Genomic DNA, 56,089 nt, shown 5'->3' on the forward strand with positions numbered 1-56,089 from the left:
CCGCGGGTCCTGAGCGAGGAGCGGAGCGACGAGACGAAGGGCGCTCAGGAACCGACAATGTCTCGGGTCCTGAGCGTCCTTCGTCTCGTTTCGCTCGCTCAGGAACCGGAGCGCCCTCGGGCGTTGAGCGAGCGACGAAGGAGCGAGACGAAACGTCTTCAGCGCGGGAGTCAGTCATGGTCATCACATCCGGAAGACGCCGAAGCGCGGTTCGGGCAGGGGAGTGCGGGAGACGACGTCGAGCGCGAGACCCAGCACGTCGCGGGTCTGCAGGGGGTCGATGACGCCGTCGTCCCAGAGCCGGGCGGTGGCGTAGTAGGGGCTGCCCTGCTCGTCGTACTTCGCGCGGATCGGCGCCTCGAAGTCGGCGCGCTCCTCGGCGGTCCACGCGCCGCCGAGCTGCTCGTCCTTCACCGTCGACAGCACCGAGGCGGCCTGCGGGCCACCCATCACGGAGATGCGGCTGCCGGGCCAGGTCCACATGAATCGCGGCGAGTAGGCCCGCCCGCACATCGCGTAGTTGCCGGCGCCGAACGATCCGCCGATCACGACGGTGAGCTTCGGCACTCGGGTGGTCGCCACGGCGGTGACCATCTTCGCGCCGTCACGGGCGATGCCGCCCGCCTCGGCGTCCTTGCCGACCATGAAGCCGGAGATGTTCTGCAGGAACAGCAGGGGGATGCCGCGCTGGTCGCACAGCTCGATGAAGTGCGCGCCCTTCTGCGCCGACTCGCTGAACAGCACGCCGTTGTTGGCGAGGATGCCGACCGGATGCCCGTGGATGCGGGCGAAGCCGGTGATCAGCGTCTCGCCGTAGAGCCTCTTGAACTCGTGCAGCTCGCTGCCGTCGACCAGCCGGGAGATCACCTCTCGGGCGTCGTAGGGCTGGTTCACGTCGACGGGCACGACCCCGTACAGCTCGGCGGGGTCGGCCACCGGGGGTTCTGCCGGCAGCACCTCCCATGCGGGCTCGTCGGGCATCGGCAGCGTGGCGACGATGTCGCGCACGATCTCGAGGGCGTGCTCGTCGTCCTCGGCGAGGTGGTCGGCCACGCCCGAGCGGCGGGCGTGCAGGTCGCCGCCACCCAGCTCCTCGGCGGTGACGACCTCTCCGATCGCCGCCTTCACCAGCGGCGGGCCGCCCAGGAAGATCGTGCCCTGGTTCCGCACGATCACGGTCTCGTCGCTCATGGCCGGTACGTAGGCGCCGCCGGCGGTGCATGATCCGAGCACGGCGGCGATCTGCGGGATGCCCTGCGCCGACAGGTTCGCCTGGTTGTGGAAGATGCGCCCGAAGTGATCGCGGTCGGGGAACACCTCGTCCTGCATCGGCAGGAAGGCCCCGCCGGAGTCGACCAGGTAGATGCAGGGCAGGCGGTTCTCCAGCGCGATCTCCTGCGCCCGCAGATGCTTCTTCACCGTCATCGGGAAATAGGTGCCGCCCTTGACCGTCGCGTCGTTGCAGACGACCATCACGTGCCTGCCGTGCACCAGGCCGATGCCGGCGATCACGCCGGCCGCCGGTGCCTGGTCGTCGTAGAGACCGGATGCCGCCAGGGGCGCGACCTCGAGGAACGGGCTGCCCTCGTCGAGCAGCCGGTTGACCCGGTCGCGGGGGAGCAGCTTGCCGCGGGCGACGTGCCGTTCGCGGGAGCGCTCGGGGCCGCCGAGTGCGGCTGTGGCGAGGCGCTCGCGCAGGTCGTCGGCGAGGGCCTGCTGCGCGTCGTGGTTCGTGAGCTGCGTCATCGCATCCTCTGAAGTTCAGTTAGTGATCATTCACTGAGTTAATTCAGAGTAACCGAATCGGCACGTGCCCGCAATGGTCGTAGGCTTCCCGCATGACCGCCTATTTCGAGCGCCTCGGCGAGACGACCTTCAGAGCGACCGGTGCCACCGAGGGCGCCTGGAACGTGGAGGAGCAGCACATCGCCCCGACGTTCGGCCTGCTCGCGCACCTGATGCAGCTCGAGCACGCGTCCCGTCACGAGCATCCCCTCACTCTCGCCAAGGTGACCTACGACATCCTCGGTGTCATCCCCATCGACGTCGTCGACGTGGCGGTGCGGGTGCTGCGGCCCGGGCGCACGATCGAGCTGATCGAGGCGACGCTGAGTCACGACGGCCGTCCGGCGGCCGTCGGGCGGGGCTGGTTCATCAAGGCGCACGACACGGCGGATGTCGCAGGCACAGCGTTCCCGGCGATGCCGCCTCGTGACGGGATGCCGAAGTGGGATGCTCCGGGGTGGCCCGGAGCCTTCGTGAGAACCCCCGACATCCGCCGCATCGAGGGCTTCCCCGGCCGCGCGCACGCCTGGGTGCGGCCGCTGCTGCCGCTGATCGAGAGCGAGGAGGTCAGTCCGACGGCCCGGATGCTGGGATACGTCGATCTCGCGAACGGTCTGACTCCGCGGGTTGCGCCGGGGGAGGCCGCGTTCCCGAACCTCGACCTCAGTGCGCACCTGCTGCGTGAGCCGGTCGGCGACTGGATCGGATTCGACACCACCATGAGCATCGGCCCGGCCGGGCTCGGCATCACCCACACGGTGCTGCACGACGACGCGGGTCCGATCGGCACGTCGGTGCAGGAGCTCACGGTCCGGCCGCTGCCTACCGGCTCCGGCTCCTGAGCGGGCGCCTTCTCCCACCCGGCTCCTGAGCGAGCGCCTTCACCCACCCGGCTCCTGAGCGAGCGCCTTCTCCCTGACCCGGCTCCTGAGCGAGCACCTTCTCCCACCCGGCTCCTGAGCGAGCGGAGCGAGACGAAGGACGTGGCGCCCTTCGTCACTTCGCCTCGCTCCGCTCGCTCAGCACGGCGCTCCCTCGTTCCTCGCTCGCTCAGGACCCGGGAGCGGCCCGGATTTCTCGCAGACGCCCTCCCTGTGCAAGCATCCTGCGTGGGCGCATACCTGCGCCGCGACGCGAAGGAGCACGGGATGGCTGACGCAGACATCAAGAAGGGCCTCGCCGGTGTGGTCGTCGACACGACCGCGATCTCGAAGGTGAACCCCGAGACCAACAGCCTGCTGTACCGCGGATATCCGGTGCAGGAACTCGCCGCGACCCAGCCGTTCGAGGCAGTCGCGTACCTGCTCTGGAGCGGCGAGCTGCCGGATGCCGCGCAGCTGGCCGAGTTCCAGCGGCGCGAGCGCGCTCTGCGTGCACTGGACGAGCGCACCGTCGCCCTGTTCGATCTGATCCCGGTCGAGGCTCACCCGATGGACGTCGTGCGCACGGTGGTCAGCCACCTCGGCACCCTCGACGACACCCTGAACCGTCCCGGTGGCTGGACGGATCCCGATCTCGACCTCGGGCGTGCCCTGTACCTGTTCGCCCAGCTGCCGACCATCATCGCGGCCGTGCAGCGCCGCCGTCGGGGTCAGGATCCGATCGCTCCGCGCGACGACCTGGACTACTCCGAGAACTTCCTCTGGATGACCTTCGGCGAGCTGCCTTCCGCCGCCGCGGTCGACGTGTTCCGCATCTCGATGGTGCTGTACGCCGAGCACTCGTTCAACGCCTCGACGTTCACCGCCCGGGTGATCGCCTCGACCACCGCGGACCTGTACTCGGCCGTGGTCGGCGCGATCGGTGCGCTGAAGGGGCCGCTGCACGGCGGCGCCAACGAGGCCGTGATGCACATCTTCGACGAGATCGGATCGGCCGAGAACGTCGTGCCCTGGCTCGACGACGCCCTGGCCAAGAAGAAGAAGATCATGGGCTTCGGGCACCGGGTCTACAAGAACGGCGACTCGCGGGTGCCGACCATGAAGGCGGCCCTCGACCGGCTCATCGCCGAGTCCGGCCGCACCGACCTCGGCGAGCTGTACGAGGCGCTCGAGAAGGAGTTCGTCGCGCGCAAGGGCATCTACCCGAACCTCGACTATCCGTCCGGTCCGGCCTACAACATCCTCGGCTTCGAGACCGAGGTGTTCACGCCGCTGTTCATCGCCGCGCGCGTGACCGGCTGGACCGCGCACATCATGGAGCAGGCGGCCTCGAACGCTCTGATCCGCCCGCTGTCCGCGTACAGCGGTGTCGACGAGCGGCACGTCTCGTCCTGACATCCGCCCCGAGATCCGCGCGACCTCTCGAGTTCTGCGCGACATCCGAGTGAGACCCTGAGTTCTGCACGAGACCCGCGTGCAGAACGCGGGTCTCGTGCAGAAGTCGGGGTCTCGCAACAGAGAGCACGGCGGCACGGCGCGACGGAGGACGATCCGTACATCGATGTAGGGTGACAGTGTCCGCATCCGTGGTCGCTGAGGGGGAGATGTGGCCGTCACACTGCATGACGTGGCTCGGGCCTCGGGCGTCTCCATCAAGACGGTCTCGAACGTCATCAACGGCTACCCGCACATCCGCCCTGCGACCAAGGAGCGGGTCGAGCAGGCCATCGCCGAGCTCGGCTACACGCCGAATCTCACGGCGCGCAGCCTGCGTTCCGGTAAGACGGATGCCATCGCGCTGGCGCTTCCGGACCTCGCGCTGTCGTACTTCGCCGAGCTCGCGGCATCCGTGATCGAGGCGGCGGAGGCATCCGGTCTCTCGGTGCTTGTGGAGCAGACCGGCGGCGATCGCGATCGCGAGCTGGAGCTGCTGCGCAGCCCGCGCCGTCAGCTCACCGACGGGCTGATCTTCAGCGCCCTGGGCATGGATCAGGACGACGTCGCGCGCCTGGACGTGCCCTATCCGATGGTGCTGCTCGGCGAGCGGATCTTCGACGGCCCGACCGATCACGTCACCATGCGGAACGTGGATGCCGCGCGCGCGGCGACCGAGTACCTGATCGCCTCCGGGCGCCGCCGCATCGCGGTCGTCGGCGCGCACGAGGGCGAGGTGGTCGGCTCGGCCGCGCTGCGACTGCAGGGGTACCGCGAGGCGCTGGATGCCGCCGGCATCCCGTTCGACGAGGAGCTGATCGGCCACACGACGTTCTGGCATCGCGCCAACGGCGCTCTCGCCATGCGCGAGCTGCTCGCCGGCGGCGTGCAGTTCGACGCGGTGTTCGGGCTGAACGACACGCTCGCGCTCGGGGCGATGCGCGTGCTGCAGGCTTCCGGCCACAGGGTGCCCGACGACATCGCCGTGATCGGCTTCGACGGTCTGGATGAGGCGGAGTATTCGATCCCGTCCCTGACCACGGTCGACCCGGGCCGGGAGTGGATCGCCCGCACCGCGGTCTCCACGCTGCGCGAGCGCATCGACGGATCCGTCGAGGGGCCCGCGCGCACGCTGCTCGCCGACTTCCGCGTGCTCGAGCGCGAGTCCGCCACCCGCTGATCCGCCGCTTCGCGGCATCCGTCTTCCCGACGTTGACAGATTCCGGGCTTCACGTCAGAATACTTCTACAACGTTTACTACAACGTTGTAGAAGCGGGACGCCTCCACCACTTGTGCGGAGGCACGACATCGCAGTCATGCACCCCGAGAGGACGAACAGCACAATGAAGTCACGGATCCTGGCCGCCGCCAGCCTGGCCGGAATCGCCGCCATCGCGGCGACGGCCCTCACCGGCTGCTCCGGCAGCGCCGACGCAAGCGGCGACTCCGACACGATCACGTTCATGTTCCGCGGAAGCGACGCGGAGAAGGCCGCGTACACCGCGGCGATCGAGGAGTTCGAGAAGGCGAACGACGTCAAGGTGAAGATCATCATGACCACCGCCGACGAGTACAGCACCAAGCTCAAGGCGGCGATCGCCGGCAAGAAGATCCCAGATGTCTTCTACATCGACCCGGGCAGCGTGCAGGCCTACGTCAAGTCCGGCATCGTGAAGGACATCACCGAAGAGGTCGAGAGCACCGTCGACCTCGACAACGTGTGGCAGTACGGCGTGGACAGCTACCGTTTCGACGGCAAGCTGATGGGCCAGGGCGACATCTACGCGATGCCCAAGGACGTCGGCCCGTTCTCGTTCGGCTACAACAAGACGATGTTCGAGAAGGCCGGCATCCCGCTGCCCGACAAGGACAAGCCCTACACCTGGGACGAGTTCCGCGACGTCGCCAAGAAGCTCACCCAGGACACGAACGGCGACGGCAAGCTCGACCAGTGGGGCACCGGCCTGAACGTGGTCTGGAACCTGCAGGCGTTCGTGTGGTCGAACGGTGGCGACTGGCTGAACAAGGACCGCACCAAGGTCACCGTGGACAGCCCCGAGTTCACCGAGGCGCTGCAGTACTTCGCCGACCTCAGCACCAAGGACGGCGTCACGCCCTCCACATCCGACGCGCAGACGCTGGACACCTACCAGCGCTGGATGAAGGGCGAGATCGGCTTCTTCCCGGTCGGCCCGTGGGACGTCCCCACCTACGAGAAGCTCGACTTCGACTGGGACCTGATTCCCTACCCGGCAGGCTCCACCGGTGAGACCGCCACCTGGACCGGCACGCTCGGCATCGCCGTGGCCGAGACCACCAAGAACGCGGACATGTCGACAAAGCTCGCCATCTACCTGTCCACCGACCCCACCGCGCAGCAGTCGCTGGTGGATGCCGGGGTGCAGATCCCGAACCTGAAGGACATGGCCGACAAGTGGGTGTCGTCCTCGACCCTGCCGCCGGCGAACAAGCAGGAGTTCCTCGACATCGTGCAGGACTACGGTCGCGCGCTGCCCGCGAACACCACCTACAGCGCCGAGTGGTACGACGAGCTCTGGAAGAACATCCAGCCCGTGCTGGACGGCAAGCAGACGGCCAAGGACTACCTCAAGGAAGTCCAGCCGCGCATGCAGCAGCTGCTGGACAAGGCCAACGCCGACGCCGGTATCGGCTGATCAGCCGGGGGATGCTGCGGATCGCGGCATCCCCCTTCCACCCGTCCCACCCATCTGGAGGTGAACCATGGCGACGACTTCGCCGTATATGACGCGCCGCTCGAAGTTGCACCGGCGCGAGCACCTGGCCGCGGCAGGATTCATCGCGGCGCCCGTGCTCGGGTTCCTGATCTTCGTCGGCTACCCGCTGGTCTTCGCCGTGTACGCCTCGTTCACCAAGTGGACCGGCCTCAGCGAGCCGGTCTTCAACGGGCTCGACAACTACGTCGACATGATGAACGACCCGTACTTCTGGAAGGCGATGGGCAACACCGTCTTCATGATGATCGGCATCCCGATCGGGCTCGTCATCTCGCTGCTGCTCGCCCTCGCGCTGAACCGTCGGATGCGGGGCACGACGTTCTTCCGCACCGTGTACTACGTGCCGGTGATCTCGTCGCTCGCCGCGGTCGCGATCCTCTGGCAATGGGCGTACAACGGCGACTTCGGCCTGGTGAACCAGGTGCTCGCGATCTTCGGGATCGACGGGCCGAACTGGCTGCAGGACGCCGCCTGGGCCAAGCCTGCGATCATCATCATGGCGGTGTGGAAGGGCATCGGATTCTCGATGCTGCTGTACCTGGCCGCGCTGCAGTCCGTGCCCCGTCACCTGTACGAGGCCGCCGCGATCGACGGCGCCGGGGCGTTCGCGCAGTTCCGGCACATCACCGTCCCGATGCTGCGCCCCGTCACCTTCTTCCTGGTGGTGACCAGCATCATCGGCGGTGCGCAGATCTTCATCGAGATCAACATCATGACCCCCACCGGCGGACCCGAGTTCTCCACCGCATCCATCGTCTGGTACATCTGGCAGAAGGCGTTCAACTACCTCCAGATGGGCTACGCGACAGCGATGTCGGTCGTGCTCGGCGTGCTGGTCTTCATCGTCACGGCGATCCAGTTCCAGCTGAACCGTCGCTCCGAGTTCTCCATCGAGTGAGGCAGCCATGACCATCACCGCCCCAGACACCATGGCCGTCGTCGTGCCCGAGAGCGCAGACGAGCCCGGCCCCAAGCGGCTGTTCCGCAAGGGACCCGGCGACCCCACCGGCAACTCGTCGGCCCCGGTCGGCATGCGCTCGCGTTCCTACCGCACCATGAACGTGATCCTCACGATCGTGCTGTCCATCGGCGGCATCGCCATGATCGCGCCGCTGCTGTGGACGTTCAGCACCTCGCTGAAGACCAAGCAGGCCGTGTTCGCCCTGCCCCCGCAGTGGATCCCCGACCCCGTGGTCTGGGAGAACTACGTGCGGGTGTGGAGCGCGGGGCCGCTCGCCAGCGGCATCATGAACAGCGTCATCGTCTCGGTGAGCGTCACGGTAGTCGGCACCATCACCTCGGCGATCGCCGCCTTCGCGTTCGCGAAGATGCGGCTGCCGTTCAAGAACGTGGTCTTCCTCTCGCTGCTGGTCGCGATCATGATCCCGTTCCCGACGATCATGATCCCGCAGTTCAAGATGTTCGGCGATGCAGGCCTGGTCGACACCCTGTGGCCGCTGATCCTGCCTGGCCTGTTCGGGAACATCGTGATGATCTTCTTCCTGAAGCAGTACCTGGACTCGGTGCCGGACTCGATCATCGAGGCCGCGAAGCTCGACGGCGCGGGCTACCTGCGCATCTTCTTCACGCTGATCTTCCCGGCCATCCGTCCGGCGATCGCGGCGCAGTTCATCCTGTGGTTCATGGCGGTGTGGAACGACTACCTCGCGCCGATCATCTACTTGAACTCGCCAGAGAAGCAGACCCTGCAGCTGGTCATCGCGAGCTTCAACGCGACCTACGCCAGCCAGACCGACTACCCGCTGATCATGGCGGCGTCGTTCATCGCGCTGATCCCGGTGCTGATCGTGTTCATCGTGTTCCAGCGGCAGATCATCGAGTCGGTCGCGCTGACGGGGGCGAAGGCATGAGCGTCGGGTGGGCCGGACGGGTCATGCGGATGCTGGGGTTCATCACCACCCTGGTCGCGGTCAACCTGCTGGTCATCGCAGGCGCCGCGGTGGGTCTGATCGTGCTCGGGCTGTTCCCCGCGCTGGTCGCCGGCGGCACCGTTCTGCTGCTCGGCCCGGGGGAGCGGGGCGTGCTGCGGACCTTCCTCGGCGTGTACCGCGCCAAGTTCCGCCGCGCGAACGTGGTCGGCGCACCATTTCTGATCGCGGGGGTGCTGCTGCTGGCGGATGCCATGGTGCTGCCGCGTCTGGCGGGGCCGGCAGGCGCCGTACTGCTGGTGGTCACCGGCCTGATCGCGGCGGCCGTGCTGGTCGTGGCATCCGTCGCCGTGGCCCTGCTGGTGCGCTACGACGACCCGGCGCCGCTGGTGCTGCGGCACGCGGTGCTGGTCGCCGCGGGCAGCCCCGGCGCCGCGCTCGCGGTCGTCGTGACGGCCGTCGCGATCACCGCGGTCGGGCTCACCGTGCCCGTGCTGCTGCCGCTCGTCGGCATCTCCCTCCCGCTGCTGCTCGTCATCAAGGTGTTCGACAGGCGCCTGATGAGCCTCGATCCCGGGCATCCGCTGCTCGCTTCCTGACCCCGACCATCCGGCGGCGTACGACGCCGCGCCCTGCCGTGCTGCCCGCCCGGCCCGACTCCGAAGGAATCACCCGTGACCACTGCACGCATCACCGTCGACCGCAACGAGGTCGTCGCCCCGATCAACCGCCGCATCTTCGGCTCGTTCGTCGAGCACCTCGGGCGCTGCGTCTACGACGGCATCTACGAGCCCGGCCACCCCACCGCGAACGAGGACGGCTTCCGCCTCGACGTGGTCGAGCTGGTCAAGGAGCTCGGCTCCACCACCATCCGCTACCCCGGTGGCAACTTCGTCTCGGGCTTCCGCTGGGAGGACTCGGTCGGCCCCCGCGACCAGCGACCGGTGCGCCGAGACCTGGCCTGGCACTCGATCGAGACCAACCAGGTCGGTGTGGACGAGTTCAGCCGCTGGCTGAAGCTCACCGGCTCGGAGCTGATGATGGCCGTGAACCTCGGCACCCGCGGCATCGAGGCGGCGCTCGACCTGCTCGAGTACAGCAATCACCCGTCCGGCACCGCGCTCAGCGACCAGCGCATCGCCAACGGCACCGTGGAGCCTCACGACGTGCGCATGTGGTGCCTCGGCAACGAGATGGACGGCCCGTGGCAGACCGGCTACATGACCGCCGATGACTACGGCAAGCTCGCCGCGCGCACCGCACAGGCCATGAAGACCGCCGACCGCACGCTCGAGCTGGTGGTGTGCGGATCGTCCGGGTCGAGCATGCCGACCTTCGGCGACTGGGAGCGCACCGTGCTCGAGCACGCCTACCAGCACGTCGACTACATCTCCTGCCACGCCTACTACCAGGAGCGCGGCGGCGACCTCGACTCGTACCTCGCCTCGTCACTGGACATGCAGTACTTCATCGAGACGGTCGTCGCGACGGCCGACCACGTGGGCAACAAGCTGAAGTCGAAGAAGAAGATCCAGCTCTCCTTCGACGAGTGGAACATCTGGTACCTCGACGAGCACCAGGCCTCCGACGAGGTCAACGACGAGTGGCGCGTCGCGCCGCGCCAGCTCGAGGACGTGTACTCGGTGGCGGATGCCGTGGTGCTGGGCAACCTGATGATCACGCTGCTCAAGAACCACGACCGCGTCACCAGCGCCTCGCTCGCACAGCTGGTCAACGTGATCGCCCCGATCATGACCGAGCCCGGCGGCGACGCCTGGCGGCAGACCACCTTCTTCCCGTTCTCGGTGACCTCGCGCCTTGCGCGCGGTGAGGTGCTGCGACCCCGCATCGACGTCGGCACCTACGAGACGGCCGTGTACGGCGCGGCTCCGCTGGTCGACGCAGTCGCGACGACGTCGGATGAGGGTTCGGCAGTCTTCCTGGTGAACCGCGGACGTGAGGATGCGGAGGTCAGCATCGACCTGTCCTCGCTCGGTGTCGCGACGGTGGCCGAGGCGGTCACGCTCTGGGACGAGGACGTGTACGCCAAGAACACGCTCGAGGATCAGAACCGCGTCGGGCTGAAGCAGCTCGAGGGAGCCGTGCTCGCCGACGGTGTGCTGACGGTGACGCTGCCCCCGGTCTCCTGGTCGGCGGTCGCACTCTCCTCGGTCGGCGCATGAACACCAGGGCGCGCCTGGCGAGCGTGGTGTCGGCCGGGGTCGCGGTGACCGCGCTCGCCGGGTGCGCACCGGCATCCGCTCTGGTGCTTCCGGAGCTGTCCGGTGACGTGTTCGTGCACGACCCCGCCTACGTCCGGCAGGCCGACGGCGGCGCGTCGTACGTCTACTCGACCGGCAACGGGCAGATCGCCGACGGCAACATCCAGATCCGGCGCTCCGAAGACGACGGGTCGTGGGAGTACGTCGGCGAGGTGTGGCAGCAGAAGCCCGCGTGGCTGGCCGAGGCGGTGCCCGGCGTCGAGAACCTGTGGGCGCCGGAGCTCTACGAGCACGACGGCACCTGGTACCTCTACTACGCGGCATCCACCTTCGGCAGCAACCACTCGGCGATCGGCCTGGCGACCAACACCACGCTCGATCCCGACGACCCCTCCTACGAGTGGGTCGACCGGGGGAAGGCGATCGCTTCGGACACGACCGACGACTTCAACGCGATCGATCCTGCGATCGTCGAGGACGCCGACGGCACGCCGTGGATGGCCTTCGGGTCATTCTGGGGCGGGCTGAAGCTGGTGCAGCTGCAGTGGCCGAGCGGGCTGCGGGCGGATGCCGCGAGCCCGATCGCCCTCGCGGACCGCGGTCTCGTCGAGAACGCGATCGAGGCGCCCTACATCGCGCACAGGGACGGCTGGTTCTACCTGCTGGCCTCGCGCGGCTTCTGCTGCCGAGGCGTCGACAGCACCTACGAGATCATCGTCGGGCGGTCTCATTCGGTCGAGGGGCCCTACCTGGATCGTGACGGCGGGAAGCTGCTCGATGACGGCGGCACGGTGCTGCTGACCACTGAAGGGGATCGGGTCGGCCCCGGCGGGCAGTCCGTCTCGGGCGACGTGCTCGCCTTCCATTGGTACGACGCGGCCGCCGACGGTGTCGCGACCCTGGGTCTCGAGCCCCTGCAGTGGCGGGACGGGTGGCCGGTTGTCGCCGGCTCTTGATTTCCACTCCGGTCGCAATGGATGCTGGTTCGTGACCGGTCACACCCACATCGATCGCGACCGGAGCAGGAGGAACCCATGAACGGTCCCGTCACCCCCACCGCCGCAGCATCCGTCGCCGACCGGCCGGTGCCGCTGGAGGCGGTGCGCTTCGCGCCGGAAGGGATGCTGGGCGCGTGGCAGAGCCGCAACGCGGCGGCCACGCTGCCGCACTGCATCGCCCAGCTCGAGGCCGGCGGGGCGCTGCCGAACATGCGCCGCGTCATCGGGGAGTACGACGGGCCGTTCGTCGGCTTCCAATTCTCGGACTCCGACATCTACAAGGTGCTCGAGGCGGTCGGCTGGGAGGCCGGGCGCAGTGACATCTCCGCGCTGCTGCCGTGGGTGGACGAGACCGTCGCCCTGCTGCAGCGCGCCCAGCGCGCAGACGGGTATCTGAACTCGCACTTCCAGGTGGATGCTCCGGACCGTGTCTTCGCCGATCTGCGCTGGGGGCACGAACTGTACTGCCTCGGTCACCTGCTGCAGGCCGGAGTCGCCTGGGCCCGCACGGTCGGGCGCACCGACATCCTCGAGATCGGTCTGCGCTTCGCGGCCCTCGTCGACGAGCGGTTCGGGCCCGCCGGCGAGGAGGGCGTGTGCGGGCACGCCGAGATCGAGACCGCGCTCGTCGAGGTGCACCGTGTCACGGGCGACGAACGCTGGCTGCGGCTGGCCGAGGTGTTCGTCGACCGTCGAGGGCATCACAGCGTGGGTGAGGACCGCTTCGGGTACCACTACTTCCAGGATCACACTCCGGTGCGCGAGGTCACCGATGCCACCGGCCACGCCGTGCGGCAGCTGTACCTCGCCGCGGGCGTCGCCGACGTCGCCGCCGAGACGGGCGAGCGGGCGCTGCTCGAGGCGGACGAGCGCATCTGGAGCAGCGCCTTCGGCGAGAAGCAGTACATCACCGGCGGGCTCGGCTCGCGGCACCGCGACGAGGCGTTCGGCGACCCGTTCGAGCTGCCGCCGGACCGTGCGTACGCGGAGACCTGCGCGGCGATCGCCGGGTTCCAGTTCTCCTGGCGGATGCTGCTCGCCACCGGCGACAGCCGCTACGCGGACGAGATGGAGCGCGCACTCGTGAACGCGATCGCCGAGTCGACCTCGCTGGACGGCACCTGCTTCTTCTACTCCAGCCCGCTGCAGCTGCGCACCCACCGCGACGGTGTGCACGAGCAGGCGCCGTCGGAACGCGCGTCCTGGTACGAGTGCGCGTGCTGTCCGCCGAACCTGGCCAGGCTGCTGTCGTCACTGCACGGCTACGCGGCCACCGTCGCCGACGGTCGACTGCGGCTGCAGCTGATCGCGGACTGCTCGATCGACCTGCGCGCTGCCGGCGTCGGTGCGGGCTCGCTGCACGTTCGCACCGGATACCCGTGGGACGGCGATGTGCTGCTGCAGTTCGACGAGCCCTTCGCGGGCCGACTAGAGGTGCGTCGGCCCGCCTGGGCGACGGACGCCTCGGTCGACGGCCTGCCCGTGACGGATGCCGGATACCTGGTGCTGGACGGATCCTCCGCACCTCTCACCGAGGTGCGCATCTCGTTCGGGATGCCGGTGGTCGTGCGGACCCCGCACCCGCACATCGACGCCGCGCGCGGCACGGTCGCCGTCACCCGAGGACCCGCGGTGTACTGCCTCGAGCAGGCCGACCTGCCCGCAGGCGTGGTGCTCGAGGACGTGGTGGTCGACCCCGCCGCGGCGTGGGTGGTGGATGCTGCGCCGATCCCGGCATCCGGATGGACGGCGCCCGCCCTGCGCGGACGCGCGCGAGCGCGCACGCCGGATGCCGGGGAGACGTATCCGGCGTGGCATCCGTCAGCACCTGCCGGAGGCGAGCCCGGCGCGAAGCCGATCGACGTGCGGCTCATCCCGTACGCGCTCTGGGGCAATCGCGAGCCCGGCGCGATGCGGGTGTGGCTGCCGACACAGTGAGACCCGCGTGACATCCCGACTTCCGCGTGAGACCCGCGTGCTGCACGTGGGTCTCACGCGGAAGTCGAGGTCTCGCGGGGATCTCGGGCCTGCCGGGCAGAAAGCGCGCGCCATAGACTGCGATCATGCGCTTCGGAATGTTCATCCCCCAGGGCTGGCGGTTCGATCTCGTGGGCATCGAGCCCGCCGACCAATGGGCGGCGATGCGTTCGCTCGCGCAGGCGGCGGATGCCGGGCCGTGGGAGTCGCTCTGGGTCTACGACCACTTCCACACCACTCCGATCGCGAGCGAGGAGGCGACGCACGAGGCCTGGACGCTGATGTCGGCGTTCGCGGCCTCGACCAGCCGCATCCGGCTCGGGCAGATGTGCACCTGCATGTCGTACCGCAACCCGGCGTATCTCGCGAAGGTCGCGGCGACCGTCGATGTCATCTCCGGCGGCCGCGCCGAGATGGGTATCGGCGGTGGATGGTACGAGCATGAATGGCGGGCGTACGGCTACGGATTCCCGTCGGCCGGCGACCGGCTGCGCCGGCTCGACGAGGGCGTGCAGATCATGCGCCAGGCGTGGACCACCGGCAGCGCGACGCTGGACGGCAAGCACTACCAGGTGGACGGGGCGATCGTCCGCCCGCTGCCGCTGCAGCCCGGCGGCATCCCGCTGTGGATCGCCGGCGGCGGCGAGAAGGTGACCCTGAAGATCGCCGCCAGGTACGCCTCGTACACGAACTTCGGCGGAACGCCGGAGGAGTTCAGCCGCAAGAGTGAGATCCTGCGCGCGCACACCGTGGATGTCGGCACCGACTTCGACGCGATCGTGCGCTCGACGGATTACAACACGGTCATCGGCAGCACCGAGGCCGAGGTCGAGGACCGGCTCGCGACGATCGAGGCGCGGCTCCGGCCGCATCTCGGCGACCTGACCGACGGCGCCATGCAGAACTACCGCGGCGACGCGGCGCTCTGCGTCGGCACGCCGGAGCAGATCGTGGAGCGGCTGCGCGACATGTCGGCCCGAGGCCTGGAGTACTCGATCCACTACTTCCCCGAGGCGGCCTACGACCGCTCCGGCATCGAGCTCTTCGAGCGCGAGGTCATCCCCGCGCTGCGCTGAACCCGCGCCACCGCCCCCGCGGCACGAGATCCGGTCGAGATCTCCGCGACCTCCCGAGATCGGCGCGAGACCCACGTGCAGAACGTGGGTCTCACGCCGATTTCAGGGTCTCACGAGGAACTCGCCGGATGCCGCGGGCTCGACCCGCCAGGCCTGGCGCAGCTCAACCCCGCGCGACGTCGAACTCGATCGCGCTCCACGACAGTGCGGGGAGCGTCAGACGGGCCGTCCCGGCGTCGAGCGCGACGCCGTCCAGCCGGCGCAGCCCCACAGCGCCCTGCGCATCGAGCGTGTTCGCCGTGTGCCGGTCGCCGCCGTCCGGGATCGTCAGCACCTCGGCCGACCGCACTCCGGTCGCCCGCAGCCCGTGCAGATCCAGATCGACCGTGGCATCCGAAGCCAGCGAGCGGTTCGCGACGAACAGCGCGAGCCGGCCGTTCCCCTCGTCCCAGGTGGCGACGGCGTCGACCTCGTCGACGTCGCCGTACTGCTTCGTCGCGCCCTGCGTCGACGACACCGCCAGCCGCATGATCTGCCCGCGGGCCATCCGCGACATCCGTGCGAAGGGCCAGAACGACGCCTGTCGCCAGGCCGGGCCGTCCTCCTCGGAGCGGATCGGCGCGATGACGTTCACGAGCTGCGCCTGGTTCGCGATCTTCACGCGGTCGCCGTGCCGCAGCAGGCTGTGCAGGAAAGTGCCGACGACCACGGCATCCGTCACCGTGTAGGTGTCCTCGATCAGACGCGGGTGCTCGCGCCAGCCGGCGGCCGCGACCGCGGCCTCCTCCTCGTCGTTGAACCTGTCGAAGTCCCACACGTTCCACTCGTCGAACGAGATGTCCACCTGCTTGGTGTGCTTGCCCGCCGCCTTGACCGCGTCGATCGTGGCGATGACGCCGTCGATGAACGCATCCATCTCGACGCCCTCGGCGAGGAACGACGCCGCATCGCCGTCCGACTCGCGGTAATACGCGTGCATCGAGATGTAGTCGACCTCGTCGTAGGCGTGCGTGAGCACGGTGTGCTCCCAGGTGCCGAAGGTCGGCATGCCGCGGTTGGACGAGCCGACCGCGACCAACTCGATCGACGGGTCGACGAGTTTCATCGCCTTCGCCGTCTCCTGCGCCAGCCGGCCGTACTCGTGAGCGGTCTTGTGCCCGATCTGCCACGGCCCGTCCAGCTCGTTGCCCAGGCACCACAGCTTGATGTCGAACGGATCCTCCGCACCGTTGCGTCGCCGCAGGTCGGACAGGTAGGTGCCGCCGGGATGATTGGCGTACTCGACGAGCGAGCGAGCCTCCTCGACGCCTCGGGTGCCGAGGTTGATGGCCTCCATCACCTCGACGTCGGCCTCGCGCGCCCAGTCCACGAACTCGTGCAGCCCGAACGCGTTGGTCTCGATCGTGTGCCAGGCGCCGTCCATCCGCACCGGGCGGTCGGCCACCGGCCCGACCCCGTCCTCCCAGCGGTACCCGGAGACGAAGTTGCCCCCCGGGTACCGCACCACCGTCGGCCCCATCTCGCGCACCAGCTCGAGCACGTCGGTGCGGAAGCCGCGGGCATCGGATGCCGGATGCCCTGGTTCGTAGATCCCGGTGTACACGCAGCGCCCCATGTGCTCGACGAACGAGCCGAAGAGCCGGCGTGGCACCTCGCCGATCGTGAAGTCGCGGTCGATCGTGATGCGGGCGTTGGTCATGAGGGGTCCTTTCGAGAGGGGAAGGGTGTCACTGACCGCCGAAGCCGCTGGTGGCGACGCCCTTGACGATCTGCTTCTGGAAGACGAGGAACACGATGATCAGCGGCAGCGCCGCCAGCACGGCCTGCGCCATCACCTGCGCGTACTGCACGCCGTACGCGCTGATCACGGTCTGCAGCCCGACCGGCAGGGTCATCAGCGTGGTGTCGTTGATGACCAGGAACGGCCACAGGAAGTTGTTCCACGCGCCGATGAACACGAAGATCGCGACGGATGCCAGGATCGGCCGCGACAGCGGCAGCACGATCGACCAGAAGATGCGGAACCTGCTGGCACCGTCGACACGGGCTGCGTCCTCGAGCTCGATCGGCACCGCGTCGAAGAAGCGCTTCAGGATGAACACCATCGCCGGCGCCACCACCTGCGGCAGGATCAGCCCCCACGGGGTGTCCACCAGGTTGAAGGCGAGCATCTCGTAGAACAGCGGGATGATCAGCACCTGCGGCGGCACCACGATCGAGGCGATGATCACCACGAACAGCCAGCGCCGGCCCTTGAAGTCCAGTCGCGAGAACGCATAGGCGGCACCGGCCGAGATCGCCACGGTGATCAGGGTGACCACCGCCGAGGTCCACAGGCTGTTCCAGGCCCAGACGTACACGTTGCCCTGGGACAGCACCGAGGTGAAGGCCTCGGCCGTCGGGCCGCTCGGGCCGATCCAGCCGGGGTCGCCGGATGCGGCATCCGTCTCGGTCTTGAACGACGTCGCGACCGCCCACAGGAACGGCAGCAGCCAGCCGACCGCCATCAGGGCGAGCACGACGAAGGCGATGACACGGGTCGGGCCGAAGCGGCGGGTGCCCGGCTTGCGCACCCGGTTCCCAGCGGAACCAGGGGCGATCAGAGTGCTGGTCGCGGTGGTCATCGCGACTCCTTCCGACGGCGTGTGATCAGCGCCTGCACGACGCCGAGGATGATGATGATCGCGAAGAACACGTACGAGATCGCGGCCGAGTAGCCGAACCGGTACCCGACGAATCCGGTCTCGTAGATGTACTGCACGATCGACCGGGTGGTGTCGCTGGAGAGGCCGCCCATCATCTGGTAGGCCTGGTCGAACAGCTTCAGGGATGCCAGGATCTGCAGCAGCACGATCACGGTCGTCGCCGGTCCCAGCTGCGGCAGCGTGATCGACCAGAACTGTCGCCACGGGCCTGCGCCGTCCAGCGCCGCTGCCTCGTACTGCTGCGCCGGGATGTTCTGCAGCGCGGCCAGGTACAGCAGGAAGTTGAACCCCACGGTCCACCAGATCGTGGCGATCGTGATCGCCATCAGGTTCGTGTCGGGGTTCTGCAGCCAGGCGATCGGCTCGAGCCCGAGCGCCTTCAGGATGTTGTTCGCCGCGCCGATCTGCGGGTTGAAGATCCACACCCAGATCTGCGAGATCACGGTGGAGGCCAGCAGGTACGGCATGAAGAACGACAGCCGCCACAGCCACTGGCCTGGCAGCCCGCGATCCACGAGCACGGCCATCACGAGGGCGATGATGACGAGCGGGATGGTCGAGATCACCGTGAACCAGGCGGTGTTGCCCAGCGCGCCCCACATCACGGGATCGGTGATCGCCTCGGCGTAGTTCGCGCCACCGACCAGGTCGCCGCCGGCGCCGGTCAGCGACTGGTTCGTGAAGCTCAGGTAGAAGCCGTGCAGGATCGGCCAGGCCATGAACAGCACGAAGGCGATCAGGAACGGCGCGAGGAACACCCAGCTGATCAGCTGTTCATTGCGTCCGCCGGCATGACGTCGGAACGGGGATGCCGGGCGACCGGTGACGATGGTCGTGGTGGTGGGGGCGGTGACGGTCATGACCGGCTCCCCTCGGGATCCGCCGGGTTGGGTTGGCTGAGGAAGCGGTTCACGCGCGTCGTGAACCGGTCGATCGCGGCGGCGGGGTCGGACCCGCTCAGCAGCGCGGGCTGCGCGGCGGCGCCGAACTCGCCCTGGAAGTTCGAACCGGAGCCGGTGAACCAGGCGGGCGGGTCGTAGACGACGTAGGTCGCGGCCTCGGCGTAGTGCGCCTGCGGCACCAGATCCTGGTATTCGGGGGACTCGGTGATCGGCAGGTAGGCGGGGATGTGCCCGGCCTTGGCCCAGTCGAACGAACCCTTCAGCATGTCTGCGATGAACTGGTAGGTCAGCGTGCGATGCTGCTCGTTCGGTCTGGTCTGGTGCGGCAGCACGAAGGAGTGCGAGTCGGCGTAGGCCGCCCTGGTGCCGAAGATCGGCGGGATCGGAGCCACGTCGAACGGGATGCCGGCGTCCTGCATCGTGCGCAGCTCCCACACACCGGTGAGGAACATGCCGCTCTTGCCGGTGGAGAACTCGGCGACCGCGGTGCCGTAGTCGCTCTGCTGCGCCGCGAGCTTGCCGTCGAGCAGGGTCTGCATGAACGTGAGCGATTCGACCGCCACATCCGTGTCGATGTCTGCGGTGCCGCCCTCGGGAAGCTTCATCTCGGTGCCGTGCTGGGCGTAGAGCGTGTAGAACAGCCGCCACATCTGGGCTCCGTCGCCGAGGTAGCCGTACGAGAGGCCATGACCGCCTGCTGCCTCGGCGACTGCCGAGACGATGTCGAGGAACTCCTCGGGCGAGGTCGCCTCCTTCAGCCTGCCGTCCGAGTCGAGCACACCGGCCTTTCCGCAGATGTCGGTGTTGTACATCAGCACGAACGGGTGGGCGTCGAGGGCGATGCTGAGGTGCTTGCCATCCACCTCGCCCTTCTGCCAGATCGGTTTCGGGAAGGTCTGCTCGTCGACGCCGAGCTCGGCCAGGCGGTCGAGATCCCAGGCATCCAGCAGGCCGCCGGGGGCCCAGCCGAGCACGCGCGTGGCGTGCATGATGGCGACGTCGGGGGCACGGCCGCCGGCCGCGGCCATCGCGAGCTTCGTGTAATACGGAGTGCCCCAGGCGAGCACGGTGGGGCGGATGCGGTAGGCATCCTGCGCCTTGTTCACGCCGTCGAGCAGCGACGACATGATCACGCCGTCACCGCCGGAGAGCAGATGCCAGAACTGCAGCGTCTGCGTTCCTGAAGCGGTGGCGGCGGGGGAGCAGCCGGCGAGCAGCGCCGCGCCGGCGGTGACGGCGGACGCGGTGAGGAACTGCCGCCGTGAGAGATCCAACGGTGGGGTCATCGTCACTCCTTCGTGGACGATCGGGGTTGCCGACATCATTACATCGATGAAATCAGCGGCGCAAGAGGCGGATCGCTTCGAGGCGTCCCACGCTCAGAGTCGCGGGTCGAACCCGCGGGGCGCCGCATCCGTGCTCTCGCGCAGCACGAGCCGATGCGGCACGGTGATCGACTGCGGAGGACCGGACCGGTCGGCGATGCGCGCGACCAGCTGCCCGACGGCGGCGTCGGCGAACGCCGGCACGTCGATGGCGACCGTGGTCAGCGGCGGGGCCGTGAAGCGCGACAACTCGACGTCGTCGAAGCCGGTCACCAGCACCTGGCCCGGCACGTCCACGCCGCGACCGCGCAGCACGTGCAGCGCACCGGCGGCGAGTGAATCGGTGAACGCGATGATCGCGTCGAACGGGATGCCGCGGGCGAGCAGCCGCTCAGCGGCGGCCACGCCGCCGGTGATGGTCCAGTCCGGATCGTTCACCTCGAGGCGCGGGTCGAGCGGGATGCCGGCCTCGCCGAGAGCCCGCCGAACGCCGCTCAGCCGGAGCCTGCTGGTGGCGGTCGCGAAGGTGTTCTCCTCGTCGGCACCGAGCACCGCGATGCGCGTCGCGCCACGGGAGATCACGTGTCTGGTCAGCTCCGCGGCGCCCGCCGTGCTGTCGATGCCGACATGGTCGGTGCTGCGGTTCTCGACCTCGCCGATCAGCACCACCGGTGGCATGTCGTCGCCGCCCACCGAGCTGTCCTCCAGCCGGATCGGGTTCAGGATCAGGCCGTCGACCAGGTGTGCGCGAGCGCGCGAGAGGAGGTCGCGCTCACGGTCGGGAGCGGCGCCGGTCTCCTCGATGTGCACGGCCAGGCCGCGGCGGTGCGCAGCCTCGACGATGCGGTGCATGAGCTCGGACGAGAACGACGTGGCCAGGAACGGCAGAGCGACCGCGATCACCCCGGAGCGCCCGTTGCGCAGACCTCGAGCGCTGAGATTGGGCACGAAGTCGAGCTTGCGCATCGCCGCCTCGACCCGTTCCCGGGTGTCGTCGCGGACGGGGACCGCTCCGGTCACGACGTTGGAGACGGTCTTGGCGGACACGCCGGCCAACGATGCGACATCCCGCATCGTCGCGCGTGCGCCCCCTGCCATGGAGCCAGCCTATGCCGGTGCGCGCTCGGCCGAGGGTTTCATCGTTGAATGCGGCGTCGCGTCGTGTCAGACGTGCTCGCGCCAGCTGTGCCGGGGCTCGTAGCCGAGCATCCGGCGCGCCTTCGCGATCGAGAGCAGCGTCTCGTGATCGGACACCGGGCGCGCCAAGGGGACGTCGGGGAAGACCTCTGCGAGCAGCTCCGAGTTCGGGCGGGACATCACCGTGTCGGCCGCAGCGATGATGAAGCTCTCGAAGCCAGGGGCGGCTGTCTCGAGCGCGCGCTGGACCGCCTGCGCACCATCGCGCGCGTCGATGTAGCCCCACAGGTTCCACTTGCGCGCCGTCGCGTCGCCGTCGAACGACGGGAACTCCGCGTAGTCCTCGGGGACCATCACATTCGAGAACCGCAGAGCCGTGATCGACAGGTCGGGGTTCCACCGCACCAGCTCGACCGCCATGCGCTCCTCGAGCGTCTTCACCAACGAGTACACCGACTCGGGACGCGGCGGGTACTCCTCATCGACGGGCACGTACGGCGGAGGCACGTCGAAGGGCAGGCCGAGCACCGTCTCGCTGGAGGCGTACACGATGCGGTCGATGCCCAGCCGGGCCGCTGCCCAGAACACGTTGAACGTCGCCGGCATGTTGTTGTGGAAGGTGGCGACGTCACTGCGGATGCCGGGCGCCGGGATCGCACCGAGGTGCACGACGGCGTCGACGCCGTCGTGCCGGTCGCCCACCGCGGTGAGGGCGTCGACCACCTGTCCGTAGTCGGTCAGATCGATCTGCACGAAGTCGGGTCCGCGGACGCCGGCGATGTCCATGCCGATGACGCGATGGCCGATCGCGCGCAGTTCGCGGGCGACGACGGCTCCGAGCTTGCCGGATGCTCCGGTGAGGGCGATGCGCATGGGTTCACCTTTTCACGCGGCACGCGCCGACGCATCCCGTGGCGGTCACCGGTGCTCTTCGAGCGGGTTCGACGCGAGCTTGTCGATGAGGCCGCCGTCGATCAGGCGACGCGCGTGGCTGTGCGGCTTGCGATCGGACTGCTGTCCGACGCTCGTGCCGAACTCCGCGGCGAGGGAGAGACGTGGGTGGGCGGCGAGCACTTCACGGCGGAAGTCGAGGGGGATCTCCGCATGGCGACGGCCGGAGATGTCCAGACCGGTGGCGGTCTCGAGCAGATATCCCTCGAGGTCGAACGCCGGATCGACCTCCGGCCAGTTGTGCCGCACGACGACCTCGTTGATGCGCCGTCGGCGGTCCGCGGGCCATCCGGCGCCCGCGGTCATCGCCTCGCCGACGTACCCTCCGGCCTCCTCGTACCCGAGAACGTGGTTGTCGAACGCCGGCGCGAGTGCGATGTCGTGCAGCAGCGCTGCGGTGTAGAGCAGCTCGTGGTCGATGCCGGCGCGGTCCTCGACGATGGCGAACGCCTCGGCCCACAACCAGGAGCGGAGCACGTGGTTGCGCAGCGCAGGGGAGTGATGCTCGTCCACGAGCTCGCGGGCTGCGCGGGCGGCCGGCGTGTCGGGTGCGGCGAAGTCGGAGATGCGCATGGGGCGAGCGTAGTGACAGCGAGACGCCTCGATCGTGCGGGAAGCGCCAATGTCCGTCGGAATGACGCCATTCGCCGGCGTTCCGATCGGCACCGTCGCCGTTCGGATGCCCCATGCGGTCATAGACTCATCGCGATGAGCGAGACGAACGGCACCAGGCCCCGTGCCGTCGGTGTGCGCGATGTCGCGGCGCTCGCCGGGGTGTCCCGGCAGACCGTGTCACGCGTGCTCAACGAGCATCCCGATGTCGCGCCCGAGACACGTGACCGCGTCGTCGCGGCGATGGAAGAGCTCGGCTACCGGATGAACAACGCGGCCAGGGCGCTGGGCACGCGGCGCAGTCGGACGATCGGCGTGCTCGCCTCGGACGCGCTGCAGTACGGGCCCTCGCGCAGCATCGCCGCGATCGAGGCCTCAGCGCGCGAGGCCGGGTACTGGGTGTCGACGGCCTATGCCGACTCGGGCGACGCCGACTCGGTGCGCGCCGCGATCGAGCACCTGCGCGCGCAGGCTGTGGACGGGCTGGTGGTGTTCGCCCCGCACGCGCGTACTGTCGACGTGCTGAACGGCCTGGACACCGGCATCCCAACCGTCGCGCTGCACACGGCCGACCGCTCCGCCCTGTCGGTCGATCAGATCGCCGGCGCTCGCCTCGCGGTCGCCGCGCTGGCGGATGCCGGGCATCGGCGCATCGCCCACCTCGCGGGCCCCGCGGACTGGCTCGAGGCCGAGGCCCGGGCATCCGGGTACGACGCGGAGCTCGCCGCGCGTGATCTGGAGTTCCGGATGACGGTGCGCGGCGACTGGACGGCACGATCCGGGTACGAGGCCGCGGCGGAGGTGCGCGCCTCGGGTGCGACGGCGGTGTTCGCCGGCAACGACCAGATGGCGCTCGGGCTGATCACCGGGCTGCGCGAGCTGGGGGTCGACGCGCCGGCTGACATCAGCGTCGTCGGCTTCGACGACACTCCGGATGCCGCGTACTTCTGGCCCCCGCTCACGACCGTGCGGCAGGACTTCGACGAGCTCGCCCGACGCGCCGTCGCGGCGCTGGTGGGCGAGGGCGAGGCATCCGCTCCGGTCGCTCCCGTGCTGATCACCCGCGCATCGGTCGCCCCGCCGCGCTGACCTCACGGCCTCCCCAGCTCCGGTCTCACCCGTTGTGGGTCGAACACCCGTTGCGCCCACCGTCGGTGAGACCGGAGCGGCAGAGAGCACGCGATTGACGCGGCGGAGACGGGATGTCACAATTACTGTGACCGGTCACAGTCGCCCAGGAGGACCAACGATGACCACTTTCCCGGCAGAGATCGAGCAGGCGATCGCCGTAATCCGCGCCGACGTGGCCCGCCTGCACGCCGAGCTCGTGCGCTACGGCCTGGTCGTCTGGACAGGCGGAAACGTCTCGGGTCGCGTTCCCGGCGCCGACCTCTTCGTGATCAAGCCCTCCGGTGTCGGCTACGACGACCTCGCGCCAGAGAACATGATCCTGTGCGACCTCGACGGGAACGTCGTGCCCGACAGCGCGGGCAGCGATCGCTCGCCGTCCAGCGACACCGCGGCGCACGCCTACGTGTACCGGAACATGCCCGAGGTCGGCGGCGTCGTGCACACGCACTCGACCTACGCGGTCGCCTGGGCCGCGCGCGGGGAGGAGATCCCGTGCGTGATCACGGCGATGGCCGACGAGTTCGGCGGCCCGATCCCGATCGGCCCGTTCGCGATCATCGGCGACGACTCGATCGGCCGGGGCATCGTCGACACCCTCCGCGGCCACCGCAGCCGTGCGGTGCTGATGCAGAACCACGGACCGTTCACGATCGGCGTGAACGCGAGGGATGCCGTGAAGGCGGCCGTCATGGTCGAAGACGTGGCCCGCACCGTGCACCATGCCCGCGAGGCCGGTCCGCTCATCCCCATCCCGCAGGGGGCCATCGATCGGCTCTACGACAGGTACCAGAACGTGTACGGCCAGAACGCGGACGCGCGGCGATGACCCTTCGCCAGAGCTCGGGGGCCGACGCGATCCGCGCCGGCCGCACGGCCCTCGGTATCGAGCTCGGCTCGACCCGCATCAAGGCGTGCCTGATCGACGCCGACAGCCACGAGGTGCTCGCCACCGGGTTCCACGACTGGGAGAACCGGTTCGAGGACCGGCTCTGGACCTACTCGACCGACGCGGTCTGGGCCGGGCTGCAGGAGGCGTACTCCGGGCTGGTCTCGGACGTCTACGACCGTTACGGAATCCGCCCGGACTCCTTCGGCGCGATCGGCGTCTCGGCGATGATGCACGGCTACCTCGCGTTCGACGCGCAGGACGAGCTGCTCGTGCCGTTCCGCACCTGGCGAAACACGAACACCGGGCCCGCCGCCGCCGAGCTCACCGAGCTGCTGGGCGTGAACATCCCGCTGCGCTGGTCGGTCGCGCATCTTCGGCAGGCGCAGATCGACGCCGAGCCGCACGCCGGATCGGTGCGCTTCCTCACGACTCTCGCCGGGTACGTGCACTGGCGGCTGACCGGCAGGCGCGTGCTCGGGATCGGCGACGCCTCGGGCATGTTCCCGATCGACTCCGCTGCGCGCGACTACGACCAGGCCCTGGTCGATCGCTTCGACGCGCACACCGGTGGCGACCTGCGCGCGCTTCTTCCGGAGGTGCTCGTCGCGGGGCAGGATGCCGGCACGCTGACGCCCGAGGGCGCCGCGCTGCTCGATCCGAACGGTGCGCTGCATCCCGGCATCCCGCTCTGCCCGCCGGAGGGGGATGCCGGAACCGGCATGGTCGCGACCAATGCCGTCGCGCCTCGCACCGGCAACGTGTCAGCGGGAACCAGCATCTTCGCGATGGTGGTGCTGGAGCGGCCGCTGGCCGCCGTGCACCACGAGCTCGACCTGGTCACCACTCCGGCGGGCGACGCCGTCGCGATGGTCCATTGCAACAACGGCGCCAGTGAGCTGGCCGCCTGGGCAGGCATGTTCGGGCGCTTCGCCGCGGCATCGGGCTCCCCGCTCTCGAGCGATGCCGTCTTCGAGACGCTGTTCCGCGAGGCGCTCGACGGAGAAGCGGATGCCGGTGGGCTGATCGCCTACAACCACCTGGCGGGGGAGCCGATCGCCGGGCTCGACGCGGGGCGACCGCTGTTCGTGCGCACACCGGACAGCCGCTTCACGCTGGCCAACGTCATTCGCGCGCAGCTGTACGGCGTGTTCGGCACCCTGGCCCTCGGCATGCGCGTGCTCGCCCACGAGGGGGTGCCCCTCGAGCGAATGTATGCCCACGGCGGCATGTTCCGCACGGCCGGCGTCGCGCAGCGCTTCCTCGCCGGTGCGTTGAACGCGCCGGTCGCCGTCGGTGACACCGCGGCCGAGGGCGGGGCGTGGGGCATCGCGGTGCTCGCCGCACACCTCGGATCCGGCCGGGCACTCACCGAGTACCTCGACGAGCACGTGTTCGCCGACGTCGGCATCCGCGTCGTCGATCCCGACCCCGCCGACGTCGCCGGCTACGCCGCCTACCTCGACCGCTACCGCGCAGGCCTCGCCATCGAAGTCGCCGCCGTCACCGCCCTCTGACCCCGAAGGAAAGACATGACCCGCACCCCGCTCACCACCTCGCTCGACGGCTACGAGGTCTGGTTCCTCACCGGCAGCCAGCACCTCTACGGGCCTGAGACGCTCGCACAGGTCGCCGAGCAGTCGCAGACGATCGCCGGGGCACTCGATGCGGCATCCGACGTGCCGGTGCGCATCGTCTGGAAACCGGTGCTGACGGACTCCGCCGCGATCAAGCGCATCGCCCTCGAGGCGAACGCCGATGACCGCGTGATCGGCCTGGTCGCATGGATGCACACCTTCAGCCCCGCGAAGATGTGGATCGCCGGACTCGACGCCCTGCGCAAGCCGCTGGCGCACCTGCACACGCAGGCCAATGTCGAGCTGCCCTGGGCCGACATCGACTTCGACTTCATGAACCTCAACCAGGCGGCGCACGGCGACCGCGAGTTCGGCTACATCCAGACCCGGCTCGGCGTCCCTCGCAAGACGATCGTCGGGCACCACAGCGACCTGCGTGTGCGCGCGGACCTGGCGAGCTGGCAGCGCGCCGCCGCGGGCCTCGCCGCCTCGCGCGATCTGAAGCTCGCGCGCTTCGGCGACAACATGCGCTTCGTCGCCGTCACCGAGGGCGACAAGACCGAGGCCGAGCTGCGGCTCGGCGTGCAGGTCAACACCTGGGGTGTGAACGAGCTGGCGGATGCCGTGCACGCGGCGTCCTCGGCCGATGTCGACGCGCTGGTGGCCGTGTACGAGGAGCTCTACGACGTCGTTCCCGAGCTGCGCCGCGGCGGTGACCGTCACGAGTCGCTGCGCTACGGTGCGGCGATCGAGCTCGGCCTGCGATCGTTCCTCGAGGAGGGCGGCTTCGGTGCCTTCACCACTTCGTTCGAGGACCTCGGATCCCTGCGCCAGCTGCCTGGACTGGCCGTGCAGCGGCTGATGGCGGAAGGGTACGGCTTCGGCGCGGAGGGCGACTGGAAGACCGCGATCCTCGTGCGCGTCGCGAACGTCATGGGGGCCGGTCTGCCAGGCGGCGCCAGCCTGATGGAGGACTACACCTACGACCTCACGCCCGGCGACGAGCTGATCCTCGGCGCGCACATGCTCGAGGTCTCGCCGACGCTCTCGTCGGCGAAGCCGACCCTCGAGGTGCATCCCCTGGGCATCGGCGGCAAGGAGGACCCGGTGCGCCTGGTCTTCACCGCGGACCCCGGCCCGGCCGTCGTCGTCGCGATGAGCGACCTGCGCGACCGCTTCCGTCTCACCGCGAACGTGGTCGAGAACGTCGAGCCGCGCGCCGCGCTGCCGAAGCTGCCGGTGGGACGCGCGGTCTGGAAGCCTGCGCCCGACTTCCGCACCAGCGCCGCAGCCTGGCTCACCGCCGGGGCCGCGCACCACACTGTGATGTCGAACGCGGTCGGCATCGACGTGTTCCGCGACTTCGCCGAGATGGCCGAGCTCGAGCTGCTCGTCATCGACGAGGACACCACGCTGCCCGGCTTCCAGCAGCAGGTGCGCTCGAACCAGGCGTACTACCGTCTCGCGCAGGGGCTGTGATGACCTCGGTTCCCGAGCGGAGAGCGCAGCGACGAGACGAAGGACGCGCCGGCCGCCAGCACCGCATCGCGGCATCCGGCTACGTGGCGGAGATCGCGAGCGTGGGTGCCTCGTTGCGCACCCTGCAGCACGACGGGCGCGACCTGGTCGTGCCGTTCGGCGCCGACGAGGTGCGCCCCGCGTACCGCGGTGCGACTCTCGCACCGTGGCCGAACCGCATCGTCGACGGTGCGTACTCGTACGGCGGCGTCCGGCACCAGCTCCCGCTGACCGAGCCGGAGCGCGGGCAGGCGCTGCACGGCCTGGTGGTCTGGTCGGACTTCGCCGAGCGCGTCGCCGAGCCTGATCGCCTGGTGCTCGCGACCACGATCGTTCCACAGGCGGGGTATCCGTTCGCCGTCGAGGTCGTCGTGGAGTATCGCGTCGACGAGCACGGTCTCACCCAGCGCGTGACCGGACGGAACGTCGGATCGGATGCCGCCCCCTGGGGGACTGGTCCGCATCCCTATCTCGTCGCGGGCGTCGGCCGCGTCGACGACTGGACCCTGCACCTGCCGGCATCCGAGGTGCTCACCGTCACCGACGACCGGCTCAGCCCGATCGCGGTCGAGTCCGTCGACGCGCATCCGCAGTGGGACTTCCGCGTCGCCCGGCCCATCGGCGGCACCTTCATCGATCACGCGTTCACCGCCCTCGAGGGGGCGGACGGGCAGGTCTCGGTCGAGCTGCACGCCGCCGAGGGAGGTGTCGCGATCACCTGGGCCGAGGGCTGTCCATGGGTGCAGGTGCACACCGCCGACACCCCGGCGGTGCCGGAGACCCACCGGCTCGGACTGGCGGTCGAACCGATGACCTGCCCGCCCGATGCCTTCAACTCGGGCACCGACCTCGTGGTGCTGCAGCCCGGAACGGAGCACTCCGTCTCGTGGCGGATCCACGCACTGTGAAGATCACGCCTCGCCAGGGCCCGCCGATGGGCTGGAACAGCTGGGACTGCTACGGCACCACCGTGACCGAGGCGGAGGTGCTCGCGAACGCCGAGTTCATGGCGGAGCACCTGCTGCGGTTCGGCTGGGACACGGTCGTGATCGACATCGCCTGGTCGGACCCGACCGCACGCGCGCACGGCTACAACGCCGATGCCCCGCTGCATCTGGACGAGTGGGGCCGGCTGATGCCCGATCCGGCGCGGTTCCCGAGTGCGGCCGGGCGAGAGGGGTTCGCTCCGCTCGCCGAGCGCATCCACGCGCTGGGGCTGCGCTTCGGCATCCATGCGATGCGCGGCATCCCGCGCCGGGCGGTGGCTCAGAACCTGCCGATCCTCGGTACGGATACCACGGCGGCGGATGTCGCCGATGTCACGAACAGGTGCGAGTGGAACCCCGACATGCTGGGCCTGGACCACAGGCATCCGGCGGCGCAGGCCTATTATGACTCGACGCTGGCGCTGTATGCGCAGTGGGGCGTCGACTTCATCAAGGCCGACGACATGCTCTGGCCGTACCAGCGCGCCGACATCGAGGCGTACGCGGAGGCGATCCGGCGCAGCGGTCGCGCGATCGAGCTGAGCCTGTCGCCGGGCCGAGACCTGTCGCTGGAGCGGCTCCCTCATCTGCGCGAGCACGCCACGATGTGGCGCATCTGCGACGACCTGTGGGACAGATGGGACGACGTCGAGGCGAACTTCGCCCGATTCGCGCGCTGGGCACCGCACGCCGGCGACGCCGGGTGGCCGGACGGCGACATGCTCCCGCTCGGGCGGATCGGCATCCGTGCCGAGCGCGGCGATCCGCGCGACGACCTGCTCACACCCGATGAGCGCGTCACGCTGCTGACGCTGTGGATCATCGCGCGCTCGCCGCTGATGATCGGCGGCGACCTGACGCTGAGCGACCCGACGACGGTGGCGCTGTTCCGGAACGCGGACGCGCTCGCGGCGCTGCGATCGACCGGAAGCCGCGAGGTGTTCCGCGAGGGACCGCTCGTGCTGTGGACGGCCGACAGCCCCGGTGGGGAGCGGTACGCCGCGGCGTTCAACCTTGGCGAGGCTCCGCTGGACGCGGTGCTGGATACCGGGAGCATCGGGTTCGCGGCATCCGGATCGATCGTGGAGCTGTGGTCGGGGTGCGAGATTCCTCTCGCACCGGTGGCAGTGCAGAGCGATGCCGCACGCGGTGTCGCGCCCGGCAGCGCCGCGCTGCGTGTGGCGCTGCAGCCGCACGGCGCCGCCCTGCTCCGGCAGCGCCCGTAGCCCGCCGCTCGGTCGCGGCTCGTCACGGCATGCCGGCGCCAGGCGTGCCGAACGCCGACCCGAGCGGCCGCAACAGAAGACCCGAAGGTCCGGTCAGAGCATCTCGAGCGGCACCGGATGCTGCGGGGCCGGGAAGACCCGGTCGATCTCGGTGAGTACATCGGCGGCAAGCACGACGCCGAGAGCCGCGGCGTTCTCCTGGGCATGGGCCACGGACCCGGCCTTCGGGATGGCGAGTACATCGCCCGAGCGCACCACCCAGGCGAGCACGAGCTGCGCGGGTGTGAGACCGGCGGATGCCGCGAGCTCGGCGAGTGCGGGATGGTCCAGCAGCCGAGCCTGCTCGAGCGGCGAGTACGCCATGGCAGGGATGCCGAGCTCGCGCAGCATCGGGAAGAGGTCCACCTCGGGGCCTCGGCGGATCGGGTTGTAGAGCACCTGATCGGTCGCCGCGCCCTCGGGCAGCTCGGCGATGTCGTCCGGGTCGAGGTTGCTGACGCCCCAGGACAGGATGTCGCCGTCGGCGACCAGCCGCTCGAACGCGGCGACCGTCTCCTCGAAGAGCACGGCGCCGCGCCAGTGCAGCAGATAGAGATCGAGCCGGTCGGTACCCAGTCGCCCGAGGCTGCCATGCACCGCGCGGCGCACGCCCGCGGCATCCGCGTTGAAGGGAAGCACCTTGCTGACCAGGAACACCTCGTCGCGCCGGCCCTCGATCGCCTCGCCCACGAGGTCCTCGGAGCGGCCATCGCCGTACATCTCCGCGGTGTCCACGACGGTGAGCCCCGCATCCAGCCCAGCGCGGATCGCGGCGATCTCATCGTGTCTTCGCGCCGGGTCGTCGCCGACGAACCAGGTGCCGATGCCGATCTCGGGGACGACCGGCCCATGCGGGAATCGGATGCTCATGGTTCCACGGTACGGCGCCCCCACCGCGGCTCAGGCGATCGCCCAGCTCAGGCTCTCGGTGTTCCGGCCGGCGGTGACGCGCCTTGCCGCGTCGACAGCGACGGCGCCGCTGTCCGTCCGATCGCCGGCCGGGCTGTACGGCATCGCCGAGACGGTGAGATGCCTGTCGTCGTGCTTCTCCACCCACTTCACTGGAACGCACATGATGTCCCCCTCTGACGGTTATGAAGGCAAGGAGGCGCCAAGGGGCGCGGTGATACCTGGGACGGCGCGCCGGTCGGAGCGGTGCGGGTGAGAATGGAGTCATGAGCAGCGAAGCCGTCCTCGTCGATGTCGTCCGCACCCCGGTGGGGCGCGGCAAGCCGGGTGGGTCCCTGTCGGGTGTGCATCCGGTCGATCTCGCGGCCGGCGTGCTCACCGCGATCCTGGAGCGCAACGGGCTCGAATCAGGGCAGCTCGACGACGTGCTGCTGGGCTGCGTCAGCCAGGTCGGCGATCAGGCCATGAACATCGCGCGCCAGGCCGTGCTCGCCGCAGGGTTCAACGAGAACATCCCGGCCACGACCATCGACCGGCAGTGCGGATCGAGCCAGCAGGCCGTGCACTTCGCCGCGCAGGGGATCGCCGCCGGCGCCTATGACGCCGTGCTCGTCGGCGGGGTCGAGTCGATGAGCCGCGTGCCGCTCGGATCGTCCGCGGCAGGCGGGTCGCCGATGTCGCCGCGCCTGCGTGCCCGCTACCCGCAGGGCTTGGTGAACCAGGGCGTGAGCGCCGAGCTCATCGCGCAGCGCTGGAACCTCAGCCGCGACGATCTCGACGCCTTCGCGGCCGAGTCGCACGCCCGCGCAGCGGCCGCCTGGCACGACGGCTTCTTCGCAGGCACGACCGTTCCGGTCGCCGAGGCGCCGGATGCCACCACCGATGAGACCGTCAGGGAGGGCACCGCCGTCGAGAAGCTGGCCGGTCTGCCGGCATCCTTCCGCACTGACGCGATGGCCGAGCGGTTCCCCGAGATCGACTGGAAGGTCACGCCGGGCAACTCCTCCCCGCTCACCGACGGGGCATCCGCGGCTCTGCTGATGAGCGCGGAGAGGGCGGATGCCCTGGGGCTGCGCCCCCGCGCGCGGTTCCGCGCCTTCGACGTGATCGGAGACGACCCGCTGATGATGCTCACCGGCCCCATCCCGGCCACCCGCAGGGTGCTCGAGAAGGCCGGACTGGCGATCTCCGATCTCGACGCCTATGAGGTGAACGAGGCGTTCGCCTCGGTGCCGCTGGCCTGGGCCGCTGAGCTCGGTGCCGACATCGCGAAGCTCAATCCGCGCGGAGGGGCGATCGCTCTCGGACACGCGCTCGGCTCGTCGGGCACCCGCCTGCTCGGCACACTGCTCGACCACCTCGAGGCGACCGGTGGCCGGTACGGCCTGCAGACGATGTGCGAGGGCGGCGGCATGGCGAACGCCCTCATCCTCGAGCGGCTCTGATCATCCGGCTCCCCTTGTCCTGGCGCGAGATCCAGCCGACCTCCTGACTCCCGCACGAGACCGATGTTCCTGCACGAGGTCTCGCGCAGAAGTCGGGAGGTCGCACAGATCTCGGGAGGTTCTCGCGGCCACGGCGGGCCGATCGGAACGGGAACCGAGCGACGCTGACCCCGGCAGAAGTGGGGATTCCTCGAGAACCCGTTGCGCGGGGCGTCTCCCGGGCGCAGAATGACGGCGTGGATCGCCACTGGGGGCGGTTCGCGGCATCCGGGCGTCTCGGGGGAGATCAGCCCGGCTGAGCACGGCCGGGCAGGGGTGCCCAGGCCGGGAATGGGGAGTCGTCCATGCGCACAACTCGTGTATTCGCCGCGTCGGGGGCCGCCGCGGCCCTGGTCCTGATCGCTCCGACGCTCGCGTCGGCGGCATCCGATCCGCCCCCGCCGGAGGTGTGGTCGACGCAGCTCGCCGCGCCCTTCAGCCTCGAGGTCGACGGACCGCGGGTGCTCGTCGCCGACGGCGGCACCGGCACGCTCGGCCAGCTGCAGCCCGACGGGTCGATCGCGCCGATCGTCACCGGCGTCGACGGCTTGTCCGGTGTGGCCGTGCGCGGCAAGTGGCTGGCGTACACGTCCACGCACACGCAGATGCCCGAGTTCATCAACACGGCCAGCGGACTGAACATCCGCACGCCGAAGGGCGTCCGCATCTACGCGGACACGCATGCGTGGGAGGTCGCGCACAATCCGGACCAGATCAACACCTATGGTCCGGAGAGCGAGGACCCGTGCGTGCTGGGCGCGCTCGGGCCGCAGTACGAGGGCACGATTGACTCCCACGCCTACAGCGTGGCGAGCTGGAACGGCAGATGGGTCGTGGCGGATGCCGGGGCGAACGCCCTGTTCCAGGTCGACGACTCCGGTCATGTCAGCACGCTGGCGGTGCTGCCGCCGCAGTCCGCGAAGATCACCGAGGCGGCCGTCACCGAGCTCGGCATGCCGGAGTGCCTGGTCGGCACGACCTATGACTTCGAACCCGTCCCGACCGATGTCGAGGCAGGGCCGGACGGGATGCTGTACGTGACGACGCTGCCCGGCGGGCCCGAGAGCGCCGCGCTGGGCGCCCGCGGAGCGCTCTGGCGGGTCGACCCCGAGACGGGCGACAGCGAATGGCTGGCCGGAGGGTTCCTCGGCGCGACGAACCTCGCCCTGGGCAAAGACGGACGGATCTACGTCACAGAGCTGTTCGGCGGCAAGGTCACCGAGGTGACCGGCGCGCACACCACGCGCACCTTCGCCGCGCTGCCCGGCGCCGTCGCAGTCGAGACCGCACCGAACGGCACGGTCTGGGCGGCGAGCATGGGCAATGAGGATCCGCCCGCTCCCGGCACGATCGTGAGCATCTCGAACGGCAAGGTGAAGGTGCAGGCGAACGTCAAGCACTGATTCCCTCTCCTTCGGGCGGCTTGACCTTGCCCCGGGGGCAGAGATCACTCTTGTGCGGTCGGCGAGATCCGCCGATGGTGACGAGAGGCATGATGGAGCGCATGGAACGGATGTCGATCGGCGACTTCGCACGCGCAGCAGGGCTCACGCCCAAGGCACTGCGGATCTACGACGACCTCGATCTGCTGCCTCCTGCCGAGGTGGACGACCGCACCGGGTACCGGCTCTACGCGACGGACCAGCTGGAACGGGCAAGGCTGATCGCCGCGCTGCGCCGGGTGGGGATGCCGCTGGAGCGCATCCGCGCGGCGCTGGAGCTTCCGCCGGCCGCGATCGCCGCAGAGCTGACGTCGTTCTGGCGTCAGACCGAGGCGGATGTGCGCTCCCGTCGGACCCAGGTGTCTGCTCTCGTCGCCGACCTTCGATCGAAGGAGAGCACCATGACCACCACACGAACCCCTCGCACGCGCGTGGCCCATGTCCTCGGCAGGGGAGCGCGCGACGAGCAGCTGGACGCCGTCCACCTCGGCGACGATCTCTGGGCCGTCGCCGACGGGTTCCACGGAACCCCGTCCGTCGCCGAGGCGTTCGTCCGGCACCTGGCATCCGAATCGGGGCCGATCGGCGCCGAACGCTGGGACGCGCTCGCGGCGGAGTGTGCCACAGAGCTTCCGGACGACGGACGCGGAAGCACCTTCACGGCGGTGACGCTGAAGGGCGACATCGCCACCGTCGCGCACCTCGGAGACTCCCGGGCCTGGCTGATGCGCGACGGCGTGCTGCGCCAGCTCACGACCGACCACACCGAGGTCGCCGCTCTCCTGGAGGACGGGCGCCTCTCCGAGGAGGAGGCGCGGCTGCATCCTCGCCGTGCGGTGCTCAACCGCGCGCTCGCCGCGGGTCTGCTCACCGACCCCGACGTCGTCGGGATCACCGTGCAGCGCGGTGACCGGCTGGTGCTGACCACCGACGGCGTGCACGCGCTGTTCCCCGCAGAGCGCCTCGGCCGGCTGCTGGCAGAGGACGACACACATGCCGCGGCAGACGCGGTGGCCGCCGCCGTACGCGATGCCGGCCAGCCGGACAACCACGCCCTCGTGCTCATCGACGTCGAGGGCTGATCGGAGCCAGACGGAGGAGACCCCCGCCGACCCGATTCGGCGGGGGTCTTCGCGGTCGAAACGGACCGCGGCGGGAGCCGAGCTCACCGCGACGCGAAGGCGACGCCCTTCCGGTCTGAGTCGTTCGCGTCCTTCAGTTCTACGCGGCGCAGGTTACGGGTCGGTGAACGGAATCCGCGAGTTCCCTTTCGATCGCGCAACGTGCGACCGTCCCATGGTTCAGAGGTAGTCGTCCGGGTGCAGCTGGCGGACACCGCGGCCGTAGAGCGTGAACTGCGCCCGCAGGGGGATGCCGAGGTCGGCGGCCTGTTCGGCCATTGCACGTGCCCAGGCACGATCGATCTTCCGCACCGATTCCCGACCGGGATGCTCCCAGACCAGCACGACCTGGGCATTGCCGGTGATCTCGAGCAGGGCAGCGATCCGGTGCATCAGCAGGTTCGAGTGGGCCACTTCGCCGAGGTCCTCCACGCGCACGGTCTCGAGCGGGTCCTCGGGGTAGTCGGCCATCGGCATGACCGGGTCGCCGAGGCATCCGCGGTCGTCGATGAACAGCAGCCACAGCTGCCGCCGGTTCGCGCGCTGCAGCAGCAGCTCGATCAGGTCGGAGAGCTGGTCGTCTGTGTGCAGGACTCGGTCGCGCACGGATTCTTCGGAATGCGTCATGCGAACCACCCTGGTCGCACGGCGTACTGGGCCAGCCCAGCGTTTCCCTGGTCTGTGGAGAACCTCCCCGCCGGTTGAGCTTGTGGAGGACGAGTGACCGTCCGCCGTCTCGAATCGCGCGAATCGCGGTTCTCGTGGGCCGGATGCAGCAAGTTGCGCGACTCGAAAGCGGGAGGACGGGCAGATACTAGGAATCCCTACTATCTGCCCGGAAACCCGAGTATGGTGGTCACTGTGCCAAAGAGGGCACAGAGGAGCGTCGCACAATGACTCGTACAATCCCGCATTTCGTGGGCGGATCGCACTTCGAGCCCCAGGAGGGCCGGTTCGCCGACGTGTTCGACCCCAGCACGGGAGAGGTGCAGGCCCGTGTGCCGCTGGCCTCCGCCGCCGAGGTGCAGCAGGTCATCGCGAACGCCGCCGCTGCGCAGCCGGCCTGGGCCGCGACCAACCCGCAGAAGCGCGCACGCGTGATGATGCGGTTCGTCGACCTCGTGAACCAGAACATGGACGAGCTGGCCCGCCTGCTCTCCAGCGAGCACGGCAAGACCTTCGAGGACGCGAAGGGCGACGTCATCCGCGGCCTCGAGGTGATCGAGTTCTGCATCGGCGCCCCGCACATGCTCAAGGGCGAGTACTCCACCGAGGTCGGCACCGGCATCGACGTGTACTCGATGCGCCAGCCGCTCGGCGTGGTGGCCGGTATCACGCCGTTCAACTTCCCCGCGATGATCCCGCTCTGGAAGGCCGGCCCCGCGATCGCGAGCGGCAACGCCTTCGTGCTGAAGCCCTCCGAGCGCGACCCCTCCGTGCCGGTGCGCCTGGCTGAGCTGTTCATGGAAGCGGGTCTGCCCGCCGGCATCCTCAACGTCGTGCACGGCGACAAGGAGGCGGTCGACACGATCCTCACCGACCCGCGCATCGAGGCCGTCGGCTTCGTCGGCTCAACTCCGATCGCGGAGTACATCTACGCGACCGCGGCGGCGAACGGCAAGCGCGCGCAGTGCTTCGGCGGCGCGAAGAACCACCTCGTCGTCATGCCCGACGCCGACCTCGACCAGGCCGCCGACGCCCTCATCGGCGCCGGGTACGGCTCGGCCGGTGAGCGCTGCATGGCGATCTCGGTCGCCGTCCCGGTCGGCGAGGAGACCGCCGACGCTCTGGTCGCCAAGCTCACCGAGCGACTCGCCGGCCTGAAGGTCGGCCCTGGTCTCGAGCCGGGCGTCGACTACGGCCCTCTGGTCTCCGCAGCAGCGAAGGCCCGCGTCGAAGGGCTCATCCAGGAGGGCGTGGATGCCGGGGCGACCCTGGTCGCCGACGGCCGCGGCATCACGATCCCCGGCCGCGAGAACGGCTTCTACCTCGGCCCCACCCTCTTCGACCACGTCACCACTGACATGTCGATCTACCAGCAGGAGATCTTCGGGCCGGTGCTCTCGGTGGTCCGCGCCGCCGACTACGACGAGGCGCTGGCACTGGCATCCGACAACCCCTACGGCAACGGTGTGGGCATCTTCACGCGCGACGGCGACGCCGCGCGCGACTTCGCGGCCCGCGTGAACGTGGGCATGGTCGGCGTGAACATCCCGATTCCGGTCCCGATCGCCTACTTCACCTTCGGCGGCTGGAAGGCGTCCGGCTTCGGCGACCTGAATCAGCACGGCGCCGACGGCTTCCGCTTCTACACGAAGACCAAGACCGTGACCAGCCGTTGGCCGTCGGGCATCCGTGACGGCGCCAGCTTCGTGATCCCGACGGGAGACCACCGATGACCATGGTGACGACGACCACGGAGGAGCGCGAGGCCATCCTCGGCGCGGTGCGCGACTTCGCCGAGACCGAGCTGGCTCCGCACGCGATCGAGCGCGACGAGAAGCATCTCTTCCCGCGTGACACCCTGCACCGGGCCGGCGAGCTGGGTCTGGGCGGCATCTACGTGCGCGAGGAGTTCGGCGGCACCGAGCTCTCCCGCGTCGACACCGTCGCAATCTTCGAGGAACTCGCCAAGGGCGACCCGACGATCGCCTCGTACATCTCCATCCACAACATGGTCGCGTGGATGATTGACACGTTCGGCACCGAGGCGCAGCGCGCCGAGTGGGTGCCGCAGTTGGCAGCGATGGAGGTCTTCGGCTCGTACTGCCTCACCGAACCCGGCGCGGGATCGGATGCCGCGGCGATCGCCACCAGCGCGGTCCGCGACGGCGACGACTTCCTGCTCACCGGTGTCAAGCAGTTCATCTCGGGCGCAGGCGAGGCCGGCGTGTACGTGGTGATGGCGCGCACCGGCGCTCCCGGCGCCGGTGGCATCAGCGCGTTCATCGTGCCCGCGGACGCTGCGGGCATCTCCTTCGGTGCGCCGGAGAAGAAGATGGGATGGCACGCACAGCCCACGCGCCAGGTGATCCTGGACGGCGTCCGGGTGCCGGCATCCGCCATGCTCGGCGACGAGGGCCGCGGATTCGCGATCGCGATGTCGGCGCTGAACGGCGGACGGCTGAACATCGCCGCCTGCTCTCTCGGCGGCGCTCAGTGGGCGCTGGAGAAGGCCGTGCAGTACGTGCACGAGCGCGAGGCGTTCGGCGAGCCGCTCGCCGAGAAGCAGTCCATCCTGTTCGCGGTCGCCGACATGCGCACCGACCTGCAGGCCGCGCGCCTGATGGTGCGTGACGGCGCGCAGGCCGTCGACGAGAAGGCGCCGGATGCCACGATGCGCTGCGCGATGGCCAAGCGCTTCGCGACGGATGCCGGGTTCGATGTCGCCAACAGAGCCCTTCAGCTGCACGGCGGGTACGGGTACCTTCAGGATTACGGGATCGAGAAGGTCGTCCGTGATCTGCGGGTGCATCAGATCCTGGAAGGGACGAACGAGATCATGAGACTCATCGTCGGACGCGAGATGCTGCGCCCCGCCGGATCCGCTTCGCTCCAGCGCAGCGGCGGAACCCAGATGCGGAGCGGGTCATGACCCGCATCGCTTTCCTCGGTCTCGGTCACATGGGCCTGCCGATGGCCGTGAACCTGGTCAAGGCCGGGCACGACGTGATCGGCTACGACCCGGTTCCCGCCGCGGTCGATGCGGCGTCGGCGGCGGGTGTGCCGATCGCCTCGTTCGGCATCGACGCGGTCGCCGGTGCCGAGGTGGTCAGCACGATGTTCCCCGCGGGAAAGCACGTGATCGCCGCGTATCAGGACGGCCTGCTGGCCGCCGCGGACCCCGGCACCCTGTTCATCGAGTCGTCCACGATCGCCGTCGACGAGGCGCAGACCGCGCACGCGCTGGCGATCGAGGCCGGGCACCGCAACATCGACGCCCCCGTCTCGGGCGGCGTTGTCGGCGCCGAGAACGGCACGCTCGCCTTCATGGTCGGAGGGTCCGATGAGGACTTCGCCGCCGCGCTGCCGCTGCTCGAGGTGATGGGCAAGCGGATCGTTCACTGCGGCGGGCCCGGCCTCGGACAGGCGGCGAAGGTCTGCAACAACATGATCCTCGCGGTGTCGCAGATCGCCGTCGCCGAGGCGTTCGTGCTGGGGGAGCGGCTGGGCCTCGAGCATCAGGCGCTGTTCGACGTCGTGTCTCAGGCGTCCGGTCAGTGCTGGTCGATCACGACCAACTGTCCCGTGCCGGGTCCGGTGCCCACCAGTCCCGCGAACCGCGACTACCAGCCCGGCTTCGCCGGCGCGCTGATGGCGAAGGATCTCGGGCTCGCGCTGCAGGCGATCGAGCAGACCACGACGGATGCGCAGATGGGCCGCCTCGCGCAGCGCATCTACGCCGAGTTCGCCGCGGGCGAGGGCGGTCACCGCGACTTCTCGGGCATCATCACCGACATCCGCGACGCGTCCTGACGCCCGCCGAGGCTCAGAGCTTGGCGAGTCGCATCGCGCGGCGGCTGCCGCGCAGCATCCGCACCAGGTAGTGCCCGAGGATCGATCCGGATGCCAGCGCGGCGGCGATCGCACCCGCGAGGAAGGTGTCGTACAGGCCGTTCAGCGACGAGGACGCAAGCTGCATGAGGCCGTTGAACAGCGTCAGTCCGGGCAGCATCGGGATCAGGGCGGCGACGAGCAGCGGCAGGGCGGGAGTGCGCGTGCCGCGGCTGAGCAGGGAGGAGAACGCGCCGACGACGATGGCCGCGACGGCAGCGGTCCACAGGTCGCTCAGTTCGATGCGGGTGCACAGCTGGGCTGCGGCCTCGCCGATCAGGGCCAGCAGCGCGACGCCCCAGTACGCCCGCCACGGCATCTCCGTGCCGAGCGCGAAGCCGAGCGCCATCACCACGGCCGCCGCAGCTGCGACGGCCGGAAGCTGCTCCGGGCGCGCCTCGGTGACGGTGACGACGACCGGTGCGCCGATGCGCTGCAGCAGCAGAGACGAGCTGATCACCCCTGCGGCGATGCCGGTCGTCGCGACGATCGCCTCCATCAGCCGGGACAGCCCGGTGATGTAGAACGCCGTGAGGATGTCCTGCACCCCGCCGAGCACGGTCACGCCGGCGAGCATCACGATCACGGTCGAGACGACCACGAGCGTTGCGGATGCTGCGGGGTCGACCAGTCGCACGAGCACGGCGGCGACGGGGCCGATCACCCCGCCGAGAAACGTCTGGAACAGCAGCGGCACCCCGCGTCGCCTCATACTGTCGAGGACTGCATCGATCATGAACGCCGCTATCAGCGCCACCGCGGCGACGAGCGGACCCCCGCCGAGCAGTACCGCGGCTCCGGCGCCGACCAGCGCCCAGCCGAGCCGGCGCACCAGCACGGGCGTGAGGGGTCGCGCGGAGCGGATGCGGGAGAGCGATCTCGTCGCCTCGTGCACCTCGATCCGCCCGGCGACGATCCGCTGATGCAGCGCGGCGACTGCCGTGAGCGTGCTGTAGTCCAGCCGGCGCGCCGGCAGGTTGTGCCTCCGCGAGATCGACTCATCGGTGCTCGTGTTGGTCCACGTCAGGGTGACGGAACCGGGGGCGATGTCGGCGTCGATGTGGCCCAGTCCGTAAGCCCTGGTCACCGCGATCATCGCCTCCGTCGTCTCCTGGGCGCCGGCTCCGGAGCGCCAGAACACCATCGCGAGGCGGATCGCGAGGTCGAGGATCGCGCGGATGCGGGCGGACGCGTCCAGGCTGTAGCGGGAAGGTGCCATCGGCCCTATTGTCACTCGATGCTCCACAGGCGCGCGATGCCATCCCGGACGCCTGGGATAATGGAGGGACCGCGATGAAGCGGCGGAGGGAGCATCCATGACCGAGTACGAGACGATCCTCGTGGACCAGCGAGGACGGGTGGGCTGGATCACCCTCAACAGGCCACAGGCCCTGAACGCGTTGAACAGCAAGGTGGCCGAGGAGGTCACGGCCGCGGCGGTGGCCTTCGACGCGGATGCCGGTATCGGCGCGATCGTCGTCACCGGATCGGAGAAGGCCTTCGCGGCCGGCGCCGACATCAAGGAGATGGAGGGCATGACCTCCGCCGACATGCTCGGCACCGACCACTTCGGCGCGTGGCGGGACTTCGCCGCCGTGCGCACCCCCGTCATCGCCGCGGTCTCGGGCTACGCGCTGGGTGGCGGGTGCGAGCTGGCGATGATGTGCGACATCATCCTCGCCGGCGACAACGCGGTGTTCGGTCAGCCCGAGATCAACCTCGGCGTCATCCCGGGCATGGGCGGCACGCAGCGTCTGATCCGTGCGGTCGGCTACTACAAGGCCGCCGAGCTGGTGCTCTCCGGGCGCCTGGTCAAGGCCGATGAGGCCGAGCGCATCGGACTGGTGTCGCGTGTCGTCCCGGCATCCGATCTGCTCGGGGAGGCGACGAAGCTCGCCGACACGATCGCGTCGAAGTCGCTGCCGTCGGTGCACGCCGCGAAGGCGATGCTGGACGCCGCGATGGAGACGCCGCTCGCCGAGGGACTCGAGGTCGAGCGCCAGCAGTTCGCCGCGCTGTTCGACACTGCCGATCAGAAGGAGGGCATGGCCGCCTTCCGCGAGAAGCGCGAGCCGGACTTCGTGCACCGATGAGCGAGAAGAACGAGGCCGCGCCGGATGACGGGGATCTGAAGCTCTCCGAGGAGGACCGGCGCGAGCTGGTCGCCTGGACGCTGGCGTGCGCCGAGCGGATGCTGCCGATGTTCCTGGCCGAGCATCCGGACGACGCACGTCCGCGCGCGGCTCTGGACGCCGCCTACGCGTTCCTGCGCGGCGACCTGGACATTGATGATGTGCGCAATTGGGCGTTCGCCTGCCATGCCGCTGCGCGTGAGGCGACGGATGCCGCGGCCGTGGCCGCCGCCCGCGTGTGCGGGCAGGCGGCGGGGGTGGCGCACATGGCGGCGCACGCCCGGCAGGTGCCTCGACACACCGCGAAGGCGTTCCCCGGCGATCGAGACCGCCGCGATGAGGAGCTCGCCTGGCAGCGCGCGCAGATCCCCGCACGGTTCGAGCATTACGTCTACGACGGGGACTGATCGCCGCGTCGACCCCGCGAGAAACCATCTTCTGCGCGAGAGATCATGCGCCACGTGGTTTCTCGCGCAGAGAGTGGTTTCTCACTGCGCGCGCAGCTCGTCCAGCGCCTTCTGCAGACGGCGCTCGCGCGTCGACTCCTGCTTCGCCTCGGCGATCGACCTGGCCATCTCCTTGCGCCGGGTGAACGACAGGTTCTCGAACTCGGCGCGGATCGCGGGGTCGGCGGCCAAGGCGTCGGCGAGCTCCTGGGGGATCTCGACCGTGCGCTCGGCGGTGTCCGGTGCGATGATCACGTCGAACTCGTCGCCGAGCTCGACGCCCAGATCGGCGCGAACGGCCTTGCTGAAGCCGATGAGGTTCTGGCCGCCCATGCGGGCCAGGCGCAGCCGGGCCGTGCGCTCGCCGATGGCGACGACGACCGGGAACGCCTTGGCGCTGCTCAGCGACGCGACCTGCTCATCGTCCAGCACGATGGCTCCTGCGGGCCCCATCGGCTCAAGCGTCGTGCGCAGTCTCAACTCGCTCATCCCGCCACACTAGGCGCGCATCGTCCCGCGAGAAAGGCCTCCCCCGCGAGAGAAACGTGCTCACGCGCCGTTTCTCACGCCGCACGGCGTTCTCGCGGACGGTGGCGGGTCAGGAGAAGTGCGCGGTGATCCCGTCGTTGCGCTCCGTGATCACGCGGATCAGGTGACTGCGCATGATCAGGGCATCGACGGCGCGGCCGAGGATCCAGAACGGGGAGCGGAACACGATCTCGTCGCGCATCAGCGTTCCGCCCGCCACGGGGAGGAACTCGTGCGTGTGCTGGAACTCGGCGAAGGGGCCGCGCACCTGCCGGTCGCGGAACCGGTGCGGCCGGTCGACGTCGTGCACGAGCGAGGTCATCCGGAAACGCACACCGAAGTGCCGGGCGCTCCACGTGATCCGGTCGCCCTCACCGAGCATCCCGGAGGTCGGTCCGCCGGCGACGCGCTCGCCGTGGGAGCTCTGCGAGCTCAGGTGCAGTCCGACGTCGAGCGACACGTCGAACACCTCTGCCGGAGTCGCGCGAACGATCCGTTCCAGCACGAACCGCGCCATCAGGCACCCGCAAGAAATGCGTGGCGGCGCGAGAAACGTCCGCTCGCACTGTTTCCCGGGCCGCGAGGCGTTTCTCGCGGGCAAGCGGAGAGGAGCGGGCGGATGCGCGGACGGGGTGACGACGCCATCAGAGCGGGTCGGGGACCGGGCGGGGGTCGGCGAAGTCGCCGGCGTTCTTGCGCAGCCGAGCGACGATCGAGACGAGGTCCGAGGCGTCCTCCGAGGTCAGGCCGGGGTGCGAGAAGACCTGGTCGTTCAGAGCCTCGGTCGCGCGGGCGACGAGGTCGCGCCCGGCATCCGTGAGGGAGAGCAGCGCGGCACGGCCGTCGTGCGGATGAGGCTCGCGCAGCGCCAGCCCGTCGCGGACCAGTCGCTCGGCCGTGCTGGACAGGCTGGTCGGATGCACCTGCAGACGGGCGACGATGCTCGAGAGCGGCATCGATCCGGTGCGGGTGAAGGCCAGCAGGCGCAGCACCTCGTAGCGTGCGAAGGTGAGCCGGAACGGCTTCAGCGTGGCATCCACCCTGGCGAGCAGCAGCTGCTGGGCGCGCATGACGGAGGTGACGACGGCCATGCCGTCGGCGGCCTCGGTCCAGCCGTGCGCGAGCCACTGTCTCCTCGCCTCGGCGAGGGGGTCGATCGGCAGGGGGCGGTTCGCCATGCATCTAAGTTACCGGTCACCCTCGATTGGAACTCAATTTCACGGTTGCTGGAATTCAATTTCAGGGCGCCGACCGCTAGGATCGTGTCAGGCGTGAGGAGGCTCGATGAAGATCTACGTCCTGGTGAAGGAAGTCCCCGACACCTACGGTGACCGCAAGCTGGACCTCGAGACGGGGCTGGCCGATCGGGCCGGTGACATGGTGCTCGACGAGATCACCGAGCGTGCGCTCGAGGTGGCCCTCGCGTACGCCGACAAGAATGCGGGCACCGAGGTGATCGCGCTGTCGATGTCGCCCGAGTCTGCCACGGCCTCCGTGCGCCGGGCGCTCGCGATCGGCGCGGCCTCCGCCGTCCACGTCGTCGACGAGGAGCTCCGCGGAGCCGACCTGACGCTCACCGCCGAGGCCCTCGCCGCCGCCATCCGGCGCGGCGAGCCCGACCTCGTCATCACCGGCAACCTGTCCACCGACGGCTCCGGCGGCGTGATCCCGGCGATGCTCGCCGAGCACCTCGGCTTCGCGCAGGCCACCGCGCTCAGCGCGGTCGAGATCGGCGCCGACCAGATCAGCGGCACGCGCGCAGCGGATGCCGGAAACCAGGAAGTCACGGCATCCCTTCCGGCGGTCATCTCGATCACCGAGGCGCTGCCGGATGCCCGGTTCCCCAACTTCAAGGGCATCATGGCCGCGAAGAAGAAGCCCCTCGAGGTGCTCTCGCTCCAGGACCTCGGCGTCTCCGCCGACCCGGCCGCGGCGCCCCGCGCGATCATGACCACAGTGGCCGAGAAGCCGCCGCGGGCGGCGGGCGTGAAGATCGTCGATGAGGGCGACGCCGGCACGCAGCTGGCAGAGTTCCTCGTGCAGAACAGGCTGGTGTGATCATGGCGTACCCCGCGAACCCGATCCTCGTGCTCGCCGACCTCGAGCCGTCCGGCGAGCTCGCCGGCAGCACCGCCGGACTCGTCGGCGCCGCCGCGCAGATCGGCGCACCGGTCGTGCTGGTCGTCGGCGGAACGCCGGCTGCGGCGGAGGCCGCGGCGACGGTCGGCGCGCAGGCCGTGCTCACCGCCGACGGCGACGCCGCCGCGCTGACCGTGCCGGTCGTCGACGCGCTGCAGGCCGCCTACGCGCAGGTGCAGCCTGACGCCGTCCTGATCTCGAACTCGATCGCAGGGCGCGACGTCGCCGGCCGATTCGCGGTGCGCGAGAAGCTCGCGCTCTCGGTCGACGCCGTCGCCGTCTCCCGCGACGACGAGGGCGTCGTGGCGCACCACTCCGTGTTCGGCGGATCGTTCCTCACCCAGTCGGCGCCGACGTTCGGTGCGCCAGTGATCACGGTGCGTCTCGGTGCCGTGGATGCTCGTGCCGAGGCCGCCTCCGCAGCCGCCGAGGCGCTCATGGTCACCGCATCCGGTGCCGTCGCGGCATCGGCCGGCGCTGTCGACGCCGTCGAACAGACTTCGTCCCGACCCGACCTGCGTGGCGCCGCGAAGGTGGTCTCGGGTGGGCGCGGGCTCGGCTCGAAGGAGCAGTTCGTGCTCGTCGAGCAGCTCGCCGACACCCTGGGCGCGGCGATCGGCGCGTCCCGCGCCGCGGTCGACGCCGGGTACATCCCCTACGCGCACCAGGTGGGTCAGACCGGCGTCTCGGTCTCACCGCAGCTCTACGTGGCCCTCGGCATCTCCGGCGCGATCCAGCACCGCGCCGGCATGCAGACCGCGAAGACGATCGTCGCGATCAACAAGGACGGCGATGCGCCCATCTTCGACATCGCCGACTTCGGCATCGTGGGTGACGTGTTCACGGTCGTCCCGCAGCTGATCGAGGCGCTCGAAGCGCGGAAGAGCTGACGCCATGTCGGAGCGGATGCTGCGACGCGGGCTCCCGCGGGTGAAGGGCGGCGAGGCCTGGCCTCCTGCCGCGACCGTCGAGCTCGCGGATGCCGTGGAGGCCACCGCCGTCCCGACCGCCGTGGCATCGGCTGTCGTCGCCGTTCAGACGGCCGACACGCCAGATGTCGGACCGATTCCGGCAGATGGTCCGACATCTGGCGTGTCGGCCCCCGAAGTGTCTGCCGCGGCCGCAGCCGGCGCGGCTACCGGCGTCGCCCTGCGTCGCGGTCTTCCGCGCCTTGCAGGCGGTGAGCCCTGGCCCCCGGCGACCGTCGCAGCCCGAGTTGCAGGGGCTGCCGCGCAGGCGTCGCACGATGAGACCCCCGCAGCTGCCGTGGCAGCGACACCCGCAGCGGCATCCTCTCCGGCGGCATCCGCTGCTCCCGCAGCATCCGCTCCCGCAGCATCCGCTCCCGCAGCATCCGCCTCCGCGGCATCCGCCGGCCCGGCCCTGCGCCGGGGCCTGCCGCGTGTCGCCGACGGCGACGCCTGGCCTCCGGCCGGGACGGTCGTTCCCGTCGCATCCGTGGCCCCCGCCGTCGAGATCCAGATCACAGACGACACCCCCGTCGCGCTCGTGCCCGCGGCATCCGTCGTCGACGTCTCCACCCCGCTGCCGTTCACGCGAACGGTCTGGGCGGGCAAGGCCCCGCGCCAGGTGCCCGAGGCCGCACGTTCGACAAGCTCAGGGACCGCCCGTCGCCCGACCTGGACACAGGCGATCGCCGGACTGTTCGCCGCCGCCGGACTCGGACTGGTCGCGATCTCGGGCATCTTCCTGGTCCGTGCGTTCCTGAGCCTGCCGTTCATGCAGGACTTCCTGACGACCTACCCGGGGCACTACGAGACCACCGCGGCTCCGGGCATCCCGGGCTGGGTGGGCTGGCAGCACTTCTTCAACATGTTCCTGATGCTGCTGATCATCCGGTCGGGGCTGCGGGTGCGCACCGAGAAGCGGCCCACCGTGTTCTGGGCGCCGCGCGGCAACGCCAAGGGCAAGATCAGCCTGACGCTGTGGTTCCACCAGTCGCTCGACATCCTGTGGCTGGTCAACGGCGTGATCTTCGTGGTGCTGCTGTTCGCCAGCGGGCACTGGTTGCGGATCGTGCCGACCAGCTGGGAGGTGTTCCCGAACGCGCTCTCGGCACTGCTGCAGTACGTGTCCTTCGACTGGCCGACCGAGAACGGCTGGAACAACTACAACAGCCTGCAGTTGCTGGCCTACTTCACCACGGTCTTCATCGCCGCGCCGCTGGCCGCGATCACCGGGTTCCGGATGTCGGGGCTGTGGCCCAAGAAGGCAGAGGGCCTGTCTAAGGCCTACCCGGTCGAGTGGGCGCGCGCGCTGCACTTCCCGATCATGCTGTACTTCGTGGCGTTCATCGTGGTGCACGTCGCCCTGGTGTTCCTCACGGGCATGCTGGCCAACCTGAACCACATGTTCGCGTCGACAGACGTCGTCTCGTGGGTCGGCTTCTGGGTGTTCGTCGGTGCCGTGGTCGTGATGGCGATCGGCTGGATCGCCGCCCGCCCGCTGGTGCTCGCGCCGATCGCCAAGGTGTTCGGAAACGTCTCCGGGCGCTGAACCGAGAACGACGAAGCCCCCTCCGGACGGAGGGGGCTTCGTCGTGAGAGACGCGGTCAGCGCACGAAGCGCACCTCGGTGAGCGTCTCGCCGAGGAACGGCTCGGTGTGGCTGGCGCCGTCGAGCGTGAAGCCGTTGCGCACGTAGAAGCGATGCGCGCGGGGGTTGTCGTCGGCGACCCAGAGGTAAAGCTCCTCACCCTGGTCGACGGCGGCGTCGAACAGGCGCTGGCCGAGGCCGGTGCTGTGCCACTTGTCGAGCAGGTAGATGAAGTAGAGCTCGCGGTTGCGCGGGGCATCCTTGTCGCGAGCGGGGCCGGAGCCGACGAAGCCGACGATCTCGCCGTCGACGAGCGCGGCGCTCATCCGGAAGTCGTCGCCCTGGCGGGCCCAGTTGACCCAGAGCTCGGCGAGGCGCTTGGGCGACACCTTCTCGAGGGCGGCCTTGCTGATGAGGTGGTCGTAGGTCTCGTGCCAGGTCTGTGCGTGGACGCGGCCGAGTGCTTCCGCATCCGCATCGCGGACCGGACGGACGATGATCTCGGGCTGGGCTTCGGCGCTCATGCCCGTGACTCTACGCGCGGTGGCCGTGGAGGTGAAATCGACAGGGACACACGGGGTGACCATGTCCTACTTCTACAACCACTTTGCGGCATCCGTTGCCGATAGCTACTGTCAGACCTCGTGAACGTGATCTGGCGCACCCTCCTCGTCATCCAGCAGGCCCGACGTCGCGTACGCCGCGGGGCGGCCCTCGAGCCCGCCGAGGTCAGCAGCATCCGTCTCACGACGCTGCCCACCGACATCGACATCCTGCGGCACATGAACAACGGCAGGTATCTGTCGCTGTTCGACCTGGGGCGATGGGACCTGCTGATCCGCACGGGACTGTTCGACGAGATGAAGCGCCGCGGCTGGTACGCGGTCGTGTCCAGCGAGACCGTCACCTTCCGCAAGTCCCTCGAACTGTGGCAGCGCTTCGACGTCGAGTCCCGCATGGTCGGCCATGACGACAAGGCCATCTTCCTCGAGCACCGCGCCGTCGTGGACGGCGAGATCTACGCCCGCGTGATCGTCCGGGCCCGGATGCTGCGCCGCAGCGGCGGCACGGTGCAGCACGACGAGCTGTTCGCAGCCGTCGGCCACCCCGAGGGCGTGCCCGGTGTCGACGCGTGGATCCACGACTGGGCCGGCGCCTCCGCACTGCCTCCCACCAAGGCCGAGGCTCCGAGCATCTGGCGCTGACCGTTTGCAGATTGCGTAACTTTCTCGGTTCTTTCCTCGTCATGGGTGGCGGATTGCTCGCTGAACGTCAAGTCCGTCAGTAATCTGAGCACACCCCCGACACCGCCATCGGCGGCGGTTCCCCGATGCTGCGTGCTGCGTGCAGCCGGGGGTGACGGAAGGAATGATGTGACACAAGAACGTGTGACACAACTCGGAATCGTGCGCGAGGCCGGTGGAGAGGCGCGCGTCGCCGCGACGCCCGCCACGGTGCGCACCCTGCAGGACCTCGGCTATCGGGTCGTCGTCGAGAAGGATGCCGGCGGCTCCGCCTCATATCCGGATGACGCGTACACCGAGGCCGGCGCGACCATCGTCGATCGCGAGGCGGCCTGGGGGAGTGCGGTGGTGCTCGGCATCAACGCCCCCGGACCCGACGAGATCGCCCTGCTGGCAGACGGAGCGACCGTGGTCGCACTGCTCTCGCCGGCGCTGCGCCCCGACCTCGTCGAGGCGCTCGCGCAGCGCGGAATCACCGCGGTCGCGCTCGACGCGGTTCCCCGCATCTCGCGTGCCCAGTCGATGGATGTGCTGAGCTCCATGGCGAACATCGCCGGTTACCGCGCAGTGGTCGAGGCCGCCAACGAGTTCGGCCGCTTCTTCACCGGGCAGGTCACCGCCGCAGGCAAGGTGCCGCCGGCCAAGGTGCTCGTCGCCGGTGCTGGTGTGGCCGGACTCGCGGCGATCGGAGCGGCATCCAGCCTCGGCGCGATTGTCCGCGCGACCGACCCGCGGCCCGAGGTGGCCGACCAGGTCACCTCGATCGGCGGAACCTACCTACCCGTCGACGTCGAGGTCGCGGCATCCACCGACGGCTACGCCAAGGCGACCAGCGCCGACTACGACCGCCGAGCGGCGGAGATCTACACCGAGCAGGCGGCCGACGTCGACATCATCGTCACCACCGCGCTGATCCCGGGGCGCGCGGCACCCCGGCTGATCACAGCGGCGGATGTCGCGCTGATGAAGCCGGGCAGCGTGATCGTCGACATGGCGGCAGCCCAGGGCGGCAACGTGGAGGGCTCGGTCGCCGGAGAGCGGATCGTCACTCCCAACGGTGTGATCATCCTCGGCTACACGGACCTGGCCTCGCGGCTTGCCGCGCAGGCATCCCAGCTCTACGGCACGAACGTCGCCAACCTCGTCGCGCTGCTCACGCCGGGCAAGGACGGCACGCTCGCGATCGACTTCGACGACGTCGTGCAGCGCTCGGTCACCGTCGTGCGCGACGGCGAGGTCACCTGGCCGCCGCCCGCGGTGCAGGTCGCCGCTGCGCCCGCCACCCTTCGGCAGGCTCAGGGACCGGGCACAGGGAAGGATGCCGCACCCGGCGCATCGGTGGAGAAGAAGCCGATGAGCGCCGGCCGCAAGGCCCTGCTGATCGGCGTCGGCATCGTCGCGCTGTTCGTGGTGAACCTGTTCGCCCCGCCGCCGCTGCCGCAGCACTTCACCGTGCTGATGCTCGCCGTCGTGATCGGGTTCTACGTGATCGGGAAGGTGCACCACGCCCTGCACACGCCGCTGATGTCGGTGACCAACGCCATCTCGGGCGTGATCGTCGTCGGCGCCATGCTGCAGGTGACCACTCCTAACCCGGTCGTGCAGGTGCTCGCCGCGATCGCCATCCTGCTCGCCAGCATCAACATCTTCGGAGGGTTCGCGGTGACCCGCCGAATGCTCGCCATGTTCACGAAGGGAGCCGACAAGTGACCGTCGACGCCCTCGCCGGCGCGGCCTACATCGTCGCCGCGCTGCTGTTCATCCTGAGCCTCGCAGGGCTCAGTCGCCACGAGTCCGCCCGTTCCGGCGTGATCTACGGCATCGCGGGCATGGTCATCGCGCTGCTCGCGACCCTCGCCCTGACCGTCGCAGACGCCTGGGGCGGATCCGGCTCCACCATCGGGCTGGTCCTGCTCGTGGTCGCGGTCATCGTCGGCGGGGCGATCGGCCTGTGGCGCGCCCGCGTCGTCCAGATGACGGGGATGCCGGAGCTCATCGCCCTGCTGCACAGCTTCGTCGGCCTCGCCGCGGTGCTCGTCGGCTGGAACGGCTACCTCGCGCACGAGGCGATCGCTCCCGAGCTGGTCGGCATCCACAACGCCGAGGTGTTCATCGGCATCTTCATCGGCGGCGTGACCTTCACCGGGTCGATCGTCGCGTACCTGAAGCTGTCGGCGAAGATGTCGTCGAAGCCGCTGATGCTGCCGGGCAAGAACGTCCTGAACATCGGCGCGCTGGTCGTGTTCCTCGCGCTGACCGTCTGGTTCGTCGCCGACCAGCAGCTCTGGCTGCTGTTCGCGGTGACCGCGCTGTCGTTCGCGCTCGGCTGGCACCTGGTGGCGTCGATCGGCGGCGGCGACATGCCCGTGGTCGTCTCGATGCTGAACAGCTACTCGGGCTGGGCGGCGGCCGCGGCGGGCTTCCTGTTGAACAACGACCTGCTGATCGTCACCGGTGCGCTGGTCGGGTCCTCGGGTGCCTACCTGTCGTACATCATGTGCAAGGCGATGAACCGGTCGTTCCTGTCGGTGATCGCAGGAGGGTTCGGCATCGTGGCATCCAGCTCGGGAGACGAGGACTACGGCGAGCACCGCGAGATCAGCGCAGATGCCGCGGCAGGCATGCTGTCCGGCGCGCAGAGCGTGATCATCACCCCCGGTTACGGCATGGCCGTCGCGAAGGCGCAGTACCCGGTCGCCGACCTGGTCGCGAAGCTGCGCGAGCGCGGCGTGGACGTGCGATTCGGCATCCACCCGGTCGCCGGCCGCCTGCCCGGCCACATGAACGTGCTGCTGGCGGAGGCGAAGGTGCCATACGACATCGTGCTGAGCATGGAGGAGATCAACGACGACTTCGCGAAGACGTCGGTGGTGCTCGTGATCGGCGCGAACGACACCGTGAACCCCGCCGCCGCGGAGGACCCGGGCAGCCCGATCGCGGGCATGCCGGTGCTGCGGGTGTGGGAGGCCGAGAACGTGATCGTGTTCAAGCGCTCGATGGCCGCCGGCTACGCGGGCGTGCAGAACCCGCTGTTCTTCCGCGACAACGCGCAGATGCTCTTCGGCGACGCCAAGGAGCGGGTGGAGGACATCATCCGGGCGCTGTAAGCCTGGGCGAGACCTCGAGAGCCGCGCGAGACCCACGTCCAGGACGTGGGTCTCGCGCGCATCTGGGGAGGTCGTGCGGATCTCAATGGGACAGTTGGAAGAGCAGCAGCGCCACAGCGCCCACCAGCCAGTAGCCGCCGAGGAGCGCGGGGAGGGCGCTGAGCGCCAGCCCGACCACGCCCATCCAACTCGGCTGCGCGCGCCGCACCGCCGCGATCTCGACGGTCAGGCAGAGCGCGACGATGAGGGCGAGCACGGGACCGGCGACCACGATCGGCCCGAAGACGGCCTCACCCGGAAACGTGTTCAGCCAGAGGATCGTCCCGATCGCGGTCAGCACCGAGATCACCCCTGCGGCGAGCGCCGCGATCGCCAGGCCGGATATGCCGTGTGCCCCAGTGCGTGACATGGCGGCATCGTAGTCCTCGGTTCCGCCTTGTGACAGGGCCGCTGCGGTCGCTGCCGTTGCCGCGCGCATCCAGGTCGCACTTCGTCCCGTTCCGGACACGGAGCACCGCTCGCGTCGCGATTGGTCTCGTTCTGCGCGCTTGTTTCAGGGGCGGACTGCTGTCTGGATGCCGGAGAGCGGGGTGTTCCGGGGCGGACTGCGACCGGAAGGGGCGAAGAGGGAGGGAGCCGCCGGGCGGCTCAGGCTCCGGGGCGGACGTACCGGTGCTCGGGGCGGCCTGTCGAGCCGTAGCGCAGGCGCACCTCGATGAGCCCCCGGGTAGCGAGGGCCGCGAGATGACGCTGCGCGGTGGCGCGCGAGACACCGGCGCGTTCGGCGATCTCGGCGGCGGACGCCTCGTCCCCGCCGAGATGCCCGAGGATCAGCGTCTCGGTGGCAGAGCGCCCGGTGGACACGGGCTCGCCGCCGCCGTGCAGGATGGCGAGCGCGCGATCGATCTGCTCCTGGTTCGTGCCGCGGTTCTCGGGGAGCAGGTTGCGGAACCGCGCATAGGCGTCGAGTCGTGTCTCGAGCACCTGCGACTCGAAGGGCTTCGTCAGCACCGACAGCGCTCCGGCGCGCAGCGCACGGCGCACCGTGCTGCCGTCGGCCGCCGCCGAGATCAGGATGGCGTCGATCGGATGCGAGGCGATGAACCGCACGCCGTCGCCGTCCGGCAGATAGGCGTCGACGAGCATCAGGTCGGGGGAGTGCTCCTGCACCGCGCGGAGCGCGGCGGCCAGCGTCGGGGCGGTGCCGACGGCCCGGAAGCCGGGGCGCGCGTCGACGATGTCACGGTGCAGGCCGGCGACGCGGAAGTCGTCGTCGACGATCAGGACGCGGAGCGGCTCGGTCATGCTTCGCCCTCTCGGTGGGAATCCAGAGCATCGGGGATGCGCGCGCCGAACACCGCGCCGCCGTCGGGCCCGCCGCGGTCGATGACCCACACGTCGCCACCGCGCCGTCTGCTCAGATCGCGGGCCAGGGCGAGCCCGAAGCCGCGCCCGTGCACGGCATCCGGATCGAGCCCGGGGCGCTCGCCGCGGCTGAACGGATCGACGCCCTCGTCGATCCCGGCGCCGGAGTCGGACACGGTCATGACCAGTTCCGCGCCGTCGCCGAAGAGGCCGACCTCGACCCACGTCTGCGGTGCCGAGCGGGCCGCCTGCACCGCGTTGTCGACGAGGTTCCCCAGCACAGCGGCGACGTCCTCGACGGCGAGCACGCCACCGGTGACGAGGGTGTCCTCCGAGACGCGCAGCTGCACGCCGCGCTCGCGCGCGGCATCCGCCTTGGCCCCGAGAACCGACTGCAGGAAGGCATCCGGCACCCGCTCGATGCCCGGCACCGCGGGGTCGACGGCCCCGCGGGAGAGCAGGTCCCCGAGGAAAGCCCGCGCATCGGGGGCGCGCTGAGCGTCGAGCAGCCCTGCGGCGACATGCATCCGGTTGGCGAACTCGTGCCGCTGCACCCGCAGCGCCTCGGTCATGGCCTGCACGGAGGCGAGCCGTGCGGCGAGCGCCTCCACGTCGGTGCGGTCGCGCAGCACGATCACCTCGCCGAGATCACGGCCATTGCGCACGACGGGACGCACGTCCAGATAGGCGACCCGTCCGCCGATCACCGTCTCGACGCCGTCGGGACCCCGCGCCGCATCCAGCAGCTCGGTGTCCAGCCCCAGGGCCGTGAGCGGACGACCGACGGCGTCGGCGCCCAGCATGCGCTCTGCCGCCCGGTTGCACACGCGGACCGTGCCCTTCGGGTCGACCGCGACCACCCCGTCGCCCACGCCGTCGAGCACCGCAGCCTGGTTCTGCACGAGGGCGACCAGCTCCTCCGGCTGCAGGTCGAGAGTCAGTCGCGTGAACCGGCGCCGCACCAGTGCCGACGCGATCGCCGCCAGCAGCAGCGCCGCCACGGCGGCGACCGCGATGCCGCCGAGCAGCAGCGGCAGATTGCTGAACACGCTCGCCCGCTCGAAGCCGACGCTGACCTCTCCGATCGGCTCGCCGCCGCCGACCGGGAGCACAGGGACCTTGGCGCGAGCGGACTCGCCGAGCGTGCCGGTCTCCCAGGCGACCACCTCATGGCCGGCCAGGGCCTGCTGGTAGCCGGTGCTCACCCGTTCGCCGAGCTGCTCGGGGCGGGGATGCGCGAGGCGGATGCCGTGGTCGTCGGTGACCACGACGAAGAGGGCGCCGGTGCGGGCCGTGACGTCCTGTGCAATGCGCTGCAGATCGTCGTCCTTCAGGTCGGCGGCGCTCGGTGTGCCGGGGTCCGCGGAGTAGAACGCGACGCGGCGCTGCACGTCGGGGTCCTCGGCGAGCGTGCGCGCGATGTTGAGGGCGGACTGCTCCGCCGAGATGCGCAGCTGCTGCACCGAGATCCAGCCGAACACCGCCGAGCAGACAGCGACGACGGCGACCACGGTGACGAGCTGCGTGATCAGCATCCGGGTCGCGAAGCGCATCCGCGCACCTCCTGTCGAACATGCTGAGTTTAATGCGCAGAACGCCGATCAATGCGCTGTAGCGCGCGCGGCGGATCGCGGGTTCGTACTCTCGCTCAGATGCACCACGCGGTGCACCCCGACACACACGACGAGGGAGTCGACATGCTCACGATGTCCGGCCTGCTGGCAGCCGCGGACGAGGCGCCGGTCTACAACACGGCGTTCACCCCGCCGGATGGAGTGCTCGTGGTCCTCGGGTTCGCCATGGTCCTGGTGTTCATGACGCTGATCATGACCAGGCGCCTCACCCCGATGGTGGCCCTGATCCTGGTGCCGACCGTGTTCGGCCTGTTCGCGGGCGCAGGGCTCGGGCTCGGCGACATGGTGCTGGACGCCATCGGGACCATGGCGTCCACCGCGGCGCTGCTGATGTTCGCGATCATGTTCTTCGGGCTCATGATCGACGTCGGCCTGTTCGACCCGCTCATCCGGCTCATCACGCGGCTGCTCGGTGACGATCCGGCGAAGATCGTGCTCGGCACGGCGATCCTCGCCGCCGCCGTCTCGCTCGACGGCGACGGATCGACGACCTTCATCATCACGACCTCCGCGATGCTGCCGCTCTACCTGCGCCTGGGGATGAGCCCCGTCGTGCTCACCTGTGTCGCCGGCCTGATGAACGGCACGATGAACATCGTGCCGTGGGGCGGACCGACCGTCCGCGCCGCGACCGCGCTGAAGCTGGATGCCACCGACGTGTTCGTGCCGATGATCCCGTCGATGATCGCGGGAATCATCATCTCGCTCACCTTCGCGTGGTTCCTTGGTCTGTCCGAGCGACGTCGTCTGGCCGGCAGCGTGGACACCTCGCGCATCTCCGGAGAGCCCGGTGCCGTGACCGGCGGCGTGCAGCGCATCCTGCGCAGAGCCGACCCGAAGCCCGGCGCGCGCGCCGAGCTGCACACCGGCAACATCGTCACGGTCGCCGGCGGTCACGGCGGCGTCGGAACCGCGCAGCTCGTCGACGCGACCGACACCGCGATGGCCGACACGATGCTCGACCCGAACCGCCCGACGCTGCGTCCGAAGCTGATCTGGTTCAACCTCGCCCTCACGATCGCCGTGATGGTGCTGCTGGTGATGGACATCTTCCCGCTCGCCTACGTGTTCATGGTCGGTGCCGGCCTGGCGCTGGTGATCAACTTCCCGAAGCTGAAGAGCCAGGCCGACGAGATCGTGCAGCACGCGCCGTCGATCGTCGGCGTCGTCTCGATGGTGCTCGCCGCCGGCGTGCTGGTGGGCGTGCTGAACGGCACCGGGATGGTCGACGCCATGGCCTCGTGGATCACCACCGTCATCCCCGCATCGATGGGCCCGTTCCTGGCCGTCATCACGGGTGTGCTGTCGATCCCGTTCACGTTCTTCATGTCGAACGACGCGTTCTACTACGGGATCCTCCCCGTCCTCTCGCAGAGCGCCGCGCACTTCGGCATCGACCCGGTGGAGATGGCCC

General features: G+C 69.6%; 52 protein-coding genes (2 of these 52 cut by a window edge). 32 read left to right on the plus strand and 20 right to left on the minus strand.

Annotated elements, in window-relative coordinates; translation table 11 throughout:
• Window positions 1-58 carry the 5' portion of an acetyl/propionyl/methylcrotonyl-CoA carboxylase subunit alpha gene (locus ACFVDO_RS09885; RefSeq protein WP_378858866.1) on the minus strand. The gene continues 1,946 nt to the left of window position 1, outside the view, so only the first 58 of its 2,004 coding nucleotides appear in the window; it begins with the start codon at window positions 56-58; the stop codon falls past the left edge of the window.
• A gap of 125 nt (window positions 59-183) precedes the next feature.
• The gene (locus ACFVDO_RS09890; protein ID WP_378858867.1) at window positions 184-1,746 is read right to left on the minus strand and encodes a carboxyl transferase domain-containing protein; all 1,563 of its coding nucleotides are present in this window, start codon (window positions 1,744-1,746) and stop codon (window positions 184-186) included.
• Window positions 1,747-1,838: 92 nt separating this feature from the next.
• Between ACFVDO_RS09890 and ACFVDO_RS09895 the strand changes: the two genes are divergently transcribed.
• The 11 genes from ACFVDO_RS09895 (at window position 1,839) to ACFVDO_RS09945 (ending at window position 15,019) form a co-directional block, all read left to right on the plus strand.
• Complete coding sequence (locus ACFVDO_RS09895) at window positions 1,839-2,627, plus strand: thioesterase family protein (RefSeq protein ID WP_378858868.1); 789 nt, start codon at window positions 1,839-1,841, stop codon at window positions 2,625-2,627.
• A 306-nt stretch (window positions 2,628-2,933) separates the two neighbouring features.
• On the plus strand, window positions 2,934-4,061 hold the full coding sequence (locus ACFVDO_RS09900; protein ID WP_378858869.1) for a bifunctional 2-methylcitrate synthase/citrate synthase: 1,128 nt from the start codon (window positions 2,934-2,936) through the stop codon (window positions 4,059-4,061).
• A 211-nt stretch (window positions 4,062-4,272) separates the two neighbouring features.
• Window positions 4,273-5,280, plus strand: a complete 1,008-nt coding sequence (locus ACFVDO_RS09905; protein ID WP_378858870.1) for a LacI family DNA-binding transcriptional regulator — start codon at window positions 4,273-4,275, stop codon at window positions 5,278-5,280.
• 164 nt (window positions 5,281-5,444) lie between these two features.
• Window positions 5,445-6,776 carry an ABC transporter substrate-binding protein gene (locus ACFVDO_RS09910; RefSeq protein ID WP_378858871.1) on the plus strand — a complete coding sequence of 444 codons (1,332 nt, stop codon included), beginning with the start codon at window positions 5,445-5,447 and terminating at the stop codon, window positions 6,774-6,776.
• A gap of 67 nt (window positions 6,777-6,843) precedes the next feature.
• Entirely contained in the window at window positions 6,844-7,755 is a 912-nt protein-coding gene (locus tag ACFVDO_RS09915) for a carbohydrate ABC transporter permease (protein ID WP_378858872.1), read from the plus strand.
• Between the two features lie 7 nt (window positions 7,756-7,762).
• On the plus strand, window positions 7,763-8,728 hold the full coding sequence (locus ACFVDO_RS09920) for a carbohydrate ABC transporter permease (protein WP_378858873.1): 966 nt from the start codon (window positions 7,763-7,765) through the stop codon (window positions 8,726-8,728).
• Window positions 8,725-9,345: a YesL family protein gene (locus tag ACFVDO_RS09925; protein ID WP_378858874.1), complete on the plus strand. Its 621-nt coding sequence runs from the start codon at window positions 8,725-8,727 to the stop codon at window positions 9,343-9,345. Before ACFVDO_RS09920 ends, ACFVDO_RS09925 begins: the two co-directional genes overlap by 4 nt.
• 75 nt (window positions 9,346-9,420) lie before the next feature.
• Window positions 9,421-10,929, plus strand: a complete 1,509-nt coding sequence (locus ACFVDO_RS09930; protein ID WP_378858875.1) for an alpha-N-arabinofuranosidase — start codon at window positions 9,421-9,423, stop codon at window positions 10,927-10,929.
• Window positions 10,926-11,924, plus strand: coding sequence for an arabinan endo-1,5-alpha-L-arabinosidase (locus ACFVDO_RS09935; protein ID WP_378858876.1), 999 nt, complete (start codon window positions 10,926-10,928; stop codon window positions 11,922-11,924). The genes ACFVDO_RS09930 and ACFVDO_RS09935 overlap by 4 nt, the downstream gene beginning before the upstream one ends.
• Before the next feature lie 78 nt (window positions 11,925-12,002).
• Complete coding sequence (locus tag ACFVDO_RS09940) at window positions 12,003-13,904, plus strand: glycoside hydrolase family 127 protein (protein ID WP_378858877.1); 1,902 nt, start codon at window positions 12,003-12,005, stop codon at window positions 13,902-13,904.
• 125 nt (window positions 13,905-14,029) lie between these two features.
• A complete protein-coding gene (locus ACFVDO_RS09945) occupies window positions 14,030-15,019 on the plus strand; it encodes an LLM class F420-dependent oxidoreductase (RefSeq protein WP_378858878.1) in 990 nt (329 codons plus the stop codon).
• Window positions 15,020-15,182: 163 nt separating this feature from the next.
• Here the strand turns inward: ACFVDO_RS09945 and ACFVDO_RS09950 are convergent, their stop codons facing one another.
• The 7 genes from ACFVDO_RS09950 to ACFVDO_RS09980 all read right to left on the minus strand — a co-directional run bounded on the left by ACFVDO_RS09950 (window position 15,183) and on the right by ACFVDO_RS09980 (window position 22,612).
• Window positions 15,183-16,718, minus strand: a complete 1,536-nt coding sequence (locus tag ACFVDO_RS09950; protein ID WP_378858879.1) for an alpha-N-arabinofuranosidase — start codon at window positions 16,716-16,718, stop codon at window positions 15,183-15,185.
• Window positions 16,719-16,746: 28 nt separating this feature from the next.
• Window positions 16,747-17,643 (minus strand): carbohydrate ABC transporter permease, encoded by an 897-nt coding sequence (locus ACFVDO_RS09955; protein WP_378858880.1) that lies wholly within the window; start codon window positions 17,641-17,643, stop codon window positions 16,747-16,749.
• Window positions 17,640-18,584, minus strand: coding sequence for a carbohydrate ABC transporter permease (locus tag ACFVDO_RS09960; RefSeq protein WP_378858881.1), 945 nt, complete (start codon window positions 18,582-18,584; stop codon window positions 17,640-17,642). The genes ACFVDO_RS09955 and ACFVDO_RS09960 overlap by 4 nt, the downstream gene beginning before the upstream one ends.
• The gene (locus ACFVDO_RS09965) at window positions 18,581-19,912 is read right to left on the minus strand and encodes a substrate-binding domain-containing protein (protein ID WP_378858882.1); all 1,332 of its coding nucleotides are present in this window, start codon (window positions 19,910-19,912) and stop codon (window positions 18,581-18,583) included. Before ACFVDO_RS09965 ends, ACFVDO_RS09960 begins: the two co-directional genes overlap by 4 nt.
• A 93-nt stretch (window positions 19,913-20,005) precedes the next feature.
• Window positions 20,006-21,049 (minus strand): LacI family DNA-binding transcriptional regulator, encoded by a 1,044-nt coding sequence (locus tag ACFVDO_RS09970; RefSeq protein ID WP_378858883.1) that lies wholly within the window; start codon window positions 21,047-21,049, stop codon window positions 20,006-20,008.
• A gap of 66 nt (window positions 21,050-21,115) precedes the next feature.
• Window positions 21,116-21,961, minus strand: a complete 846-nt coding sequence (locus ACFVDO_RS09975) for an NAD-dependent epimerase/dehydratase family protein (protein ID WP_378858884.1) — start codon at window positions 21,959-21,961, stop codon at window positions 21,116-21,118.
• Between the two features lie 45 nt (window positions 21,962-22,006).
• The gene (locus tag ACFVDO_RS09980) at window positions 22,007-22,612 is read right to left on the minus strand and encodes an HD domain-containing protein (RefSeq protein ID WP_378858885.1); all 606 of its coding nucleotides are present in this window, start codon (window positions 22,610-22,612) and stop codon (window positions 22,007-22,009) included.
• Window positions 22,613-22,747: 135 nt separating this feature from the next.
• On the opposite strand from ACFVDO_RS09980, the gene ACFVDO_RS09985 reads away from it, so the two are divergent.
• From ACFVDO_RS09985 to ACFVDO_RS10010, 6 genes are all read left to right on the plus strand, one after another.
• Window positions 22,748-23,740: a LacI family DNA-binding transcriptional regulator gene (locus ACFVDO_RS09985; RefSeq protein ID WP_378858886.1), complete on the plus strand. Its 993-nt coding sequence runs from the start codon at window positions 22,748-22,750 to the stop codon at window positions 23,738-23,740.
• Between the two features lie 160 nt (window positions 23,741-23,900).
• Window positions 23,901-24,608 (plus strand): L-ribulose-5-phosphate 4-epimerase, encoded by a 708-nt coding sequence (locus ACFVDO_RS09990; protein WP_378858887.1) that lies wholly within the window; start codon window positions 23,901-23,903, stop codon window positions 24,606-24,608.
• On the plus strand, window positions 24,605-26,185 hold the full coding sequence (locus tag ACFVDO_RS09995) for a xylulokinase (protein WP_378858888.1): 1,581 nt from the start codon (window positions 24,605-24,607) through the stop codon (window positions 26,183-26,185). Before ACFVDO_RS09990 ends, ACFVDO_RS09995 begins: the two co-directional genes overlap by 4 nt.
• Window positions 26,186-26,200: 15 nt before the next feature.
• Entirely contained in the window at window positions 26,201-27,724 is a 1,524-nt protein-coding gene (araA, locus tag ACFVDO_RS10000) for an L-arabinose isomerase (protein ID WP_378858889.1), read from the plus strand.
• Window positions 27,724-28,671, plus strand: coding sequence for an aldose 1-epimerase family protein (locus ACFVDO_RS10005; RefSeq protein ID WP_378858890.1), 948 nt, complete (start codon window positions 27,724-27,726; stop codon window positions 28,669-28,671). Before araA ends, ACFVDO_RS10005 begins: the two co-directional genes overlap by 1 nt.
• 26 nt (window positions 28,672-28,697) lie before the next feature.
• Complete coding sequence (locus tag ACFVDO_RS10010) at window positions 28,698-29,975, plus strand: alpha-galactosidase (RefSeq protein WP_378858909.1); 1,278 nt, start codon at window positions 28,698-28,700, stop codon at window positions 29,973-29,975.
• Between the two features lie 93 nt (window positions 29,976-30,068).
• On the opposite strand, the gene ACFVDO_RS10015 is transcribed toward ACFVDO_RS10010, so the two are convergent.
• Window positions 30,069-30,884, minus strand: a complete 816-nt coding sequence (locus tag ACFVDO_RS10015; RefSeq protein ID WP_378858891.1) for an aldo/keto reductase — start codon at window positions 30,882-30,884, stop codon at window positions 30,069-30,071.
• Window positions 30,885-30,914: 30 nt separating this feature from the next.
• The gene (locus tag ACFVDO_RS10020; RefSeq protein ID WP_378858892.1) at window positions 30,915-31,088 is read right to left on the minus strand and encodes a hypothetical protein; all 174 of its coding nucleotides are present in this window, start codon (window positions 31,086-31,088) and stop codon (window positions 30,915-30,917) included.
• A gap of 101 nt (window positions 31,089-31,189) precedes the next feature.
• Between ACFVDO_RS10020 and ACFVDO_RS10025 the strand changes: the two genes are divergently transcribed.
• The 3 genes from ACFVDO_RS10025 to ACFVDO_RS10035 all read left to right on the plus strand — a co-directional run bounded on the left by ACFVDO_RS10025 (window position 31,190) and on the right by ACFVDO_RS10035 (window position 34,931).
• A complete protein-coding gene (locus ACFVDO_RS10025) occupies window positions 31,190-32,368 on the plus strand; it encodes a thiolase family protein (protein ID WP_378858893.1) in 1,179 nt (392 codons plus the stop codon).
• A 344-nt stretch (window positions 32,369-32,712) separates the two neighbouring features.
• A complete protein-coding gene (locus ACFVDO_RS10030; protein WP_378858894.1) occupies window positions 32,713-33,810 on the plus strand; it encodes a ScyD/ScyE family protein in 1,098 nt (365 codons plus the stop codon).
• 92 nt (window positions 33,811-33,902) lie between these two features.
• Window positions 33,903-34,931 (plus strand): MerR family transcriptional regulator, encoded by a 1,029-nt coding sequence (locus tag ACFVDO_RS10035; protein ID WP_378858895.1) that lies wholly within the window; start codon window positions 33,903-33,905, stop codon window positions 34,929-34,931.
• Between the two features lie 219 nt (window positions 34,932-35,150).
• Here the strand turns inward: ACFVDO_RS10035 and ACFVDO_RS10040 are convergent, their stop codons facing one another.
• Window positions 35,151-35,597 carry a hypothetical protein gene (locus ACFVDO_RS10040; protein WP_378858896.1) on the minus strand — a complete coding sequence of 149 codons (447 nt, stop codon included), beginning with the start codon at window positions 35,595-35,597 and terminating at the stop codon, window positions 35,151-35,153.
• A 266-nt stretch (window positions 35,598-35,863) separates the two neighbouring features.
• Here ACFVDO_RS10040 and ACFVDO_RS10045 point away from each other — a divergent pair, with 266 nt between their 5' ends.
• Genes ACFVDO_RS10045 through mmsB form a run of 3 tightly spaced genes read left to right on the plus strand, consistent with a single transcriptional unit; the run spans window position 35,864 to window position 39,446 of the window.
• A complete protein-coding gene (locus ACFVDO_RS10045) occupies window positions 35,864-37,369 on the plus strand; it encodes a CoA-acylating methylmalonate-semialdehyde dehydrogenase (protein ID WP_378858897.1) in 1,506 nt (501 codons plus the stop codon).
• Between the two features lie 2 nt (window positions 37,370-37,371).
• Window positions 37,372-38,565, plus strand: a complete 1,194-nt coding sequence (locus ACFVDO_RS10050; RefSeq protein WP_378858910.1) for an acyl-CoA dehydrogenase family protein — start codon at window positions 37,372-37,374, stop codon at window positions 38,563-38,565.
• Window positions 38,562-39,446 (plus strand): 3-hydroxyisobutyrate dehydrogenase, encoded by an 885-nt coding sequence (mmsB, locus tag ACFVDO_RS10055; protein WP_378858898.1) that lies wholly within the window; start codon window positions 38,562-38,564, stop codon window positions 39,444-39,446. Before ACFVDO_RS10050 ends, mmsB begins: the two co-directional genes overlap by 4 nt.
• Window positions 39,447-39,459: 13 nt before the next feature.
• On the opposite strand, the gene ACFVDO_RS10060 is transcribed toward mmsB, so the two are convergent.
• Window positions 39,460-40,743 (minus strand): threonine/serine exporter ThrE family protein, encoded by a 1,284-nt coding sequence (locus ACFVDO_RS10060; protein ID WP_378858899.1) that lies wholly within the window; start codon window positions 40,741-40,743, stop codon window positions 39,460-39,462.
• A gap of 97 nt (window positions 40,744-40,840) precedes the next feature.
• Here ACFVDO_RS10060 and ACFVDO_RS10065 point away from each other — a divergent pair, with 97 nt between their 5' ends.
• Complete coding sequence (locus ACFVDO_RS10065) at window positions 40,841-41,617, plus strand: enoyl-CoA hydratase-related protein (RefSeq protein ID WP_378858900.1); 777 nt, start codon at window positions 40,841-40,843, stop codon at window positions 41,615-41,617.
• Window positions 41,614-42,063, plus strand: a complete 450-nt coding sequence (locus ACFVDO_RS10070; RefSeq protein ID WP_378858901.1) for a putative immunity protein — start codon at window positions 41,614-41,616, stop codon at window positions 42,061-42,063. Before ACFVDO_RS10065 ends, ACFVDO_RS10070 begins: the two co-directional genes overlap by 4 nt.
• 81 nt (window positions 42,064-42,144) lie before the next feature.
• Here ACFVDO_RS10070 and ACFVDO_RS10075 read toward each other — a convergent pair whose 3' ends face one another.
• The 3 genes from ACFVDO_RS10075 to ACFVDO_RS10085 form a co-directional block, all read right to left on the minus strand.
• Window positions 42,145-42,591: a YdeI/OmpD-associated family protein gene (locus tag ACFVDO_RS10075; protein ID WP_378858902.1), complete on the minus strand. Its 447-nt coding sequence runs from the start codon at window positions 42,589-42,591 to the stop codon at window positions 42,145-42,147.
• Window positions 42,592-42,700: 109 nt separating this feature from the next.
• A complete protein-coding gene (locus ACFVDO_RS10080; protein ID WP_378858903.1) occupies window positions 42,701-43,147 on the minus strand; it encodes an SRPBCC family protein in 447 nt (148 codons plus the stop codon).
• 127 nt (window positions 43,148-43,274) lie between these two features.
• Entirely contained in the window at window positions 43,275-43,808 is a 534-nt protein-coding gene (locus ACFVDO_RS10085) for a MarR family winged helix-turn-helix transcriptional regulator (protein ID WP_378858904.1), read from the minus strand.
• Between the two features lie 106 nt (window positions 43,809-43,914).
• Between ACFVDO_RS10085 and ACFVDO_RS10090 the strand changes: the two genes are divergently transcribed.
• Genes ACFVDO_RS10090 through ACFVDO_RS10100 form a run of 3 tightly spaced genes read left to right on the plus strand, consistent with a single transcriptional unit; the run spans window position 43,915 to window position 47,286 of the window.
• Window positions 43,915-44,688 (plus strand): electron transfer flavoprotein subunit beta/FixA family protein, encoded by a 774-nt coding sequence (locus tag ACFVDO_RS10090; protein WP_378858905.1) that lies wholly within the window; start codon window positions 43,915-43,917, stop codon window positions 44,686-44,688.
• A 2-nt stretch (window positions 44,689-44,690) separates the two neighbouring features.
• A complete protein-coding gene (locus ACFVDO_RS10095) occupies window positions 44,691-45,659 on the plus strand; it encodes an electron transfer flavoprotein subunit alpha/FixB family protein (RefSeq protein WP_378858906.1) in 969 nt (322 codons plus the stop codon).
• 4 nt (window positions 45,660-45,663) lie between these two features.
• A complete protein-coding gene (locus tag ACFVDO_RS10100; protein WP_378858907.1) occupies window positions 45,664-47,286 on the plus strand; it encodes a cytochrome b/b6 domain-containing protein in 1,623 nt (540 codons plus the stop codon).
• 56 nt (window positions 47,287-47,342) lie between these two features.
• Here the strand turns inward: ACFVDO_RS10100 and ACFVDO_RS10105 are convergent, their stop codons facing one another.
• The gene (locus tag ACFVDO_RS10105) at window positions 47,343-47,849 is read right to left on the minus strand and encodes a GNAT family N-acetyltransferase (protein ID WP_378860131.1); all 507 of its coding nucleotides are present in this window, start codon (window positions 47,847-47,849) and stop codon (window positions 47,343-47,345) included.
• A gap of 120 nt (window positions 47,850-47,969) precedes the next feature.
• Between ACFVDO_RS10105 and ACFVDO_RS10110 the strand changes: the two genes are divergently transcribed.
• The 3 genes from ACFVDO_RS10110 (at window position 47,970) to pntB (ending at window position 51,676) form a co-directional block, all read left to right on the plus strand.
• Entirely contained in the window at window positions 47,970-48,530 is a 561-nt protein-coding gene (locus tag ACFVDO_RS10110; RefSeq protein ID WP_378860130.1) for an acyl-CoA thioesterase, read from the plus strand.
• Window positions 48,531-48,713: 183 nt separating this feature from the next.
• Complete coding sequence (locus ACFVDO_RS10115) at window positions 48,714-50,279, plus strand: Re/Si-specific NAD(P)(+) transhydrogenase subunit alpha (protein ID WP_378860129.1); 1,566 nt, start codon at window positions 48,714-48,716, stop codon at window positions 50,277-50,279.
• Entirely contained in the window at window positions 50,276-51,676 is a 1,401-nt protein-coding gene (gene pntB, locus ACFVDO_RS10120) for a Re/Si-specific NAD(P)(+) transhydrogenase subunit beta (RefSeq protein ID WP_378860128.1), read from the plus strand. The genes ACFVDO_RS10115 and pntB overlap by 4 nt, the downstream gene beginning before the upstream one ends.
• Window positions 51,677-51,758: 82 nt before the next feature.
• On the opposite strand, the gene ACFVDO_RS10125 is transcribed toward pntB, so the two are convergent.
• The 3 genes from ACFVDO_RS10125 to ACFVDO_RS10135 form a co-directional block, all read right to left on the minus strand.
• Window positions 51,759-52,085, minus strand: coding sequence for a hypothetical protein (locus tag ACFVDO_RS10125; RefSeq protein WP_378856122.1), 327 nt, complete (start codon window positions 52,083-52,085; stop codon window positions 51,759-51,761).
• A 239-nt stretch (window positions 52,086-52,324) separates the two neighbouring features.
• A complete protein-coding gene (locus ACFVDO_RS10130) occupies window positions 52,325-52,981 on the minus strand; it encodes a response regulator (RefSeq protein WP_378856120.1) in 657 nt (218 codons plus the stop codon).
• The gene (locus ACFVDO_RS10135; RefSeq protein ID WP_378856118.1) at window positions 52,978-54,594 is read right to left on the minus strand and encodes an ATP-binding protein; all 1,617 of its coding nucleotides are present in this window, start codon (window positions 54,592-54,594) and stop codon (window positions 52,978-52,980) included. The genes ACFVDO_RS10130 and ACFVDO_RS10135 overlap by 4 nt, the downstream gene beginning before the upstream one ends.
• A gap of 153 nt (window positions 54,595-54,747) precedes the next feature.
• On the opposite strand from ACFVDO_RS10135, the gene ACFVDO_RS10140 reads away from it, so the two are divergent.
• A protein-coding gene (locus tag ACFVDO_RS10140) for a CitMHS family transporter (protein ID WP_378856132.1) crosses the window boundary here: on the plus strand, window positions 54,748-56,089 show its 5' portion. 188 nt of this gene lie beyond the right edge of the window; only the first 1,342 of its 1,530 coding nucleotides appear in the window; its start codon is at window positions 54,748-54,750; its stop codon lies off the right edge, out of view.

Source organism: Microbacterium sp. NPDC057741 (genome assembly GCF_042798735.1).
In the GTDB taxonomy this organism is placed as follows: Bacteria; Actinomycetota; Actinomycetes; order Actinomycetales; family Microbacteriaceae; genus Microbacterium.

Coding starts and splice junctions, on each gene's coding strand:
- ACFVDO_RS09890 (WP_378858867.1), bottom strand. CDS start 1,746: ATGACGCAGCTCACGAACCACGACGCGCAGCAGGCCCTCGCCGACGAC.
- ACFVDO_RS09895 (WP_378858868.1), top strand. CDS start 1,839: ATGACCGCCTATTTCGAGCGCCTCGGCGAGACGACCTTCAGAGCGACC.
- ACFVDO_RS09900 (WP_378858869.1), top strand. CDS start 2,934: ATGGCTGACGCAGACATCAAGAAGGGCCTCGCCGGTGTGGTCGTCGAC.
- ACFVDO_RS09910 (WP_378858871.1), top strand. CDS start 5,445: ATGAAGTCACGGATCCTGGCCGCCGCCAGCCTGGCCGGAATCGCCGCC.
- ACFVDO_RS09915 (WP_378858872.1), top strand. CDS start 6,844: ATGGCGACGACTTCGCCGTATATGACGCGCCGCTCGAAGTTGCACCGG.
- ACFVDO_RS09920 (WP_378858873.1), top strand. CDS start 7,763: ATGACCATCACCGCCCCAGACACCATGGCCGTCGTCGTGCCCGAGAGC.
- ACFVDO_RS09925 (WP_378858874.1), top strand. CDS start 8,725: ATGAGCGTCGGGTGGGCCGGACGGGTCATGCGGATGCTGGGGTTCATC.
- ACFVDO_RS09935 (WP_378858876.1), top strand. CDS start 10,926: ATGAACACCAGGGCGCGCCTGGCGAGCGTGGTGTCGGCCGGGGTCGCG.
- ACFVDO_RS09940 (WP_378858877.1), top strand. CDS start 12,003: ATGAACGGTCCCGTCACCCCCACCGCCGCAGCATCCGTCGCCGACCGG.
- ACFVDO_RS09945 (WP_378858878.1), top strand. CDS start 14,030: ATGCGCTTCGGAATGTTCATCCCCCAGGGCTGGCGGTTCGATCTCGTG.
- ACFVDO_RS09950 (WP_378858879.1), bottom strand. CDS start 16,718: ATGACCAACGCCCGCATCACGATCGACCGCGACTTCACGATCGGCGAG.
- ACFVDO_RS09955 (WP_378858880.1), bottom strand. CDS start 17,643: ATGACCACCGCGACCAGCACTCTGATCGCCCCTGGTTCCGCTGGGAAC.
- ACFVDO_RS09960 (WP_378858881.1), bottom strand. CDS start 18,584: ATGACCGTCACCGCCCCCACCACCACGACCATCGTCACCGGTCGCCCG.
- ACFVDO_RS09965 (WP_378858882.1), bottom strand. CDS start 19,912: ATGACCCCACCGTTGGATCTCTCACGGCGGCAGTTCCTCACCGCGTCC.
- ACFVDO_RS09970 (WP_378858883.1), bottom strand. CDS start 21,049: ATGGCAGGGGGCGCACGCGCGACGATGCGGGATGTCGCATCGTTGGCC.
- ACFVDO_RS09975 (WP_378858884.1), bottom strand. CDS start 21,961: ATGCGCATCGCCCTCACCGGAGCATCCGGCAAGCTCGGAGCCGTCGTC.
- ACFVDO_RS09980 (WP_378858885.1), bottom strand. CDS start 22,612: ATGCGCATCTCCGACTTCGCCGCACCCGACACGCCGGCCGCCCGCGCA.
- ACFVDO_RS09985 (WP_378858886.1), top strand. CDS start 22,748: ATGAGCGAGACGAACGGCACCAGGCCCCGTGCCGTCGGTGTGCGCGAT.
- ACFVDO_RS09990 (WP_378858887.1), top strand. CDS start 23,901: ATGACCACTTTCCCGGCAGAGATCGAGCAGGCGATCGCCGTAATCCGC.
- ACFVDO_RS09995 (WP_378858888.1), top strand. CDS start 24,605: ATGACCCTTCGCCAGAGCTCGGGGGCCGACGCGATCCGCGCCGGCCGC.
- araA (WP_378858889.1), top strand. CDS start 26,201: ATGACCCGCACCCCGCTCACCACCTCGCTCGACGGCTACGAGGTCTGG.
- ACFVDO_RS10005 (WP_378858890.1), top strand. CDS start 27,724: ATGACCTCGGTTCCCGAGCGGAGAGCGCAGCGACGAGACGAAGGACGC.
- ACFVDO_RS10010 (WP_378858909.1), top strand. CDS start 28,698: ATGGGCTGGAACAGCTGGGACTGCTACGGCACCACCGTGACCGAGGCG.
- ACFVDO_RS10015 (WP_378858891.1), bottom strand. CDS start 30,884: ATGAGCATCCGATTCCCGCATGGGCCGGTCGTCCCCGAGATCGGCATC.
- ACFVDO_RS10020 (WP_378858892.1), bottom strand. CDS start 31,088: ATGTGCGTTCCAGTGAAGTGGGTGGAGAAGCACGACGACAGGCATCTC.
- ACFVDO_RS10025 (WP_378858893.1), top strand. CDS start 31,190: ATGAGCAGCGAAGCCGTCCTCGTCGATGTCGTCCGCACCCCGGTGGGG.
- ACFVDO_RS10030 (WP_378858894.1), top strand. CDS start 32,713: ATGCGCACAACTCGTGTATTCGCCGCGTCGGGGGCCGCCGCGGCCCTG.
- ACFVDO_RS10035 (WP_378858895.1), top strand. CDS start 33,903: ATGGAGCGCATGGAACGGATGTCGATCGGCGACTTCGCACGCGCAGCA.
- ACFVDO_RS10040 (WP_378858896.1), bottom strand. CDS start 35,597: ATGACGCATTCCGAAGAATCCGTGCGCGACCGAGTCCTGCACACAGAC.
- ACFVDO_RS10045 (WP_378858897.1), top strand. CDS start 35,864: ATGACTCGTACAATCCCGCATTTCGTGGGCGGATCGCACTTCGAGCCC.
- ACFVDO_RS10050 (WP_378858910.1), top strand. CDS start 37,372: ATGGTGACGACGACCACGGAGGAGCGCGAGGCCATCCTCGGCGCGGTG.
- mmsB (WP_378858898.1), top strand. CDS start 38,562: ATGACCCGCATCGCTTTCCTCGGTCTCGGTCACATGGGCCTGCCGATG.
- ACFVDO_RS10060 (WP_378858899.1), bottom strand. CDS start 40,743: ATGGCACCTTCCCGCTACAGCCTGGACGCGTCCGCCCGCATCCGCGCG.
- ACFVDO_RS10065 (WP_378858900.1), top strand. CDS start 40,841: ATGACCGAGTACGAGACGATCCTCGTGGACCAGCGAGGACGGGTGGGC.
- ACFVDO_RS10070 (WP_378858901.1), top strand. CDS start 41,614: ATGAGCGAGAAGAACGAGGCCGCGCCGGATGACGGGGATCTGAAGCTC.
- ACFVDO_RS10075 (WP_378858902.1), bottom strand. CDS start 42,591: ATGAGCGAGTTGAGACTGCGCACGACGCTTGAGCCGATGGGGCCCGCA.
- ACFVDO_RS10080 (WP_378858903.1), bottom strand. CDS start 43,147: ATGGCGCGGTTCGTGCTGGAACGGATCGTTCGCGCGACTCCGGCAGAG.
- ACFVDO_RS10085 (WP_378858904.1), bottom strand. CDS start 43,808: ATGGCGAACCGCCCCCTGCCGATCGACCCCCTCGCCGAGGCGAGGAGA.
- ACFVDO_RS10090 (WP_378858905.1), top strand. CDS start 43,915: ATGAAGATCTACGTCCTGGTGAAGGAAGTCCCCGACACCTACGGTGAC.
- ACFVDO_RS10095 (WP_378858906.1), top strand. CDS start 44,691: ATGGCGTACCCCGCGAACCCGATCCTCGTGCTCGCCGACCTCGAGCCG.
- ACFVDO_RS10100 (WP_378858907.1), top strand. CDS start 45,664: ATGTCGGAGCGGATGCTGCGACGCGGGCTCCCGCGGGTGAAGGGCGGC.
- ACFVDO_RS10105 (WP_378860131.1), bottom strand. CDS start 47,849: ATGAGCGCCGAAGCCCAGCCCGAGATCATCGTCCGTCCGGTCCGCGAT.
- ACFVDO_RS10125 (WP_378856122.1), bottom strand. CDS start 52,085: ATGTCACGCACTGGGGCACACGGCATATCCGGCCTGGCGATCGCGGCG.
- ACFVDO_RS10130 (WP_378856120.1), bottom strand. CDS start 52,981: ATGACCGAGCCGCTCCGCGTCCTGATCGTCGACGACGACTTCCGCGTC.
- ACFVDO_RS10135 (WP_378856118.1), bottom strand. CDS start 54,594: ATGCGCTTCGCGACCCGGATGCTGATCACGCAGCTCGTCACCGTGGTC.